This window comes from Arthrobacter sp. Ha26 (genome assembly GCF_059091705.1).
Genome location: NZ_JBNHGX010000002.1, coordinates 503,474 through 558,972 on the forward strand (window position 1 = coordinate 503,474; position 55,499 = coordinate 558,972).

The 55,499-nt window shown below is 65.7% G+C and carries 55 protein-coding genes (1 of these 55 cut by a window edge); 24 read left to right on the plus strand and 31 right to left on the minus strand.

The window, feature by feature from the left end; genetic code table 11:
* Positions 1-27: 27 nt before the first annotated feature.
* A complete protein-coding gene (locus AC5RVY_RS07915; RefSeq protein ID WP_493954142.1) occupies positions 28-633 on the minus strand; it encodes a malonic semialdehyde reductase in 606 nt (201 codons plus the stop codon).
* Between the two features lie 221 nt (positions 634-854).
* Here AC5RVY_RS07915 and AC5RVY_RS07920 point away from each other — a divergent pair, with 221 nt between their 5' ends.
* Complete coding sequence (locus AC5RVY_RS07920) at positions 855-2,207, plus strand: uracil-xanthine permease family protein (RefSeq protein ID WP_493954143.1); 1,353 nt, start codon at positions 855-857, stop codon at positions 2,205-2,207.
* Between the two features lie 7 nt (positions 2,208-2,214).
* Here AC5RVY_RS07920 and AC5RVY_RS07925 read toward each other — a convergent pair whose 3' ends face one another.
* The 5 genes from AC5RVY_RS07925 to AC5RVY_RS07945 form a co-directional block, all read right to left on the minus strand.
* Positions 2,215-3,063: an SGNH/GDSL hydrolase family protein gene (locus AC5RVY_RS07925; protein WP_493954144.1), complete on the minus strand. Its 849-nt coding sequence runs from the start codon at positions 3,061-3,063 to the stop codon at positions 2,215-2,217.
* Entirely contained in the window at positions 3,060-3,920 is an 861-nt protein-coding gene (locus tag AC5RVY_RS07930) for a GAF domain-containing protein (protein ID WP_493954145.1), read from the minus strand. The genes AC5RVY_RS07925 and AC5RVY_RS07930 overlap by 4 nt, the downstream gene beginning before the upstream one ends.
* 129 nt (positions 3,921-4,049) lie before the next feature.
* A complete protein-coding gene (locus AC5RVY_RS07935; RefSeq protein ID WP_493954146.1) occupies positions 4,050-4,922 on the minus strand; it encodes a glycosyltransferase family 2 protein in 873 nt (290 codons plus the stop codon).
* 179 nt (positions 4,923-5,101) lie between these two features.
* The gene (locus AC5RVY_RS07940; protein WP_493954147.1) at positions 5,102-5,473 is read right to left on the minus strand and encodes a hypothetical protein; all 372 of its coding nucleotides are present in this window, start codon (positions 5,471-5,473) and stop codon (positions 5,102-5,104) included.
* A gap of 91 nt (positions 5,474-5,564) precedes the next feature.
* Positions 5,565-6,464, minus strand: coding sequence for an SDR family oxidoreductase (locus tag AC5RVY_RS07945; RefSeq protein WP_493954148.1), 900 nt, complete (start codon positions 6,462-6,464; stop codon positions 5,565-5,567).
* A 236-nt stretch (positions 6,465-6,700) separates the two neighbouring features.
* Between AC5RVY_RS07945 and AC5RVY_RS07950 the strand changes: the two genes are divergently transcribed.
* Both AC5RVY_RS07950 and AC5RVY_RS07955 read left to right on the plus strand, forming a co-directional pair.
* On the plus strand, positions 6,701-7,198 hold the full coding sequence (locus tag AC5RVY_RS07950; RefSeq protein ID WP_493954149.1) for a DUF6328 family protein: 498 nt from the start codon (positions 6,701-6,703) through the stop codon (positions 7,196-7,198).
* Positions 7,199-7,317: 119 nt separating this feature from the next.
* The gene (locus AC5RVY_RS07955; RefSeq protein ID WP_493954150.1) at positions 7,318-7,701 is read left to right on the plus strand and encodes a LuxR family transcriptional regulator; all 384 of its coding nucleotides are present in this window, start codon (positions 7,318-7,320) and stop codon (positions 7,699-7,701) included.
* Here the strand turns inward: AC5RVY_RS07955 and AC5RVY_RS07960 are convergent, their stop codons facing one another.
* From AC5RVY_RS07960 to AC5RVY_RS07980, 5 genes are all read right to left on the minus strand, one after another.
* On the minus strand, positions 7,702-8,826 hold the full coding sequence (locus AC5RVY_RS07960) for a glycerate kinase (RefSeq protein WP_493954151.1): 1,125 nt from the start codon (positions 8,824-8,826) through the stop codon (positions 7,702-7,704).
* Between the two features lie 140 nt (positions 8,827-8,966).
* On the minus strand, positions 8,967-9,776 hold the full coding sequence (locus tag AC5RVY_RS07965) for an SDR family oxidoreductase (protein WP_493954152.1): 810 nt from the start codon (positions 9,774-9,776) through the stop codon (positions 8,967-8,969).
* Positions 9,777-9,814: 38 nt separating this feature from the next.
* On the minus strand, positions 9,815-10,234 hold the full coding sequence (locus AC5RVY_RS07970; protein ID WP_493954153.1) for a hypothetical protein: 420 nt from the start codon (positions 10,232-10,234) through the stop codon (positions 9,815-9,817).
* A gap of 93 nt (positions 10,235-10,327) precedes the next feature.
* Positions 10,328-10,777 carry a hypothetical protein gene (locus AC5RVY_RS07975; RefSeq protein WP_493954154.1) on the minus strand — a complete coding sequence of 150 codons (450 nt, stop codon included), beginning with the start codon at positions 10,775-10,777 and terminating at the stop codon, positions 10,328-10,330.
* Between the two features lie 120 nt (positions 10,778-10,897).
* Positions 10,898-11,698, minus strand: a complete 801-nt coding sequence (locus AC5RVY_RS07980) for a class I SAM-dependent methyltransferase (RefSeq protein ID WP_493954279.1) — start codon at positions 11,696-11,698, stop codon at positions 10,898-10,900.
* Between the two features lie 194 nt (positions 11,699-11,892).
* Here AC5RVY_RS07980 and AC5RVY_RS07985 point away from each other — a divergent pair, with 194 nt between their 5' ends.
* The 3 genes from AC5RVY_RS07985 to AC5RVY_RS07995 all read left to right on the plus strand — a co-directional run bounded on the left by AC5RVY_RS07985 (position 11,893) and on the right by AC5RVY_RS07995 (position 16,329).
* Positions 11,893-13,542 (plus strand): ATP-binding protein, encoded by a 1,650-nt coding sequence (locus AC5RVY_RS07985; RefSeq protein ID WP_493954155.1) that lies wholly within the window; start codon positions 11,893-11,895, stop codon positions 13,540-13,542.
* Positions 13,543-13,561: 19 nt separating this feature from the next.
* A complete protein-coding gene (locus AC5RVY_RS07990) occupies positions 13,562-15,094 on the plus strand; it encodes a putative bifunctional diguanylate cyclase/phosphodiesterase (RefSeq protein WP_493954156.1) in 1,533 nt (510 codons plus the stop codon).
* Between the two features lie 284 nt (positions 15,095-15,378).
* Positions 15,379-16,329 carry an EAL domain-containing protein gene (locus tag AC5RVY_RS07995; protein ID WP_493954157.1) on the plus strand — a complete coding sequence of 317 codons (951 nt, stop codon included), beginning with the start codon at positions 15,379-15,381 and terminating at the stop codon, positions 16,327-16,329.
* Positions 16,330-16,450: 121 nt separating this feature from the next.
* Here the strand turns inward: AC5RVY_RS07995 and AC5RVY_RS08000 are convergent, their stop codons facing one another.
* Entirely contained in the window at positions 16,451-16,717 is a 267-nt protein-coding gene (locus AC5RVY_RS08000; protein ID WP_493954158.1) for a DUF6480 family protein, read from the minus strand.
* Between the two features lie 137 nt (positions 16,718-16,854).
* On the opposite strand from AC5RVY_RS08000, the gene AC5RVY_RS08005 reads away from it, so the two are divergent.
* Positions 16,855-17,322, plus strand: coding sequence for a hypothetical protein (locus tag AC5RVY_RS08005; RefSeq protein ID WP_493954159.1), 468 nt, complete (start codon positions 16,855-16,857; stop codon positions 17,320-17,322).
* A gap of 23 nt (positions 17,323-17,345) precedes the next feature.
* On the opposite strand, the gene AC5RVY_RS08010 is transcribed toward AC5RVY_RS08005, so the two are convergent.
* The 6 genes from AC5RVY_RS08010 to AC5RVY_RS08035 form a co-directional block, all read right to left on the minus strand.
* Positions 17,346-18,155 (minus strand): glycerophosphodiester phosphodiesterase family protein, encoded by an 810-nt coding sequence (locus tag AC5RVY_RS08010; RefSeq protein ID WP_493954160.1) that lies wholly within the window; start codon positions 18,153-18,155, stop codon positions 17,346-17,348.
* Between the two features lie 64 nt (positions 18,156-18,219).
* Positions 18,220-18,474, minus strand: a complete 255-nt coding sequence (locus tag AC5RVY_RS08015) for a hypothetical protein (protein WP_493954161.1) — start codon at positions 18,472-18,474, stop codon at positions 18,220-18,222.
* A 97-nt stretch (positions 18,475-18,571) separates the two neighbouring features.
* Positions 18,572-19,390, minus strand: coding sequence for an HAD family hydrolase (locus AC5RVY_RS08020; RefSeq protein WP_493954280.1), 819 nt, complete (start codon positions 19,388-19,390; stop codon positions 18,572-18,574).
* Positions 19,391-19,692: 302 nt separating this feature from the next.
* A complete protein-coding gene (locus AC5RVY_RS08025; RefSeq protein ID WP_493954162.1) occupies positions 19,693-20,517 on the minus strand; it encodes an IclR family transcriptional regulator in 825 nt (274 codons plus the stop codon).
* Positions 20,518-20,655: 138 nt separating this feature from the next.
* On the minus strand, positions 20,656-21,909 hold the full coding sequence (locus tag AC5RVY_RS08030) for an aminopeptidase P family protein (protein WP_493954281.1): 1,254 nt from the start codon (positions 21,907-21,909) through the stop codon (positions 20,656-20,658).
* Between the two features lie 58 nt (positions 21,910-21,967).
* Positions 21,968-23,320, minus strand: a complete 1,353-nt coding sequence (locus AC5RVY_RS08035) for an MFS transporter (RefSeq protein ID WP_493954163.1) — start codon at positions 23,318-23,320, stop codon at positions 21,968-21,970.
* 450 nt (positions 23,321-23,770) lie between these two features.
* Here AC5RVY_RS08035 and AC5RVY_RS08040 point away from each other — a divergent pair, with 450 nt between their 5' ends.
* Both AC5RVY_RS08040 and AC5RVY_RS08045 read left to right on the plus strand, forming a co-directional pair.
* Positions 23,771-24,856 carry an S-(hydroxymethyl)mycothiol dehydrogenase gene (locus AC5RVY_RS08040; protein ID WP_493954164.1) on the plus strand — a complete coding sequence of 362 codons (1,086 nt, stop codon included), beginning with the start codon at positions 23,771-23,773 and terminating at the stop codon, positions 24,854-24,856.
* Positions 24,856-25,476: an MBL fold metallo-hydrolase gene (locus tag AC5RVY_RS08045; RefSeq protein WP_493954165.1), complete on the plus strand. Its 621-nt coding sequence runs from the start codon at positions 24,856-24,858 to the stop codon at positions 25,474-25,476. The genes AC5RVY_RS08040 and AC5RVY_RS08045 overlap by 1 nt, the downstream gene beginning before the upstream one ends.
* 127 nt (positions 25,477-25,603) lie before the next feature.
* Here AC5RVY_RS08045 and AC5RVY_RS08050 read toward each other — a convergent pair whose 3' ends face one another.
* Positions 25,604-27,160, minus strand: coding sequence for a glycoside hydrolase family 32 protein (locus AC5RVY_RS08050; RefSeq protein ID WP_493954282.1), 1,557 nt, complete (start codon positions 27,158-27,160; stop codon positions 25,604-25,606).
* 245 nt (positions 27,161-27,405) lie between these two features.
* Between AC5RVY_RS08050 and AC5RVY_RS08055 the strand changes: the two genes are divergently transcribed.
* From AC5RVY_RS08055 to AC5RVY_RS08075, 5 genes are all read left to right on the plus strand, one after another.
* A complete protein-coding gene (locus tag AC5RVY_RS08055; protein ID WP_493954166.1) occupies positions 27,406-28,842 on the plus strand; it encodes a glycoside hydrolase in 1,437 nt (478 codons plus the stop codon).
* Between the two features lie 52 nt (positions 28,843-28,894).
* A complete protein-coding gene (locus tag AC5RVY_RS08060; RefSeq protein WP_493954167.1) occupies positions 28,895-30,229 on the plus strand; it encodes an ABC transporter substrate-binding protein in 1,335 nt (444 codons plus the stop codon).
* 62 nt (positions 30,230-30,291) lie between these two features.
* A complete protein-coding gene (locus AC5RVY_RS08065) occupies positions 30,292-31,173 on the plus strand; it encodes a carbohydrate ABC transporter permease (RefSeq protein ID WP_493954283.1) in 882 nt (293 codons plus the stop codon).
* On the plus strand, positions 31,170-32,072 hold the full coding sequence (locus tag AC5RVY_RS08070) for a carbohydrate ABC transporter permease (protein ID WP_493954168.1): 903 nt from the start codon (positions 31,170-31,172) through the stop codon (positions 32,070-32,072). The genes AC5RVY_RS08065 and AC5RVY_RS08070 overlap by 4 nt, the downstream gene beginning before the upstream one ends.
* A 38-nt stretch (positions 32,073-32,110) precedes the next feature.
* Complete coding sequence (locus tag AC5RVY_RS08075; protein WP_493954169.1) at positions 32,111-33,199, plus strand: LacI family DNA-binding transcriptional regulator; 1,089 nt, start codon at positions 32,111-32,113, stop codon at positions 33,197-33,199.
* A 49-nt stretch (positions 33,200-33,248) separates the two neighbouring features.
* Here the strand turns inward: AC5RVY_RS08075 and AC5RVY_RS08080 are convergent, their stop codons facing one another.
* Entirely contained in the window at positions 33,249-34,811 is a 1,563-nt protein-coding gene (locus AC5RVY_RS08080; RefSeq protein WP_493954170.1) for a PucR family transcriptional regulator, read from the minus strand.
* A 108-nt stretch (positions 34,812-34,919) separates the two neighbouring features.
* Here AC5RVY_RS08080 and AC5RVY_RS08085 point away from each other — a divergent pair, with 108 nt between their 5' ends.
* Entirely contained in the window at positions 34,920-36,440 is a 1,521-nt protein-coding gene (locus AC5RVY_RS08085; protein ID WP_493954171.1) for a purine-cytosine permease family protein, read from the plus strand.
* Positions 36,441-36,486: 46 nt separating this feature from the next.
* Positions 36,487-37,446, plus strand: a complete 960-nt coding sequence (locus tag AC5RVY_RS08090; RefSeq protein ID WP_493954172.1) for a polysaccharide deacetylase family protein — start codon at positions 36,487-36,489, stop codon at positions 37,444-37,446.
* 67 nt (positions 37,447-37,513) lie between these two features.
* On the opposite strand, the gene AC5RVY_RS08095 is transcribed toward AC5RVY_RS08090, so the two are convergent.
* The 3 genes from AC5RVY_RS08095 to AC5RVY_RS08105 all read right to left on the minus strand — a co-directional run bounded on the left by AC5RVY_RS08095 (position 37,514) and on the right by AC5RVY_RS08105 (position 39,358).
* Complete coding sequence (locus tag AC5RVY_RS08095) at positions 37,514-38,341, minus strand: alpha/beta fold hydrolase (RefSeq protein WP_493954173.1); 828 nt, start codon at positions 38,339-38,341, stop codon at positions 37,514-37,516.
* Between the two features lie 21 nt (positions 38,342-38,362).
* Entirely contained in the window at positions 38,363-38,521 is a 159-nt protein-coding gene (locus AC5RVY_RS08100) for a hypothetical protein (protein ID WP_493954174.1), read from the minus strand.
* A 561-nt stretch (positions 38,522-39,082) separates the two neighbouring features.
* Positions 39,083-39,358, minus strand: a complete 276-nt coding sequence (locus AC5RVY_RS08105) for a hypothetical protein (protein ID WP_493954175.1) — start codon at positions 39,356-39,358, stop codon at positions 39,083-39,085.
* A 337-nt stretch (positions 39,359-39,695) separates the two neighbouring features.
* On the opposite strand from AC5RVY_RS08105, the gene AC5RVY_RS08110 reads away from it, so the two are divergent.
* The 8 genes from AC5RVY_RS08110 (at position 39,696) to AC5RVY_RS08145 (ending at position 48,148) form a co-directional block, all read left to right on the plus strand.
* Positions 39,696-40,874: an ABC transporter substrate-binding protein gene (locus tag AC5RVY_RS08110; RefSeq protein WP_493954176.1), complete on the plus strand. Its 1,179-nt coding sequence runs from the start codon at positions 39,696-39,698 to the stop codon at positions 40,872-40,874.
* Positions 40,875-41,088: 214 nt separating this feature from the next.
* On the plus strand, positions 41,089-42,108 hold the full coding sequence (locus AC5RVY_RS08115; RefSeq protein ID WP_493954177.1) for a VOC family protein: 1,020 nt from the start codon (positions 41,089-41,091) through the stop codon (positions 42,106-42,108).
* 6 nt (positions 42,109-42,114) lie between these two features.
* Positions 42,115-43,068 (plus strand): fumarylacetoacetate hydrolase family protein, encoded by a 954-nt coding sequence (locus AC5RVY_RS08120; RefSeq protein ID WP_493954178.1) that lies wholly within the window; start codon positions 42,115-42,117, stop codon positions 43,066-43,068.
* Positions 43,065-44,102, plus strand: coding sequence for a cyclase family protein (locus AC5RVY_RS08125; RefSeq protein ID WP_493954179.1), 1,038 nt, complete (start codon positions 43,065-43,067; stop codon positions 44,100-44,102). Before AC5RVY_RS08120 ends, AC5RVY_RS08125 begins: the two co-directional genes overlap by 4 nt.
* Before the next feature lie 73 nt (positions 44,103-44,175).
* Entirely contained in the window at positions 44,176-45,300 is a 1,125-nt protein-coding gene (locus AC5RVY_RS08130) for an FAD-dependent monooxygenase (RefSeq protein ID WP_493954180.1), read from the plus strand.
* The gene (locus tag AC5RVY_RS08135; protein WP_493954181.1) at positions 45,297-46,370 is read left to right on the plus strand and encodes an amidohydrolase family protein; all 1,074 of its coding nucleotides are present in this window, start codon (positions 45,297-45,299) and stop codon (positions 46,368-46,370) included. The genes AC5RVY_RS08130 and AC5RVY_RS08135 overlap by 4 nt, the downstream gene beginning before the upstream one ends.
* An 11-nt stretch (positions 46,371-46,381) precedes the next feature.
* Positions 46,382-47,380, plus strand: coding sequence for a fumarylacetoacetate hydrolase family protein (locus AC5RVY_RS08140; RefSeq protein ID WP_493954182.1), 999 nt, complete (start codon positions 46,382-46,384; stop codon positions 47,378-47,380).
* The gene (locus AC5RVY_RS08145; RefSeq protein ID WP_493954183.1) at positions 47,381-48,148 is read left to right on the plus strand and encodes an SDR family NAD(P)-dependent oxidoreductase; all 768 of its coding nucleotides are present in this window, start codon (positions 47,381-47,383) and stop codon (positions 48,146-48,148) included.
* Positions 48,149-48,156: 8 nt separating this feature from the next.
* Here AC5RVY_RS08145 and AC5RVY_RS08150 read toward each other — a convergent pair whose 3' ends face one another.
* The 8 genes from AC5RVY_RS08150 to AC5RVY_RS08185 form a co-directional block, all read right to left on the minus strand.
* Positions 48,157-48,939: an SDR family NAD(P)-dependent oxidoreductase gene (locus AC5RVY_RS08150; protein ID WP_493954184.1), complete on the minus strand. Its 783-nt coding sequence runs from the start codon at positions 48,937-48,939 to the stop codon at positions 48,157-48,159.
* A gap of 98 nt (positions 48,940-49,037) precedes the next feature.
* Positions 49,038-49,610, minus strand: coding sequence for a DoxX family protein (locus AC5RVY_RS08155; RefSeq protein WP_493954185.1), 573 nt, complete (start codon positions 49,608-49,610; stop codon positions 49,038-49,040).
* Between the two features lie 131 nt (positions 49,611-49,741).
* Positions 49,742-50,704, minus strand: coding sequence for a LysR family transcriptional regulator (locus AC5RVY_RS08160; protein WP_493954186.1), 963 nt, complete (start codon positions 50,702-50,704; stop codon positions 49,742-49,744).
* Positions 50,705-50,750: 46 nt separating this feature from the next.
* Entirely contained in the window at positions 50,751-51,968 is a 1,218-nt protein-coding gene (locus AC5RVY_RS08165; protein ID WP_493954187.1) for an MFS transporter, read from the minus strand.
* Positions 51,969-52,111: 143 nt separating this feature from the next.
* A complete protein-coding gene (locus AC5RVY_RS08170; protein WP_493954188.1) occupies positions 52,112-53,050 on the minus strand; it encodes a carbohydrate kinase family protein in 939 nt (312 codons plus the stop codon).
* Between the two features lie 97 nt (positions 53,051-53,147).
* Positions 53,148-53,945, minus strand: a complete 798-nt coding sequence (locus tag AC5RVY_RS08175; protein ID WP_493954189.1) for an alpha/beta hydrolase — start codon at positions 53,943-53,945, stop codon at positions 53,148-53,150.
* A 116-nt stretch (positions 53,946-54,061) separates the two neighbouring features.
* Positions 54,062-54,793, minus strand: coding sequence for a GAF and ANTAR domain-containing protein (locus AC5RVY_RS08180; RefSeq protein WP_493954190.1), 732 nt, complete (start codon positions 54,791-54,793; stop codon positions 54,062-54,064).
* 124 nt (positions 54,794-54,917) lie between these two features.
* Positions 54,918-55,499 carry the 3' portion of a ribokinase gene (locus AC5RVY_RS08185; RefSeq protein ID WP_493954191.1) on the minus strand. Its footprint extends 414 nt past the window's final position, so only the last 582 of its 996 coding nucleotides appear in the window; its start codon lies off the right edge, out of view; it ends in the stop codon at positions 54,918-54,920.

The following is a 55,499-nucleotide window of genomic DNA, read 5'->3' on the forward strand; positions in this document are numbered from 1 at the left end:
CACGCAGGAAGTGATGGCGCGTCTGGTTTAGACGGTGCGGACGACGTCGTCGTAGGAGAACTTGGGCTTGGCTTCGCCCCAGGCGTCCGGCGCGGGCTGGCCGATGTTGACCACCAGGAAGCTCTTCTGGTCGCCGGCCGGGAAGAAGGCCTGGTCAATCGCGGCGAAATCCGCACCGGTCATGGGGCCGGCCGCGAAGCCGAGGGAGCGGACGGCCAGGATGAAGTAGCCGGCCTGGAGGTGGGCGTTGTTGTTGCCCGTGGCGGCGGCCAGTTCCGGGTTGGCGTCGTACATGGCCTTCGGGGCGTTGTAGCCGGGGAGGAAGTTGTCCCACTGCTCTGCCCAGTCGGTGTCGTAGCTCAGGATGGCCACAAGCGGCGCGGAGGCGGTCTTGGCCTTGTTCCCGTTGGCGAGGGCGTCAACGAGGGTGGCGCGGGCTTCGGCCGACCGGACGTACGTCACGCGCAGGGGCTGGGAGTTGAAGGCGGTGGGACCGTACTTGGTCAGCTCGTAGATGGCCTGTGCCTGCTCGTCGGTCACTTCTCCGGTGAAGGAGTTGGCGGTGCGGGCCTGGGCGAAAATGGCGTCGACGGCGGCCGAATCGATAACCGCTTCTTCGTGGGCAATGGTCATTGGCGTACCTCTCGCTGCGCCGCCCCGCGTGCCGGGGTGGCCTCTTCGCTTTCCATAGTTGCAACTTCAACTACTCCCGTCCTCTTCCCGTGACGGCGCGTGACGTTACCCACAGCAGCAGTCAGGGGGAAACCGCCGGGCCGGGGCGGAAAGCTTGGCGGTATTCTGGAGCCAGGTGATCTTCGCCCACCGCGGCAACCCCCTGTGAAAGGCCTCCGCTCATGAGCATGCTCGGAATCAAATGGAAGCTGCACGGAACCGGTAAGTCCATCAAGCCGGGGCACGTGGTGGCGCCGGACGAGCGGCTTGCCTGGCCGCTGACCATCGGCGTGGGAATGCAGCACGTGGTGGCCATGTTCGGCGCCACCTTCCTGGTGCCCATCATCACCGGCATGCCGCCGGCCGCCACCCTGTTCTTCTCTGGCATCGGCACGCTGCTGTTCCTGCTCATCACCAAGGGCCGGGTGCCCAGCTACCTGGGTTCGAGCTTCGCGTTCATCGCCCCCATCATGGCTTCCCAGCAGCAGTTCGGGGTTCCGGGCGCGCTGGGCGGCGTGGTGCTGGCCGGCGCCGCGCTGGCCCTGGTGGGCGCCGTGGTGCAGAAGTTCGGCGCCGGCTGGATCAACCGGCTGATGCCGCCCATTGTGACCGGCGCGATCGTGGCGCTGATCGGCCTCAACCTCGCCCCGGCCGCGAAGAACAACTTCGACGCCGCCCCGGTCACCGCCGTGATCACGCTGGCTACCATCATCCTGGTCAGCGTCCTGTTCCGGGGAATCCTGGGCCGCCTGAGCATCCTGGTGGGCGTAGTGGTGGGCTACCTGTCGGCCATGCTCCGCGGTGAGGTGAGCTACGAAAAGATGGACGCCGCTGCCTGGGTGGGCCTGCCCCAGTTCCAGGCTCCCGAGTTCCACCTCGGCGTCCTTGGCCTGTTTGTCCCCGTGGTGTTGGTGCTGGTGGCCGAGAACATCGGACATGTGAAGTCAGTGGCTGCCATGACGGGCCAGAACCTCGACGGCGTCTCGGGCCGGGCGTTGATGGCCGACGGCGCCGCCACGGTCCTGGCCGGTTTCGGCGGCGGTTCCGGCACCACCACCTACGCGGAGAACATCGGCGTTATGGCCGCCACGAAGGTGTATTCGACGGCGGCGTACTGGGTGGCCGGCATCTTTGCCATCCTGCTGAGCTTCTCGCCCAAGTTCGGCGAGCTGATTGCTACGGTCCCGCCGGGTGTGCTTGGCGGCGCAGCCACCATGCTTTACGGCATGATCGGCGTCCTGGGCGTGAAGATCTGGGTGCAGAACAAGGTGAACTTCTCCAACCCGGTGAACCTGACCACCGCCGCCGTCGCCCTGATCATCGGCATCGCGGATTACACCTGGACCATCGGCGAGCTCAAGTTCACGGGCATCGCTTTGGGTTCGGCCGCAGCGCTGGTGATCTACCACGGCATGAAGGCCATTGCGAAGGCCCGTGGCACCGTTGCCGAGCCTGAAACGGACCAGGTTGGGCTTCCTCCGGCGGCCAAGGCGGCCATGAACGCGGCGGCGAAGCGGGCGCCCAAAAAGCGTTAACGCAGGGCTAGGCGACGTCGTGTGAGTCGATGCTCCCGCGGCCAAGGCCGAACACGGGGCCGGGCAGCGGCCGCTTGGGAAGCAGGGTCTCCCCGCCGTGGGGCCGCAGCCTCCGCAGGACCCAGGGGAAGAGGTACTGCCTCGCCCAGATCAGGTCTTCGGCCCTGGCCTGGGTCCAGCCATGCGAGGGAACCGGGCGCGGATGCAGGGGCCTCAGGGAATGCGGCACTGCGAGCGCATCCAAGGCAGCAACGGCAACAACGTGGTGGCCCAGGGGTGACAGGTGAAGCCGGTCCCTGTCCCACATCCGGCCATCGTGGAGCGCCGGAAGGCACCACAAGTCCACCACGACTGCCTGATGGCGCATGCCGATGGTGTGCAGGTGCTCGTTGTAGATTGCCAGCCTCCCCCGGGTTTGCCCCAGCACCGGTGTGCTGCCCCAGTCCGGCCCGGCGAACAACATCACCGTGGCACCTGTTTCCGCCAACAGGCCTACCGCCTGGTCCATTTTCTCGGCTAGTTTGTCCGGGTCTCCGCGCCGGAAGACGATGTCGTTGCCGCCGCCGGACATCGCTGCCAGGTCTGGCTTCAGCGCGAGGGCCGGCGCCAGTTGAGTGTCGATAATTTCCTGGAGCACCATCCCCCGCACGGCGAGGTTGGCGTAGGCGAAGTCAGGCTGGCCGATGGCGAGTTCCTCCGCGGCGCGGTCAGCCCAGCCGCGGAACCCGCCGATGCTGCGTGGCTCCGGGTCACCGATACCTTCCGTGTAGGAGTCGCCGAGGGCGACGAAGCGGTGCCAGGGGTGCCGTTCGGCGGGGGGACGTCCAGGCCTGGTTTCCTGCTGGTTGGTGGTCATGCCGGCCGTCCTTTCGCCGCGGTGGAAGACCTTGTTTCCCGCGCAGCCGCGGGGACGGACGGTTGGTCCATCTCCGCCGGAGCCACCAGGCGGAAGTCCTCAACGTCGTCGGCCGTTTCCCGCCGGGGCAGTGAAGGGTCCCTCCCTGGTCCTGGCACCACAACATTGAGGGCGGCAGCACGAAGGTCCAGTTCGTGATGCAGAGCCTCACGCTGCAGGAACCGCAGGGCCCCCTCCCGGCTGAGCCCGTATTCGTCCATCAGGCTTCGCACCGCCAGGTCCACCAGCACCAGCGAGCTCTGGGCAACAGCGATCCCTGCGGCGGCTTCCGCACGCTCGGCCACCCGAACCACCACGCGCAGCGCACGTGCAACCTGCCGTGCGTAGCTCTGGGACCGGAGCAGGTCGTCGCTGGTAAACGTATGGGGCGAGGAGGCGTAGAGGTTGATGGCAGCGCTGCTGATGCCCTCTGAGAGGATGGGCACGGACAGCAACGACTGCACGCCGTGGCCGGCCGCGGCATCTGCGTACCCTGGCCAGCGACGGTCCCGGCTGACGTCGGACAGCAGCACGAACCCGCCGCTCCGCAGGGCCTCGATGACGGGCCCGTCCGCGAAGGAACACTGCTCCCGGTCCGCGTCGCGTGCCTGGTCGTTGCTGGCGGCGAGGGTGCGTGCCTTCCCGAGCCGGAAAAGGGTAGCGGCCCAGCCAATCCCGCGGCGCTCACCCTGGATGTCCCTCATGAACTCATGGGTGACTTCCCAGAGGTAGTCCTCAACATCCTTGCTGTCGAAAACCGGCTCCGGGGTGAATGGAGGTGGTCCCCAAGCGACCTGCCCCGCGGGTTCAGCGGCCATGTTCCACGCCTTGTTCTAGCGCTCCGGCCTACTGCAAAACCTTCTTGTTCCAGAATACGTCGTACGGCCCTGCAAGTGGGAGGACCAGGCCAAGTTCCCTGCCGAGGCAATGACGGCGCTGTCGACTGCCTAGGCCGTCGAACTTTCGCTCAGGACGACGTCGTAGGCCTCCACACGCCGGTCCGTCACCGTGGTGGGGGACTCCAGGTGGACGGCCCCCGAAGGCAGGATGCCTGCGGCGCCGTACTTCTCCATGACCTGCCACTGGGCAACCACGTCCTCGCCTGCGTGATCCGCCGGGAGGCTGGGCCAGAACCTGAAGCCTCCTGCCTCATTCAGCGCTTCCCGCCGGTACAGCACGCACCCGCCGAGCCAGGCCACCCTGTAAGGCAGCCACTCCCCCGGCGCCAGGGAAAGATCGGCGCTGAGGTGGCTGAGATTGGCGGCATTGTGAAGCGGCCAGCGGTCAAACCCCGACGCGCCCGGGCGGACGCGTTCAGGCGTCACCGGACCATCCCACTTCTCAAAACCCGCTGTTTCCTTGGGCCGCCGGTCACCCAGGTAGGACAAGCCCTGCGGCGCCATCCCCACGAACCCGCAATCCAACTCATCAAGAGCAGCGCTGAGCCGGTCCAGGGCTCCTGGCTCCAGCCACACGTCGTCGTCAAGGAAGAGGCATTTCCCTGCCGTTGACTGGTCCAGCAGGAACTGGCGGTGCTCAGCGAGTCCCCGCCGCGGCAGGTGCCGCACCAGCGTGACGGGCCGCCCCTGGGCTTCCAGGACACGGACCATTGCCGCGGCGGCCGGGTGCTCCCAACCGGGGGCGTCGATGGACTGGTCGCTGACCACCACCCGGAAGTCAGGGTCCGGCTGTCCTGCCAGGCCTGCCAGCGTTACCGCCAACTCGGCCGGCCGGTTGCAGGTCGGAACCAGCACGTCCACTGCCACCTGGTCCGGCACTCCACCCCGCCGTGCCCACTGTTCTGAAGATCTCCTGCTCACAGCCCACCTCCTGGCGCCTTGGATCGGCCTAGCTAACAAACGGGTATCCTCGTCTTCTGTACCCACATCCCGGGGAACTATGCCGGACAGGGCGAAGGCCCCCGCCGCTGCCGGATGGGGCAGCAGGCGGAGGCCTGCAATGGCCGGCGCGCCGGGCTCAACCAGCCGCGGCGGCAGTATCAGCCGGCGTCGAAGCTCTCGCCTCCGTCGTCGTTGGGTGATTCCTCCCGCGGCAGGTCGTTGCCGCTGCCGTCGGGGATACCTGTTGCTTCCTGCCCGGACTCGGAGGAGACCGGAGCGGACCCCTTGGAGTCGTCGTTATTCTCGTCGATCTCAGCTTCACTGGAGGGAAGAGCCATGTCATGGGGCACGGGATCGGAGCCGGTGCCGGTCTGAGGCTCGTTAGTGTCCGCGCCGCCAGCCCCGCCGTCACCCGTTGTCGCCGGGCCGTTTCCTGACCCCTGCGCTCCGCCGAGTTCCTGCTCTGCGGTGGGGGTACCGTAGCCGCCCGGATCAGTTTCCGGCTGCGCCTGCTGGTTTTCCTGCGTCATTATTCCTCCTGCTGTGGGTTGGATGCCATGCGTTGGACGTTGGATCAAAGCTGAAAACTGTGGGATAAAAGCTGAACTGCGACGACGGCGGTCAGAGCCCCTTTCCGCCGGTCACCGGCAGTACTGCCCCGGAAATGTAGGACCCGTCCTCCGAGGCCAGCAGGACATAGGCCGCGGCAAGCTCAGCGGGCTGGCCGGCCCGTTCCAGCGGGGTGTCCTGCCCGAACTTCGGAAGCTTCTCCGGCCACTCGGTAGCAGGAATCAAAGGGGTCCAGATGGGCCCCGGCGCCACGGCGTTTACCCGGATTCCCTTGGCGCCAAGTTCCTGTGCCAAGGCCTTGGTGAACGCTACCTGGGCCGCCTTGGTCATGGCATAGTCGATCAGGCCCGGCGAAGGGTTAAACGCCTGGATGGACGCGGTGGTAATGATCGAAGCGCCCGGCTTGAGATGGGGCACGGCAGCCCGGGCGGTCCACATCAGGGAGTAGAGATTGGTTTTGAAGACCCGGTCGAACTCCTCCGTGGGCAGTGACTCCAGGCTCTCCCGGTTCTTTTGGTAGGCGGCGTTCAGCACCACCACGTCAAGGCGGCCGAATTCCGCAGCGGTTTCGTCAGCAATCCGGGTACTGAACTCTTCCTCGCGGCCATCGCCGGCGAACAGGAGGACGCGCTGGCCCGCCTTCCGGATCCAGTCCGCAGTGTCCTGGGCATCCTCTTCCTCCTCGGGGAGGTAGGAGATGGCAACATCGGCTCCTTCGCGGGCGAACGCGATGGCCGCCGCCTTGCCGATGCCGGAATCTCCGCCGGTGATCAGCGCGGCCTTGCCCTGCAGTTTTCCGTGCCCCTCATAGCTGAGTTCCCCGTGGTCCGGCTTGGGTTCCATGGGCGCCGTGAGGCCGGGCTGTTTCTGCTCCTGCTCCGGGAAGGGGCCTGAGTGGTAGCCGCCCCGGGGATCCTTTGGCTGGTCTGTCTGCTTGTCCGTCTCGCTCATAGTCCGCCTACTCACTGTGTCGGTTCCACTGCATTCGTTCACCACTGAGGGGGTTTTCGAAGGGCACATGCACCAGCCCTTCGAAGCTATCCCGGCCGGAGGAGCAAAGTCCACCGCTCAGTGCGGATAATCAGTAAACTTACCAAATGGCTGGCTCGGCGCAAGATTGCCCTTGTTTGTGGGTAGCTGAGGAGTAGAAAGATATGCAGGACTGGTTGGGGCAGGAGGGAGAGGCGATGTCTGACGTGGAGGACTACACCGGCAGAACGGGCAGGAACGAGACCCGCGAGGAACAGTTGGACCGCAATTGGGCGGAGCTTCTGCAGGAGCTGCGGGTACTTCAGACGGGGGTGCAGATCCTCGCCGGCTTCCTGTTGACCCTGCCCTTCCAGTCGCGCTTCGAAAAGCTTGATGGCTTCCAGGTTGGCCTGTACCTGGTCAACGTGGTGATTGCCGCCCTGACCACTGCCTTCATCCTCCTCCCCGTCAGCGTGCACCGGCGGCTCTTCCGGAAGCGGCTCAAGGAAACGCTGGTTTCCAGCGCTGATGCCATCACCAAGATCGCCTTGGCCGGCATCGGCCTGCTGAGCGCCGGAACTGCCGCGCTGGTCTTTGACGTCACGGCCGGACGGTCAGCCGGACTCACAGCAGGCGGCGTGCTCCTGGCCGTGCTGGTGGTCCTGCTGGTCTACGTCCCATTGCACCTGAACAGGCGCGCCACGGCCGCGCGGTAGCCGCGGGCGGCACATCCGGCTTCGACGCCCTTTGCTTTTTGACCCTTGACCACTTGTTTTTGACCGAATGGCCACTTGCAACTTGGCCCTTGCCACTTGACTACGACAGGAGAACTTTCATGCGGACACTTTTGAGGACAACCCTGATGGCCCTGCTGCTCCTCGGCGCGCCGGCGCTTTCGGCCGGAGCTGCACAGGCCGCCCCGGCCACACAATCGGCGCAATCAGCACAAACAGCCGGGGCAGCCCCCGCAGCCCAGGCCACGCCTGCCCGCGGGAGCGCGGGGTTTTCCCGAGGAGCGGTGACGCTGTCCGCAGCATCTCCCACGCCTTCTCCCGGGGACACCGCTTCCACGGGCCCGGCCAATCCGGGGACGGGTGAATCCGCGCAAAACGAGTCCAGGCGGCTGGACTACACCCCGTGGGTCATCGGCGCGGTGGCCATTGCGGTCCTGATCGCGATCCTGATCTGGCGCCGCCGCCGCAACACCACCATCGTCTAGCTAGGCGCCCTCGAGTACCTGGCTTGTGGCCCAGGCCAGGTACTTGGCGGCGTTGGCCACCGCGTCCTGGGGGCTTGATGCCACGTCCAGCAACTGGGCGGCGGCAACCACGCCATGGCCGGCGAGGTCTTCGGGAGTCACCAGGATCCGGCCCGCCACCACGATCACCGGAATACCCTGTTCACGGGCCGCGTCCGCGAGCGCAATCGGGGCCTTTCCAGTCAGAGACTGGCTGTCCATGGAGCCTTCTCCGGTGATCACCAGGTCTGCTGCGGCGAGCTGGTCCGCCAAACCGGTCAGGCCCGCCACCAGCGCAAAGCCGCCTTCGAGCGCGGCGTCAGTGAAGGCAAGGAACGACGCCGGGAAGCCGCCGGCCGCGCCCGCTCCCTCGACGTTGACGTCCCGGCCCGTCGCCTCCCGCAGGAGGGACGCCCAGTTGCGCAGCCCGGCGTCGAGGAGTTCCACGGCCTCCTCGTCGGCGCCCTTCTGCGGGGAAAAGACGCGGGCTGCTCCCAGCGTTCCGTACAGCGGGTTCCGCACGTCGACGGCGATGCGGAAGGTGGTGGCGGAAAGCCGGGGATCGATCGCGGAGGTGTCAAGCCCCACGACATCCGCGAGCGAGCCGCCGCCCAGCGGCACTACGTTTCCGGCCGCATCCAGCGGCTTCAGGCCCAGAGCACGCAGGGCGCCGCTGCCGCCGTCGGTCATTGCCGATCCGCCAAGTCCCAGCACGATTTCGGTGGCGCCCGCGTCCAGGGCGGCCGCAATCAGCTGCCCGCAGCCGTAGCTGTGGGCGCGCAGGGCATTCGCGGGGGTGGGCTCCATCCCGGCAAGGCCGGAGGCCTGGGCAGTTTCGATCACCGCGGTGATCCGGCCGTCGTCGGCCTTCCTCATGGCCCATGCCGCGCCCACGGGAGCAAGGATGGGGCCCACCACGGCGTTGATGCGCTCCTCGTAACCGGCCGCCACGGCGGCTTCCAGCGTGCCCTCACCGCCGTCGGCGATGGGGAACTGCGTGGCGACGGCGTCGGGATAGACGCGCAGTGCGCCCTCGGCAATTGCGGCGGCCGCTTCAGCGGCGGTAAGGGAACCCTTGAACTTGTCCGGAGCAATAAGAATGCGCATGGGCTCCATCATGCCAGCCACAGTCAGGGAAGCGTTTGCCCTTTCCGTAACACGGACGACTGCCGGAGAAAACGCCGCAGGGCCGCGCCAGCTTGGGAGGCGCGGCCCCTCGTTCAGTACGCGAACTTAGCCACTGCCGACTATCCCTGCCGCCATTCGTGGCTGGTGATATGGGACCCGCCCTGCGGACCCATCTGGAGCATGCCGCCGTCGACAGCCCACGACGCTCCGGTGACGTAGCTGGAGGCGGGCGAGGCGAGGAAGGCGATGACAGCCGCGATTTCCCTGGCGTCGCCAGGCCGGCCCAAGGGAACTCCGGGCCTGTCCTTGGTGGTGGGATCTTCATCCTCCTGCCCCGTCATGGGGGTGGCTATTTCGCCGGGGGCCACGCTGTTGGCCGTGATGCCATATTCGCCGAGTTCCAGGGCAAGGGTCTTCATGAGCCCGCCCAACCCGTGCTTGGAGGCATCGTAGGCGGACGATCCCACGCGCGGCTGGAATTCGTGAACGCTGGTGACCGCCACCAGCCGCCCTCCCTTGCCGGCTTGGACCATGCGCCGGGCTGCGGCCTGCAGGCAGACGAAGGCGCCGTTAAGGTTGGTGTCGAGCGTCTGCATCCACGTTTCCACGTCCAGGTCCAGGAACTTGGTTCCGTCTCCGGTCCCGGCGTTGTTCACAAAGACATCCACACCGCCGAGTTCTTCCGCCAGTTCGTCAATGACGCCCCCGGCGCCCCGGAGGTCTGTCGTGTCCAGTTGGCGTACCACCGCTTTGCGCCCCAGGCCGCGGATTTCTTCCGCCGTGGCCTCGGCACCTTCTTTGTCCGAATGCCAGGTGACGCCCACATCCATACCCGCCCTGGCCAAGGCAACGGCTGTGGCTTTGCCGATGCCGGAGTCTGATGCGGTGACGATGGCGGTAGTGGGGCTAAAACGCGTGGTGTCCTGCATAGTGGCTCCTCTTGGTATCAGGCTGGGCTGCTGGGCAATCAGGCGGGGCGGCGAAGTTCCGGCGGCATGGGGTACCCGCCGTCGTTCGTTTCAGGCAGGGGGTCCCGCACTGCCATGAGCGGGACAGCGAAGGTCACCACCGGCCGGGGGTGGGAGTCATCGGACGACCTGACCGTCAGGCTCCTGGTCCCGGGAGGCACCGAGGGGGTGAAGACCTGGAGGTTCCTGGACCCCACGGTCACCGACTTTTGCAGCGAATACTCGGTGCCGAAGTGGTCCTGGAGGATGATGGCCGGTTCCGGTTCGTTGTCCGAGGCCAGCTGGATGTTGACCACCAGGCCGGTGGACCAGATTTCCACGGACAGTACCGTGAAAGCGGTGGAATCCGTGACGTGCCGGCCGTAGGTGGGCGGCAGCAGCATCCCGCGGAGGGAACCGGAAGGGATAAGTTCGCGCATTGTAGTTCCTGTAGGTTTTGCGCCTGCCGATGACGGGACAGCGCCGGAGGTGGTCCGGTGCTGGTCTTTCGGGTACGGCAGGACGGATGCGGCTTAGGCGTCTTCCCGGCCGGGATTTTCCAGCCGGAAAAAATTCGATTGTTGGCCGTCGCTGCGCTGTTCCTGGTAAATGAAGTTCAGCCCGCGGGAATCGAAGGTTTCGAACCATTCCTCCCAGCTGATGTGGCGAAGCTTGTCGTTTTCGCCGCCGAAGTCGATCCGCAGCACGCCAAGATGGTCGCCGTGCTCAGTGCCCTCCACCGTGGCAGGGACGCCGTCACGGTCCTCGGCCCACTGCCTGATGACTTCGTGATGCGTGGTGACCAGGCTGCGGCCCTCGCGCTCCGGCTCGTCCTCGGTGGAGGTGACTTCCTGTGAATACTTCAGGGATTTCGATGACTCGGGGCCGGTCCGCACCTTGCCGCCATCGGGCCCTGGGCCGAGATCTTCCTCATCCCGGTCCGCGTCAGCTTCGCGCGTTTTGTTGCCTTTGTCCTGTGCCATGGTGGCCATCCTTTCCCCTGGAGGTAACTAGTAAGTCTACTTACCATGGAGCCTCCCGACCAGCCTCCATGTCAAGGGGTGGGCCCGGGTACGCCGCGCAGGGCGGCCGTTAAGGGACGGCTAGCGCCGTGGGCGCAGCACCGCGAAGTAGCCCGGGATCAGGCTCTGGGCGGCCACATCCGTCATGGGGTTGGTCTCGATGGAAACGGCGCCCTCCTCGAGCAGCTCCCAGTTCTCCGCGGGCAGGACGCGGGAGCGCTCGGCAGGGCCAAAATGCCCTGGCATCGGCAGTTCCCGGATGGCCCGTTCCAGCGGGGCAGGGATGCCCTTTGCCGTTGCGCCCAAGTGTGAGACGTAGTCCAGGCGGTTGCCCTGGAAGTTGGTCTCTGCGAGGAAGACCGTTCCGCGGCTGCCGGCAAGGACGCGAAGATTCTCCACCATCGCAGCCTGATCAGCAGGACCCAGCACGTGGAGCACGCCGCGGATGAACACGTTCGCGCCGCGTTCATCGGCCAGGCCCAGTGCTGCCCCCGGCGCGGTCATGTCCCGGACGTCGTAACGCACTCCGGCTGCCTGGTTTTCCTCCACGTCGGTTTCGGCGCGGGCACGGGCCACGGCATGGGCGGATACGTCCACCCCGATCACCTCATGGAAGATCCCGGCCAACGCGCGGGTGAAACTGCCGTGTCCGCAGCCCACATCAACCACTGGCAGTTCCGGATCCAGATGGCGCAGCAACACGTCCCGGTAGCCCAGGAACTCATGGTCCCCGCCGGAATCCCACAAAACCTCGCCGCCCGCCCCGGTGGCGTGGATCCCCGCCCAGTACTTGTCCCACGCCAGGGGTCTGTCCCTGGGGGCGGAACGGGACAGCCGGGCGAGCTTGGGGATCATCAGATACTTCTGCCAGGCAGAGCGCATCGATTTTTCTGGGGCGGACACGAAACAAATATATGTCGCACAGCACGCCGGGCCTGCCGCTTGGCGGGGTTTTGCGGTGCGCCGCCCTTAATCGAGGCCCCGATGGCGTCACGCTGGTGCCTTCTGCAGCTTCCGGGGGATCATCAGGGGCGCGCAGCCCTACAATGTACTCAACTGGGAGCGAAGGGGGCATTGTGACGGCTGATTTGCCGTGGGACCCGTCTGTGCCGCACACCGCTTTTATGGCGGACCCCGACGACGGGCGGCTGGCTTTGAATGCGCAGGCACTGCGCGATGCTGGTTACGAGGTCCGCACCGCAAACGATGCCGACGGCCTCGCCCGCCTGCTGGATGCGGGCGACCCCTCCGTGATCGTGGTTGACACGTCCCTCTCCGCTGTTGACGCAGAGGCGCCCGTTTTGGTGATGGTGGACCTGGACAGCCCGGCTGAGCTGGCAGCGATGCAGCCGCCCGGCGTCCATGATTGCATCGCAAAACCCCCGCCTCCCAAGGAACTGGTCCACAGGGCAACCTCCCTCATCAACCAGGTGTCCCGGCGCAATGCTGCCCGGCAGGAGGCCGAGGCCCTCCGTGAACAGCTCCGGCTGGTGTCCGCCGCCGTACGCGGAACGAACGATCCACGGGAGATCGCCAACCACGTGGTGGCCGGTTTTGGCCGGACGTTCAGGGCTGACCACGTCCGCCTCACCACATTCGAGGACGAGCGGGTTCCCCCGATCACCGCCACGTGGACCAGGCAGGGCCTTGAACCCTTGGCGGACCAGGCGCTTCCCGACGAAGAATCCGCCCGGCAGATGGCCGACACCCTGTGGGCCGGGGCGGAAACGCTCTCCTCGGAGGGGTCCGAGGAGGACGGGCGGACCGGGGAATCCCACAGCAGCAAGAGCCTTGGCCCCGCGGCCTCGTTGCTGGCGGTGCCCATGGGTGAGGGAAGCTCATCTCTGGGCATCATTTGGATCGTCATGGTGGACCAGCCGCGGCAATGGTCCCGCGCCGAGCTGGGCCTAATGCAGCATGTGGCAGGCAATGCCGCCCACGGGCTGATCCAGAGCCACCTGATCAGCAGCCAGCAGCAGGTGGTTAAGCAGCTCCAACAGCTGGACAAGGCGAAAACCGACTTCCTCGCCACCGTCAACCATGAGCTGAGGACCCCGCTGACGTCCATCATGGCGTACCTGGACATGATCCAGGAGAGCACAGAGCAACCCGTCTCGCCCGAGGTGCACCAGATGCTGGACATCGTGGTGCGCAATACCGAGCGGCTCCGGATGCTGATCGAGGACATGCTGAGTGTGTCCCGCAACGGCCTCGAGGACGACCTGATGCATCTCACACCGGTGCGCCTGGGCCAGACACTGGACCTGGTGGCCGCAGCGCTCCGGCCCCTGGCCCAGCTGCAGAACGTCACGATTGCGGTGGAGCCTGCTCCCGAGGACCCGGAAATCCTGGCCGATGAAGTGCAGCTGCAGCAGGTCTTCACCAACCTGGTGTCCAACGCCATCAAGTTCACGCCCAGCGGTGGACGGATTGAGGTGGGGAGCGAGTCGCGCGCGGCCGCAGACGGGAGCCGGTGGGCGACCATCAGCGTGGCGGACACCGGCATCGGCATCTCCAGCGAGGAAATCGACCACGTCTTTACCCGCTTCTACCGGGCTTCCAATGCCATGTCCGGAGCCATTCCCGGAACCGGGCTGGGGCTGGCCATCACCCAGGACATTGTGGCGCGCCACGGCGGCCGCATTGATGTGGCCTCCACTTTGGGCGCCGGCACAACGGTCACTGTGAGCCTTCCGCTTGATGCCGACCGCAGCCGGGCCAACTGAGCGCGGGCGGGAGGAACCGATGTTTGCCGACAACGACCCCCGGCTTTCCCAACTGCTCGAAGGCATTGTCCGGCTGGCATCGGGAGACCTCAGCTCGCGGATAGAAGTATCCGAAGCCCGTGACGAGCTCGATGCAATCATCATGGGCACCAACCTGCTGGCTGAGGACCTGCAGATCATCTACGGGGAACTCGAACAGCGCGTGCAGGTGCGCACCCAACTCCTCCACGAAGCGCACCAGGAAATGCATAAGATGGCGATGCAGGACCCCCTGACGGGCCTTGCGAACCGCTCGGCCCTCATCGAGGCGCTGCGGGCCACCATCGAGGACGACGGCGACGACGAGGGCCCGGTCATCCTGTTAATGGACCTCGACGCCTTCAAATCCATCAACGACACCCTGGGCCACGCGGCCGGGGACAAGGTGCTGATCACCGTGGGCGAACGGATCCGTGCCGCCGTACGCGTCACGGACGTGGTGGCGCGCCTGGGCGGGGACGAGTTCGCGATCGTTATGCCGGCTGTCTCGGCGGACCAGGCGGCCATCGTGGGGCACCGCATCCTGGCGTCACTGAATGAACCGATCGAACTGCCGGGCCGGAGCGTGCGCTGCGGCGCCAGCATCGGGCTCAGCGTTGGCGGCGCCGGCCAGACCCCCGAGGACATGCTGATGGAGGCCGACGTCGCCATGTACGCCTCCAAGGCTGAGCGGCAGAACAGGCTGCACCGGTTCGAGCCTGGCCTCCTGCTGGTCCGCAGGCTCCGCAGCCAACTCGTGGAGGACCTCCGGAATGCGATCAGGACCGAAGGACTGACACTGCACTACCAGCCCGTCGTGGAGCTCGCTTCCGGCCGGATCGAAGGCGTGGAGGCCCTGGTCCGCTGGAACCACCCCACCCGCGGGCTCATCATGCCCGATGAATTCATTCCCCTGGCCGAAGAAGCCGGGCTCATCTCCGAGCTGGGGCTCTGGGTGCTGCGCACCGCAGTCCACCAGCTACGGACATGGATTGACAGGCAGTTGGTGGACCATCGCTTCTCCGTCCGGATCAATATCTCCGCAACCGACCTGCAAAGCCTCCAGTTCATCGAGGATGTGCGGAACGTCCTGAAGGAAACGGGCGTCCGGCCGGAACAGGTAGTGCTGGAACTGACCGAAGTAGCGATCGTCAAGGGCAACGAACTGGACCGCTACTCGCTCGGCGGGCTGCGCGGCCTGGGCGTCGGAATCGAAATTGACGATTTCGGCACGGGCTATTCGTCCATCAGCTACCTCCGGCGACTGCCGGTGGACCGGGTCAAGGTGGACCGCTCCCTGATCAACGGCCTGGGCACCGACCCCAGCCAACCGGCCCTGGTGGCGGCGGTCCTGCAGCTCATCCGGGCATGCGGCCTTGAGGCGGTATGGGAAGGCGTGGAAACTGCGGAGCAGGCCGAGATCCTCCGCGGACTGGGTTGCCTCAGCGCCCAGGGCTACTACTTCAGCAGGCCTGTTCCGCCGGAGCAGGTGCCTGACCTCCTGGCAGCACAGCCGGAAAGCGCTAACCAGTAAAGCGAAAAGTACTGCGCTTTTAGCCACCCCGATATACGATCATCGTGCTGGGTCTAATTTTCGTCACCGTGTTTTTGCGGCTTGCCAGCGTTATTGGACTTTAGAAGCGGTTGAAATTGAACAATAAAAGGGCCACTGGGTCATTACTTCGTCAACTGGGGGCGTAGCTAATGTCGGTTCGTGTACAGGCGTGGGGAATTATCGCGGCCGTTTTGGCGGACCCGGATCCGTCCGGGGCTGCTGTCCGGCAACGCCTCAGCAAGAGCCTCGATGAAAATCCTGGCGTGCCCGAAAGAGCCTTGCTGGAGTATCTGCTGGAAACGCGCCGCAGCGACGCCAACACCGTTGAAACGCTGGACAGCGCCAGGAAAATGCGCCTGGAACCCAGCGCCATTCCGCCGCAGGTCGCGGAACAAATTGACGCCATCCGCAGCATGTCCCGCATCAGCGCACTGCTTGAGAGCAACATGCTGATGACGGCCTTCCAGCCCATCTACGGGCTGGCCGAAGAAACAGTCGTGGGGGTCGAGGCGTTGTCGCGCTTTGTCAGCGACGACGGCGCGGCAGCGGAACTGTGGTTCGCGGAAGCCGCGGCGGTGGGCCTCGGCGCCAACCTCGAGTTCTCCGCGCTCGGGTCAGCCGCTGCTGCAGCCCGGGACCTTCCCGGGAACCTGTACGTGTCCATGAACATTTCCCCCGCGTCATGCCTTGACCCGCGGCTGCCGGAATTGTTCGAGCACATCGATCTTCCGCTGACCCGGGTGGTGCTCGAACTGACGGAATCCGTCACCGACGAGGAGTACCCGCAGTTCATTGCGGCCATCAACCCCCTGCGCGACCAAGGGCTGCGCATCGCCGTCGACGATACCCACCCGGGAGCCGGCGCGCTGAGCCGGATGGTGCACCTGCGGCCGGATTTCCTGAAGGTGGGCCGGAACGTCATCGGCGACGTGGACAACGACGGCATCCAGCGCGCCCTTGCCGGCTGCCTCGTGGACTTCGCCGAGCAGATCGGCACCACGCTGATAGCGGAGGGCATCGAGACAGTGGGCGAACTCAAGGTCCTGACGGAACTGGGCATCAGCGCCGGCCAGGGCTATCTCCTCGGCCGGCCCTCGGTGCGGCCGCAGGACTGGGCAAGCTGGAACACCCGCCTGGATATGGACGGCCTGAAAAGCCAGCTCGTCGGTCCGGATAACGGCCGCCAGGTTCCACCGCCCAACGACGCTCCCTGACACCACCCCACTGACATCTGGCAGGGTGCTGACGCAACCGCAGCATGCGCTGACCTAACCGCGGCACTGGCAGGACCGGCGGAACTGCGGGCAGCGCTGGAGCGCTGGGCCCTGTGCCGGCCTACTCGTCGTGCCCCTGGTCGGCGCTCATCTGGTCCTCAGCCGGCGGCGTCTCGCCGGGAGGCACGCCCCCGCCGGGCTCAAGCCCGGTGATGTTGCCGTCCGCCGGATCCGGGTTCGGCGAGCCCGCAGAATCCCGGCCTCCCTGCTGACCTGCACCCGACTGGCCGCCGCCGGACTGGGCAGGGCCTGACTCGCCAGCCCCTGACGGGTTCCTGCCCGGCTGGTCAGGATTCGCGGGGTCGTTTTCCGGATGGTAGCTGCTCACAGTACTTGTCCTTCCGTGCCGGCTGCAGCCTGTTGCCTCAGCTCTGGACTAATTGTAAGCATGCTGATAATTCTGGAAGGGTAATGTTCCGGTCATCCGCTGGGGTACCGGGGCGAAATGTCGAAAGGAGCAGTCACATGGGTATCGGCGACAGCATCGGCAAGGCCGCGGAAAACGCCATGGAGGATCTCGCGGGGACCAGCAAGCCCACAGAGAAACTGGACGTTCCTGATCCCTCTGATCCGAACAGCGATGTGGAAGTCCACTCCTCCCTCAGCGAGGGATCAAACGCGATGGAAGCCGAGAAGCAAAAGGCTCCCGGGCTGAAGGCCGGAGCAGCCCCGGGACCCGTGTCGGAATCCCCCCTCGGCGGGGATGTTGACGAGACAGACAATGACAGGGCGAACGACGACGGCGGAGTCGCAGGCAGCGCATCCGCTCCCGCCGGGGCGGAGTCAGCAGATAGCGGCTCAACGGAAGGCGTCTCGGGCGTCTCGGGCGTCTCCGGTGGATTGCCCGACAGCAACCCGGATGAACTCCGGGCCGATCCCACCGAAGGTGACCAGGACCCGTCCACCAGCACGGGCCGGGATCTGAAGGAATAAGTCAGCAGGCGGGCGGCATCCGCCTACCCGCCTGACGCCCGCCACTGGCCGCGCTCGAGCAGTACCTCACGAAGCAGGTCCGCCCGGTCGGTCACTATGCCGTCCACTCCGAGCTCAAGCAGCCGGCGCATCTCCGCGGGATTGTTGATGGTCCAGACGTGGACCACCAGCCCGAGCGCGTGCGCACGCCTGATGAACCCTGGTGTGACCACTTCGACTCCGGCCCTGCGGACAGGCACCTGAAGGGCGTGGACATCCTGCAGGATCCGGCGCATCGCCCGGCGGAAGAAAGGTCCCGGCAGGATCCGGCCCAGCACAACAAACAAGGCCACCGGCACAATGCCGGCCGACGATGCGACCGGCCGGCTCAGCAGCTTCAGCACCGCCCGTCGCCGCCGGTCCGAAAAGCTGGTCACCAGCACCCGGTGGTGCGCCTGGTGGCGTTCAATCGCGGCGGCCAGGCTCTGGACGGAGTTCCAGTCCTTGACGTCCACGTTGAGGCGGACGCCGGGCAGTGCGGTGACCACGTCATCGAAAGTGGGGATGGGCTCGCGGCCGCCGATCTGCGCCTTGGCCACCTCGGCGGCTGCCAGCCCGGCGATCCGGCCGGCCCCGTCGGTCACCCTGCCAAGAGTGTCGTCGTGGAACACGAGCACCACACCGTCCGCCGTGGTGTGGACGTCAGTCTCCAGGTATTCGTAGCCAAGTTCGACGGCGGCGCGGAACGCGGCGAGGGAATTCTCCAGGCCCTCCCGCGAAAACCCGCGGTGGGCCATCGCTACAGGCAACTGCTGCCCGCTGGGATCAGGACTGGCAAAGAACGGCAGGCTCACCCTGCGAGCGTACCGGAGCGGGAGGCTGGCAGGGCGTTGCCGCCAGGCAGCCGCTGGTAACTGTTTACACCTGGTCCTCTTCCGGGAAAATGTCCACACCGTCGCTGCAGTGCAGCAGCGTCCGCCCGCGGCCGCCGTCGAGGTTCACCCACACTGCGGTGTGGTCCAAGGTGATCGCGTCCACCAGCCCGCCGGTTTCAAACCCCGGCGTGAGGACCACGCGGACGCGGTCGCCCTGCCTCAGTTGTTTCCAGTGCGGAGCAGGCTTTGCCCTGCGCAGCGGCGCATCAACAGCGTCGTGTTTTACGTTTCGTGCCATCGTTACCCCTAGAGCCATAAAGGGGAGGCGTCGCCCCCTGCCTCCACGGTAAGGAGCGAAGGTGAACGCAAGGTGAGCGCAGCCTGTGAATAAGGGCTCAGGGCAGCTGGACACCCAACGACGCCAGCCGTGCCTCCAGAACCTGGGCCACGCCGTCGTCGTCAAAATGCGGCGCCTGCTGCCCGGCCGCGAGGATGGCTTCGGGGTGGCCACTGGCCATCGCGTAGCCGTGGCCTGCCCAGCGGAGCATCTCGATATCGTTGGGCATGTCCCCGAAGGCCACAACGTCCGCGGCGTCGATCCCCAGCGATGACGCATATTCCGCGAGCGTCACGGCCTTGTTGACACCCGGGAGGCACAACTCCAGCATTGCCACGCCGGGTGAGGAGTGCGTGGCGGCCGCAAGATGCGCGACGGCGGGACGCACCTCCGCGAGGAAGTCGTCAGGGGTGCCCTCCCGGACGATCGCCAGGAACTTCACCACCGAGTCATCCGTGACGAGGGTTTCTGCGAGCGGGGCCGGAGTGAACTCGCTGAGCAGTTCACTGGATTCGTTTTCGATGAAGCCGGGTTCAAGGTGGAAGCCGGTCAGTGTCTCTGCGGCGAACAGGGCTGCCGGACGGATCCCCTTGATGATGCGCCGGATCTCGAGCACGGCCTCGATGGCCAGGGTGCGGGCGGACACCAGCCGGCCGGTCTCAAGGTCCCAGACCACCGCCCCGTTGGAGCAGATAACGGTGCCGGCGTGGCCCAGCCGGTCCTCGAGGGGGTGCAGCCAGCGCGGCGGCCGGCCGGTGACAAAAACGAGTTCGACGCCGGCATCACGGCAGGCGTGGAAGGCGCGGACGGTGCGGTCACTGATTTTTCCATCGTGTCCAAGAATCGTTCCGTCAATATCGCTCGCTACCAACCGCATCATGCAAGTCTACGTGGCCGCCCCTGCTAGAAGCTGGCGGCGGCCAGGCCCAGGAGGCCGCGGCCGGCCTGCTCGAGGATCGGATCGGCGGCCAGGGTGGGATAGTTGAGCAGGATGCTCGCACGGCTCCTTCCCCTGCCTGGGCGAACCGCACCTGGGCCAGGGGCGAACCAGCCTGGCGGTTCTACACGGTGTTCTTGACCTTGCGCCCGAGCAACTGTTCACGGAACAGTTCCAGGGCATGCTGCGCCGCCCCCAAGTCAGCCGACGGCGCAACGATGTCTGAATTGACCCAGCGACCCTCAGTCCTGCGCAGAAGTTGCCTGTTTTTTGCCCGTTCCACCCAGACGGGCCGTGACCTTCCCTGCCGCCGCGGCACATGATTCACCCAATGCCAGCAGCCGGTCCTGCGAGACCCGGAACCGTGGCGCCGGGATCAGCACGGCGGCCACCACTTCCCCGCGATGGTCATAGACAGGCGCCGCAAGCCCCACTTCGTCAATGGATGTTTCGCCGTAGTTGATGGCCCAGCCGCGCCGGACGTCATCCTTCAGCCGGACCAGGTAGGCGTCCAGGCTGGGTTCATCCAGGCCGGGGTAGGTGATGGCACCACTGCTGAGGAGGGATCGGACGCGTGGTTCGGGTTCCTGGGCCAGGAATACCTGGACGGAGGCGCTGAAGGCGTCGCTGTACCGGGCTCCCAACGGGGTGGTGTGCTTGATCTGGTGGCGGCTGGCGATTTGCTCCACGCAGATCGATTCGTCGCCGCTCCACACCATGAGGGCACTGGTTTCGCCGGTCTGTTCGGACAGTTCGCGCAGCACCGGGTAGGCCACGCGCCGTTCCTCCAGTTCCGCCAGCAGGGGGCCTGCGACGGCGATCAGCCCGAGTCCCAGCCGGAAGCGGCGCGTCTCGGCGTCCCGCTCCACCAGGTGCTCCTGTTCAAAGGTGGCCAGGATCCTGGAGACGGTGCTTTTGTGCAGACCGACCCGGTTTGCGATCTCGGTGACCCCGAGGAGCGGCTCGTCCGCCGTAAAGGTCCGAAGGACGGCGATGGCGTTGACGATGACGGAGGCGCCTTTGGTGTCGCCGTTGCCTGTGGTGCTCTCGGATTCTGTTGTGCTCATGATGTCATCCATCATTCCCTAGTGAGGCCGAAAGCGGCGCCGGCGTGGTGCCGGCGCCGCTTCGGGTTTCCGACCTTGGCCCCGGCAGGCCGGGCTCCTGTCCGGGCCTGCAAGGCAAGGCCAGGAACCCGCTGGGGATCAGGCGCCGATGATGTTGTACTCGGGGCCGAACGGGAACTTGGTGATGTTCTCCGCGCCGTCCTCCCCCACCACCAGGATGTCGTGCTCGCGGTAGCCGCCGGCGCCCGGCTGGCCGTCCAGGACGGTGATCATCGGTTCCATGGAGACCACCATGCCCGGTTCCAGGACCGTATCGATGTCCTCGCGGAGCTCCAGCCCGGCTTCCCGGCCGTAGTAGTGGCTCAGGACGCCGAAGGAGTGCCCGTAGCCGAAGGTGCGGTTGGCCAGGAGGCCGTGGCCCACGTAGATCTCGTTCAGTTCAGCGGCGATGTCCTTGCAGACGGCGCCGGGCTTGATCAGTTCCAGGCCGCGCTTGTGCACCTCCACGTTGATGTTCCACAGCTCGAGGGAGCGGGCATCCGGTTCGCCGTAGAACAAAGTGCGTTCGAGGGCGGTGTAGTAGCCGGACGTCATGGGGAAGCAGTTCAGGGACAGGATGTCGTGTTCCTGGATCTTGCGGGTGGTGGCCCAGTTGTGGGCGCCGTCGGTGTTTAGGCCGGACTGGAACCACACCCAGGTGTCACGGATCTCCGAGTTGGGGAACGTCCGCGCAATCTCGTGGACCATGGCTTCGGTGCCGATCAGGGCAACCTCGTATTCGGTGATGCCTGCCGTGATGGCGTTGCGGATGGCCTCGCCACCCAGGTCGCCGATGCGGGCACCGTGCTTGATGACCTCGATTTCCTCGGCGGACTTGATCATGCGCTGGCGCATGGCCGCCTGCGCGACGTCCACAAGGGCTGCGGACGGGAAGGCTGCCTGGATCTTGTTGCGGTTATCCAGCGGCAGGGAGTCGTCTTCGACGCCGAGCCGGCGGACATTGATGCCGCGGGTGCGCAGTACTTCCTGGATCGCAAAGATGAAGTTGTCCCGGCGCCAGTCCGTGTAGACGATGTTGTCGCCGTAGCTGCGGCGCCAGGGCATTCCGGCGTCGATATTGGCGGTGACTGTCACGGTGTCATCCTTGGTGACCACCATGGCGTAGGACCGGCCGAAGTAGGTGAAGAGGAAGTCGGAGTAGTACTTGATGGAGTGGTAGCTGGTGAGGACGACGGCGTCGAGGTCCTTTTCTGCCATGATGCTGCGGAGGCCGGCGAGGCGGCGCTCGAACTCTGCATCGGAGAAGGTGAGGCGGACCTTTTCGCCGTTCTTGAGGACCTTCAGGCGCTCCAGTTCAGCGATGGACGTTGCGTTCTCGGTGGTGATGGTCATCGTGGTGATGCCTTTCTGTTGGTGCATTTCTTGAGGTGCAGTTGGTGTGGGAAGGAAGCTATTCGTGCCGCAGGGGTTCCTTGCAGGTTTCCCGGGACAGCGCCACGGCCACCAGGGAAATCAGGGCTGCCCCCACCAGGTACCAGGCCGGTGCCAGGTCGTTGGCCGTAGCGGCAATCAGGAGGGTTGCCACGAACGGGGCGGTGCCGCCGAACAGGGCGTTGGAAAGGTTGAAACTGACCGCGAAGCCGCTGTAGCGGACGCGGGTTGGGAACATCTCTGCCAGGAAGCTGGGGAGCGTGCCGTCATTGAGGGTAAGCATGGCGCCCAGGAGGATCTGGACCAGGACCACCACCAGGAAGTTGCCGGTTCCGAGGAGCGCGAATGCCGGCACCGTCAGCAGGATGAAGCTGATTGAGGCGGCGATCAACACCTTCTTGCGGCCATAGCGGTCTGAAAGCATCCCCGTCAGGAAGATGAAGCCGATGTACGTAACGAGGGCGACGGTAGTGGCCAGGAAGGACTCGGTGGCGCCCAGGCCAAGCTCGGAGGACAGGTACGTGGGCATGTAGCTGAGGATCACGTAGAACCCGACGGCGTTGAGCAGCACCGCACCGACGGCCTGGAGCAGCTGGCGCCAGTGGTTACGGAAGAGGCTGGAGACGGGCGTCTTGGCGGCGTGGTCCCCGGCCTCCAATTCCCGGAACACCGGAGTGTCTTCGAGTTTGGTCCGGATGTACCGGCCGATCAGGCCCATGGGGGCGGCCAGCAGGAAGGGCAGCCGCCAGCCCCAGCCGTGCATCGCATCGGAGCTAAGAAGCGTAGTCAGCAGGCCGGCGAGCAGCGAACCGAGGAGCAGTCCGGCAGCCGTGCTGGCGGGAACCACCGCGGCATAAAGCCCGCGCCGGTTGGCGGGGGCGTATTCCACCAGGAATGCTGAGGCACCCGCATATTCGCCGGAGGCGGAGAAGCCCTGGACCACCCGGACGATCAGGAGCAGGACCGGGGCCCAGAGTCCGATCGTGTCGTATCCCGGGATGAGGGCAATGCAGAACGTAGCCCCGGACATGATCAGGATGGACAACGAGAGCGCTGTCCGCCTGCCTACCCGGTCTCCGATGTGTCCCCATACGAAGCCGCCAAGCGGACGTACCAGGAACGAGATCGCAAACAGGGCAAACGTCAGCAGGAGTCCGGCCTGGGGATCAGACTGGGGGAAAAAGACCGCCGCAATGGTGACGGCCAGGTAGCCGTACACGGCGTAGTCGAACCATTCGACAAAGTTTCCGATAAAGCTGGCCGCGATAACCCGGCGGCGGGTTTCCTTGCTGACGGCGTTGTCAGCAGAATGTCCGCCGGGCTCCGCGCGCAGGCCCTGAGCACGGGCTGCGGAGGAAGTTTCGTTACTCATGTCTCCACCAAAATTGTTGTGGTTGCAATCAGCGCAACGCTGTTGCATTAGACTAAGCGTGATCGAGGCCACAGTCAATGGTCAGCGTTGGTGAGTTTGGACGGACGTTTTGGGCAGTGTCCGGAGCCCTGGCGCGGGACGGCCCTACGCCGCGGCAGGAAGGAGGAGTTGCACAAGAAGAAGTCTCGTTGCGCGATAAGAGCCAAACATGCCGTGGTCGGGTATGTCGCAACCCCGTAGTAGTTTCTTGCTCTGTTGACACCCTGTTTGGCGGCTGACATATTTCGAGTACGCGCCCTATGCACCGCGTTGTGTAATACGCAATACGTAGGCGGCCCAGCACGCATGGCCGATGCCTGGAGCGGCGGCATGAGATCGTTGAACCTGGCGGCGGGACTGCCTCCGGTTCCGCGGCCAAGACTCCGGGTTTTAGGAAAGGAACACCAGCACATGGTTCACAAAGTCAAGGCAGTCATTGCCAAGGAAAAGAACGCCCCGGTGTCAGTGGAGACCATCCTGGTGCCGGACCCGGGCCCGGGGGAGGCGCTGGTGGACATCCTCACCTGCGGCGTATGCCACACTGACCTGCACTACAAGCAGGGCGGGATCAATGATGATTTCCCGTTCCTGCTGGGCCATGAAGCAACGGGTGTTGTCAGCGCCGTGGGCGAGGATGTCACGTCCATCGCTCCGGGTGACCGGGTGATACTGAACTGGCGTGCAGTGTGCGGTGAATGCCGCGCCTGTGCCAAGGGCCAGCCGCAGTACTGCTTCAACACCGCCAACGCCACCCAGAAGATGACCCTCGAGGACGGTACCGAGCTCTCCCCTGCCTTGGGCATCGGCGCCTTCGCGGAGAAGACCCTCGTGGCGGCTGGCCAGTGCACCAAGGTGGATCCGGAGGTTGATGCTGCCGCTGTCGGGCTCCTCGGCTGCGGCGTGATGGCCGGCATTGGTGCCGCCATCAACACCGGTGAGGTCAAGCGGGGCGAATCCGTGGCCGTCATCGGCTGCGGCGGTGTGGGCATCGCCGCGATCGCCGGCGCCAAGCTCGCCGGTGCCACCACCATCATCGCCGTGGACATTGACGCCAACAAGGTGGAAATGGCCAAGTCCCTGGGCGCCACGCACGGCATCGACTCCAGCAAGGAAGACCCCATCGAGGCCATCCGCGCCCTCACGGGAGGCAACGGGGCTGACGTGGTGATTGACGCCGTCGGCCGTCCCGAAACGTACAAGCAGGCCTTCTACGCCCGCGACCTCGCCGGCCGCGTGGTGCTGGTGGGCGTCCCGACGCCGGACATGCAGCTGGAACTGCCGCTGCTGGACGTCTTTGGCCGGGGCGGCTCGCTGAAGTCCTCCTGGTACGGCGACTGCCTGCCCTCGCGCGACTTCCCCATGCTCGTCTCCCACTACAAGCAGGGCAACCTGGACCTGGACGCCTTCGTCTCGGAGCGCATCACCATCGACCAGGTGGAGGAAGCCTTCGACAAGATGCATGAGGGCAAGGTCCTGCGTTCGGTGGTGGAGTTCTAATGGCTGTCACCATCGAGAACCTGGTCACCTCGGGCACGTTTTCGCTCGACGGCGGCACCTGGGACGTGGACAACAACGTCTGGATCGTGGGTAACGACGCCGAATGCGTCATCATCGATTCCCCGCATGACGCTGCGGCGATCATCCAGCAGGTTGGTGACCGGAAGGTCCTGGCCATACTGCTGACCCATGCGCACAACGACCACATCGGCGCAGCGCGCGAGGTCGCGGAGGCAGTGGGCGCCCCGATCTACCTGAACCCTGAGGACCTTGTTCTCTGGGAGCAGGTCTACCCGGATACGAAACCGGACCGGGAGTTGGCAGATGGTGACGTGTTCGAGGTGGCCGGAGCGACCTTGCGGGCCATCCACACGCCCGGCCACTCACCCGGTTCCACCTGCTTCTACCTGGAAAGCGAAGGAACGGTGTTTACCGGTGACACCCTGTTCAACGGGGGCCCGGGGGCCACGGGCCGCTCTTACAGCGACTACCCCACCATCCTCACCTCGATCCGTGGACGGTTGCTGACCCTGCCGCCCGAGACCGTGGTCCGCACCGGCCACGGGGACAACACCACCATCGCGGCCGAGCAGGAGACCCTGGCCAAGGTTTCCCAGTAGCCAGCGAATCAAGCAGCAGTGCCAGCGAGGCGCGCCGGGAGTACCCGGCGCGCCTTTGCTCTGGATTGAACAATCTGTGCCAGCGGTCCGCACCTCGTGTTGCAGGCCGCCGTTTTCGCCTTCCGGCCTATTCAAACGAACGGATGGTGAGGCCGGAGAAGGTTGCGGGGCCGCCGTCGGTATAGAGGGAGATCCCGGTGTCGCCGTCCACGAAGTGCACCTGCTGCGAGAGGACCGTGTGGCCGGCGTTCACAAACACTTCGACGCTCTGGGTATCAACGAAGATCCGCAGATGGATTGAGCGTGCAGCGGCGTCGATGGGTGCGGCCGCGCGCGTGTATGGCACGAGTGAAAAGTTGGCCTGGTCCGACGGGCCGCGGTCCACGTACAGCTCATTGCCGTACTTACCAACGTTCGTATGGCGCGTGCCATCCGCGGAACGGCCCACCGATACCCCAACATTCGCGGCGGCGTCCCATGCGATGTCCACCTCGAGCTCATAGGCGCGGCCACTCCACGGCAATACCGCGCTTCCGTTCACTGTGCGGTCCTGCAGCGTGGTTGTGGAGGCGGCGTACTGCGCCAAGGCCGCTACCGGGCTGCTGAGCAACGTGTACCAGCCGCCCGCCTGGCGCTCGAGCCGCAATTCCCGCACGATCGAGTTCTGGCCGTTGTACCCGTCGGATGTATCGGTGGGAACATCCCGGGCGGCGTATTTCCAGTTGTTCATCCAGCCGATCGCGTACCGGCGGGCCTGAGGGGCCTCCGCCGCCGGCCATGTGACGGCGCCGTACCAGTCCCAACCCCAGTCCAGCCACTGCGGGTTGTTGACGTCGTCCGCAAAAAACTGCCCGCCATCCCAGGTTCCCGTCCAGTAGGCGTAGGTCATGGGCAGGCCGATGCCGTAAGCATCCATGCTGGCGCCGAGGACCCAGTGCCTTGTGCCGTCGTTGGCCGTCATCTCGAACAGGTCGGGGCATTCGATCCCGCCCAGCGCGTGGTTTGGATAGTCAAAGTTGCGCTGCAGCTGCCAGTCGCGCAGGTTTGTCGATGTGTAGAAGGCTGCGTACCGGGCGCGGCCGATCACGCAGACCCATTGGCCGCGCGCTCCATCCCAGTGGATCTTCGGGTCCCGGAACCATTCGGCGTTCTCGATCTCGGCCTGGGTAGTGGCCGTCCGGCCGTCGGTGTTGATGATCACCGGGTCCGGGAGTGCGGTGAAGGTGTAGCCGCCGTCCGTGGACCAGTACAGGTATTGCTCCTGGTATTTGCGGATGCCACCAGTGGGCCGGGTGGCCAGCACGACGACGGCCCCTGCCCCGAAGCCGGCCGTGTTGGCCGTGTCCACCACCACAGAACCGGACCAGACGGGAAAGTTGGCCTGCAGCGGAAGCACCACTCCATGGTGGGTGAAGGCAACACCGTCGGCAGTTGTGGCGTGGTCCCAGCCGCCCTGGCCATTGTTCTGCGCGGAATGCAAATAGTAGAGGTGGTAGGCGCCGTCCAGGTAGACCGGGCGCTGCGGGTCGCAGAGCCAACCGGCGGGCGGCGTCATGTGGTAAGCCGCCCGCCGTGAATTCGAGGCGAGCGCCGGGCCTGCAGGAAACGCGGTGCCGGTGAGCAGGGCGAGGGCTCCTGCCCCGGTTCCCTGCAGGACATGGCGGCGGGACATGGCATGGGTCATCATTGACTTCCTCTCGTGGGGGCGGCTTCGCCCGTGCGCTCGCTGGTGCTGGAACCCTCTTTGGTTTCGGTCCGGCATCACCGGTGCGATAAAGCGCTTTAGCAAGAAAAGGTAGTATGTGCGCGGAAGCTGGTCAAGCGTTTCAGCAGCGGTAAAGCTTTTCTGCTAAAACGCTTGATCAAGAAGCCGCGCCGGGCTACTCTGTGGGTGATCAAACGCTTTAGCAGAAATGGACATCAACGCCGATGAATCACCCAGTCTTCTTCCAGCCCGCGGATGCATGGGTGGGAGACCTTATCCCCTTCGAGCACAACGGTGAGTTCTGGCTCTTTTACCTCCACGAGGTCCGCTCGGAACCAAAACCCGGAACCGGCTGGAACCTCGTGACAACCAAGGACCTCATCCAATTCCAGGATCAAGGGGTCTCCCTTCCCCACGGAACCGAGACGGACCTCGACTTCAACGCCTACACAGGCAGCATCGTGGTGGACGAGTCAGGAATCCACCACTTGTTCTACACCGGGCAGAATCCGTACAACCTGGGCCCGGACGGCCTGCCGCTGCAACTGGTGATGCACGCCACCAGCAGTGACGGCATGCGCACCTGGGTGAAGCATCCGGAGCTTACGTTCGGCGCGCCCACCGGGTACGAGCCCGGCGATTGGCGGGACCCCTTCGTTTTCCACGACGATGCCTCAAGCCAGTGGCGGATGCTCATTGCCGCCCGGCACTCCGAAGGACCGGAGCGCCGCCGCGGCGTCATCGCCCAGTGCGTGTCCCGGGACCTGCTGACATGGGAGTACACGGACCCCTTCTGGGACCCCCGCCGGTACATCACCCACGAATGCCCGGACGTATTCTCCTGGGGCGGCTGGTGGTACATGGTCTACTCGGAGTTTTCCGAAAACTTCACCACCAGGTACCGCATGTCCACAAGCCCCGACGGCCCCTGGACAGTGCCTGCCCGTGACTCCATCGACGGCCGGGCGTTCTACGCCTCAAAAACCGCGGAGCGGGACGGACGGCGCTTCTTCTTCGGATGGATCGCCTCCAAGGAAGGCAACCGCGACGACGGGCCGTGGCAGTGGGCGGGCAGCATGTCCATCCTGGAAGCCCGGCAAAACGCTGACGGAACCCTCGGCTTTGGCTTCGCCGATGAACTGGTGGACAGCTTCTGGGACGAGGTCCCGCTGAGCTTCAACCCCGGGCTTCCCGCCCGGCTGGAGGCACCGGACAGCTACACCGCCACCATCTCCAATGAGGACCTGCCCAGCCAGTTCTACGCGAAGGCAGAGCTGGACATTGACCCGGACACCACAGAATGCGGCCTGCTGCTGCGTTCCAGCGCGGACGGGGACCACTCCTACATCCTCCGGCTTGAGCCACAGCGCGGACACCTGGTCTTCGACCGGTGGCCGCGGGCAGTTACCGGCGACGCCCAGTGGCACGTTTCCGGTGACGTCCCGTTCGCCGTCGAACTCGAACGGCCCTGCGACCTCAGCCCCGGCAAGCACACCCTCGAAGTCGTGGTGGAAGGGGACCTGTGCGTCGCCGTTGTGGACCGGCAGGTTGCCCTCAGCACCAGGATTTACGACCTTGCGTCCGGACGGATAGGCGTGTTCGCCGGCGAAGGATCGGTTTCCGTCACAGAACTTGAAGTACGTAAGCGCACCGACAACTGAATACCCGGCCCCACCTAAAACCACTCCGTTCCAATCAAGGAAGATTGCCGCAATGAAAAACCTGCTCCGCGCTGCCGCCGCCGCAGCCGTTACCGTCCTGGCCTTGACTGCCTGTGGCGGCGGAAGTTCCACCGATCCCTCCAACGTCAGCCCCGCCGGGGAGGTGAAACCCCGCGAAATTTCCTGGCTCCTCTCCCGCCCGGCCGATGGTGCCGTCATTAACATCATGAGCAAGCTCGCCGACGACTACGCCAAGGACCATCCCGGGTTCAAGCTCAACCTCATCACCACCCCGGACCGGCCGTCGTACATCCAGAAGCTTGAGACGCTGGCCGCAGCCAACAAGCTGCCGGAACTGTTCGATACGGACGCGACGCCCTTCGCCCAGCAGCTGGCGAAGCAGGGCAAGATGGTGGACGCCGGGAAGCTCCTGAAGTCGCTGGACATCTACGACAACTACCGCCCTGCTGCCCTGGACTACCAGCGCTTCGACGACGGTTCCCTCTTTATGATTCCGTTCCAGTTCGAGCTGGAATTCATCTGGTACAACAAGGCACTCCTGGAGAAGGCCGGGGTGGCGGTGCCGGCGTCGCTGGATGACATCCCCGCCCTGTGCACGTCCCTTCGCAGCGCCGGCATCACCCCCATTGCCATTGACGGCCAGGACCAGTGGCCGCTGGAACGCTACGTCGCATACCAGCCGTTCCGCGAAGCAGGGCCGGAATTCGTGCAGAAGCTGAAGAAGGGTGAAGCGAAGTTTGCCGATGCCGCCGGCCAGAAGACGGTCAACTGGATGGCAGAGCTCGGCAAGGCAAAGTGCTTCCAGGACGGATTCTCCGCCCAGGGCTACTCCGACGCACAAAACCAGTTCACCTCCGGCCAGGCGGCGATGTACAACATCGGAACCTGGGAACTGCCCAGCCTTGCCACCGACAAACTGAACGCTGCAGTCCGCAGCGACATCGACTTCTTCACCCTGCCCACTACCAAGGGATCAGTAACTGGAGCCAACGAGTTCGTCTCCCCGTCCGGCATCGGCATGGCGGTAAACGCCAAAACGTACGATCCGCTGGTGAGTGACTTCCTGAAATTCGCCCTGCAGAAGTACCCCGCGGAATACGCGGCCACCGGCGCACTGTCCCCCACCACCGACGTCGAAACCACCATCCCGGCCAACGCCACCCCGCTGTACCGGAAGGCCCTTGACCAGGCCAAGGACCTCGGATCCAAGCAGGCCATGCCCTGGGACACACAGCTGGACCCGACCACCAACGGCCGGCTGCAGCAGGAACTGGTCCTGTTGGTGCAGGGCAACATCACGCCGGAGCAGTTCACGGCCACCATGGACAACACCGTCGCGCAGAACGCCCCTAAGTTCTTCAATTAACCACAGCGGCGGGGGACCCGCCGGTCCCCCGCCCGAAAGGCACCGCCATGCAACCCAACAGGATGCTTCCCAACAGGTCACGGACCTCGGTCCTGGTCTTTTTGCTCCCGCCGCTGCTGCTCTACGGCGCAGCCGTACTCTTCCCCATCCTCCAGTCGCTGTTCCTGAGCTTTTTCTCCTGGAACGGCATCAGCGACATGGAATTTGTGGGGCTGGAGAACTACATCCGGATGTTTGTTGCCGATGACATCTTCTGGCGCGCGTTCCTGAACGCCCTCCTCTACCTGGCCATCTGCCTGGTCCTGCAGCTCGGCGGCGCCCTCGTTGTGGCCAGCCTGCTCACCTCCCTTCGCCGGGGACGCGAGCTCATCAAGACGCTCTACCTGCTTCCCGCGATCATCTCCACCGTGGCGATCGCCTTCCTGTTCGTCCGGATCTACTCCATCGACCCGGTGGGCCTGCTCAACCAGTTGCTGCACTGGATCGGGCTGGGCAGCTTGGAGCGGCCCTGGCTCTCAGACGTCAGCACCGTGCTCGCTGCAGTCTCGGCACCCGAGGGCTGGCGCTTCACGGGGCTGTACATGCTCATCATCTACGCAGCCCTGATTGCGGTGCCCAAGGAACTTGAGGAAGCCGCAGTCCTGGACGGCGCTTCCCGCTGGACCCTGTTCACCAAAATCCGCTTCCCGTACATCCGGCCGGTCTGGATCACCACCACCATCATGGCCACCACCTACGGCCTGCGCGGCTTCGACATCCCCTACCTGATGACCAACGGCGGGCCGGGACAATCCTCCGAACTGCTGACCACGTACATGTACAAGACCGCGTTCACCAGCACGGACTTCGGCTACGCCAGCACCATCTCCGTCTTCATCGTCATCGAGTGCCTCGCCGCCGTCGGCCTCATCCTGTTCCTGCTCAAGCGGAAGGCAGAGTCATGATCACCCAGGCAGCCCCAGCCAGCCCACCCGCCGTGGTTCCTCCCCGCCCGGCCGCCACCCGCCGCCGTCGCCGGCCGGACCTGTTCCGGACGCTCTCCCGCGTGCTGATCATGCTCATCGTGATCGTCCAGGTCTACCCGCTCGCGTGGCTGTTCCTCACCAGCCTGCGCACCGAACATGACTTTGCCACGGGTGATCCCTTTGCCCTGCCCAGCTCCCTCACCTGGGAGAACTACGCAAGAGCCTTCGAGACCGGCGACCTGGGCCGGAACATCCTCAACAGCTTCGTGGTGACCATGGGCGCCAACATCCTGATCGTCCTGCTCGGGATGATGGCCGCCTACGCCATCCAGGTGCTTGGGTTCCGCCTCAGCAAGCTGGTCCGCGGGCTGTTCCTGATCGGCATCATCGTCCCGGTGCAGATCGCCCTGGTCCCCTTGTTCATCGACTACTCGGCCGTGAACCTGCTGGACACGTACCAGTCAATGATCATCCCGCTTGCCGGTTTCTCCCTGCCCATGTCCGTCTACCTGTTCTCGTCGTTCTTTGAATACATCCCGCGGGAAACCTACGAGGCAGCCTCGCTGGACGGGGCCGGGCCCTACCGGATCTTCGGGCTGATCACCCTGCCGCTGTCCCTGAACACCGTGGTGACGGTGGTCCTGGTCAACAGCATCTTCATCTGGAACGACTTCATCTTCGCCAACACCTTCGTGCTGTCCGAGGACCTGAAAACCATTCCGCTGGGCCTGCAGAACTACATCGGAGCCATGGGCAAGGTTGACTGGACGGCGACCTTCGCCGCCGTATGTGTCACCATCACCCCGCTGCTGCTGGTGTTCTTGGTGCTCAACAAGGCCATGATCCAAGGGCTCGAGAGCGGGGCGACGAAGGGATGACCGCCACATCGGACGGATATACTCCTGACGGAGGGCAGATGACGTCAATGGAGAATGGATCGGGAAAGCCCGCGCCGGCAATCCCGTCCCCGCGCACCCCTGAACGCGCCCATCCTGTCACCCTCCGCGAGGTCGCCGAAGCCGCCGGGGTTTCCACCGCCACGGTCTCGCTGGTAGTCAACAAAAAGAAGAGCGCCCGGATCGCGGAAGAGACGCGGCAACGGGTCAAGGACGCCATCCGGACCCTCGGCTACCGGCCCAACGCGATGGCGAAGACCCTGGTCAGCGGCACGTCGCGGTTTATCGGCCTGGTGGCCGACGGCGTTGCCACCACTCCCTTTGCGGGCCAGATCATCCATGGCGCACAGGATGAGGCGTGGAAACACGGCTATGCCCTGCTGATCGCCAACACCGAGGGCAACGGTGAGCTGGAGCAGGATGCCATCCAGATGATGCTCGAATACAAAGTGCGCGGCATCCTCTACTCCACGTGGTTCCATCGCCATACCGACATCCCGGCGCCGCTCCGGGAAGCGGACTTTGTGTTGGTGAACTGCTTTTCCCCCGAGCCGGGCACCCGGGCGGTGGTCCCGGACGAAGTACAGGGCGGGCGCTCCGCAACGGAGATCCTGCTGCGGCACGGCCACCGCCGGATCGCCTTCATTAATGCCACCATTCCCGCCCCCGCCAAGGACGGCCGCCTCCTCGGCTACCGGCAGGCACTTGAGGAAGCCGGCATACCGTTCGACGCCGGGCTGGTCATGGAGGCCTACCCGGACCAGGAGGGTGGCTACAGGGCCACGGAGGCGCTCCTCAGGCGCGGCGTTACGGCGGTTTACTGCTACAACGACCGGATGGCCATGGGCCTTTACGACGGCCTGCGCGAACACGGCCTGTCCATCCCGGACGACATCGCCGTGGTGGGATTCGACAACCAGGAAGTGATCGCCGCGCACCTGCGCCCGCCGCTGTCCACGGTTTCCCTGCCGCACTACGAATTGGGCGCCGCGGGCGTACGCATGCTGCTGGGACTCGATGGGGCACCGCAGGGTGAAGCCGATGGGGTGGCAAAGATCTCTTGCCCCACGGTGGAACGGAGCTCCGTTAAGGTGCAGGCACACGCCTGAGCCGCCGCATTATATGACGCTGCGAAGGGGCGAGTGGTGACGGGGCTGCTTAGGGTCTTGGCTGGAGGGCGGCCAGGCGGGTGGCGAAGTGCAGGGCCGCCAACCGGCCGGTGCCCCGGGGGTCGCCCCCGCACAACGAGAAGATGCGCTGCAGCCGCTGGTGCATGGACTGCCTCTCCAGGTGGAGCTCCCGCGCAGCCTGTGCCGTGTTGCACCCCGAATCAAGCCAGACCCGCAAGCTTTCCACCAAGGCCGAATGGCGCTGGACATCGTGTTCCACGATGGTTCCGAGCTGCTGGCGGACAAATTCCGTCCGCTGCGGTTCATCCAGGGAATGGAACGCGAGGCGCTCCAGGGCGAAGGCCTCGGCGTCGAGTACCGCGCCGGACAGCTGCGGCCGCCCGAGGTGCGGCTCGTCACTGGCACCCACTTCCAGCGTCAGCCGCGCCTCCGTCAGCGACCACGGCGCGGCCGAAATCCCGGAAGCTACCGGCCCCAAGGCGCTGATGCTTCCCTCCGGCAATTCGAGCGTGCCGAGCCCGGCAAGGATCTCGCTCCGGTCTTCCTGCGCCTTACCTGCGCGCAATACCGCAAGCGCCAACAGCTCCTCGTTATCCGCATAGCTGGCGCTGTGCCGGCCCACCCGGTCCAGCAATTGCTCCACGGCAGTGCGTAGCTGCCGGGAGCCCGGGGACCGGATGACAACTGCCACCAGCTGCGCCGTCAAGGGGATTCCGGCGGCAGGGGCGAGCTGCTGTAGCCGCCAGTTTTGGCTCCCTGAATCCACGGCGCGGATGAGTGCGGCCCCGGCCATCTCCTTCAGGCCAGGCGGCATGCGCTGCAGCAGGGCCAACGCCAGAATGTCCACAGAGCGGTTTCCTGCGATTCTCGCGAGGTTCACATCACCTCCGGCAAGCGTGTGGAGGCTGAGGCGGGCTGAAGGTATGCCCCGTACGGAAACATCAATGTGGGTGGTTCGTGCACGGTCCTGCTCCGCGTCCGCGGGCAGCATGGGTTCCTCTCCCACAGAATGGCCGGCATATTCAGCAGGCAGTGCGCTTGCCAGGGGAGCGCCCGCGTTGGACGTCAGGAACACCTCGGCGTTCGTGGCGTCGGCGAGGACGGTCAGGATCCGGTCAAGACTGCCGCCATGGGCCAACTCCACCGCCATCGCATGGCTGGCCCGGTCGGCCTGTTGCAGGTGCGCAGCTGACTCGCTCACCAACAGCGAGTTGATGGCCTCCATGACGCCGACAAAGGGCACCACCTTGCGGAGCTCGATCAAGGGAAGCCCCGCCGCTTCAGCCGCTGAGACCATCGACGACGGGATAGAGGGCAGTGCGGTCCCGGTCTCAACGGCCAGCGCCGCCACTCCACGTTCCGCCAGCTCCCAGATGTAACCGATCCGCCGTTTGTCCGACGCTGCGACGAGGGCCTGGCCGCCGGTGAGAAGCAGTTCACCGCCGCCGAGTAAAGGGGCGATGTCCAACACCTCACTGGAGTGGATCCACCGCAGCTGCGTCTCCGCAGCAACGGCCTCAGCGGCGCGGAGAACGGGCTCCGCGGGAGTGAGGGTGGGATGTTTCAAAACATCGCGAAGACGTATAGGCATGACACTCCGTCGTATAGAAGCAAGATCTTCACGACACATTGTATGTGGTGGTTGTGGTGTGGGCCACATAATCTGGATTCATCCCTTTTACTCATGGAGGCTCCCCCCATGCATGACAATCTCTCTACTACGCAGCCCGAGTCGGCAACGGTGCCGGCTGAGGACGTCGAAGCCTGGCTGCAGCCCATTCCCGAGTCCCAACGCACGCACAAGGTCTCCGGCCAGTTCTGGATCTGGGCCGGCGCCAACCTTGCACCGATCAACTGGGTATTGGGCGCCCTCGGAATCCATCTGGGGTTGGGTTTCGCGGACACCGTGACAGTACTGGTGCTGGGCAACCTGATCGGCATGCTGCTCTTTGGCTGCTTCGTCCTGCTGGGCCAGAAAACCGGCGCCACCGGCATGGTGCTGGCCCGGGCCGCCTTTGGCCGGCGCGGCAACTACCTCCCCGCAGCCATCCAGGCTCTCCTGGTGATCGGCTGGTGCGCCGTCAACACCTGGATCATCCTGGACCTGGTGATGGCGCTGCTCGGCACCCTCGGCTGGGTGGATCCCACCGCCCACAACTACGGCTGGAAGATCGGCGTCGCCACAGCCATCATGGCCGCCCAGGTGGCCATTGCATGGTTCGGCTACAAGGCCATCGCAGCCTTCGAAAAGTGGACGGTCCCGCCCACCATCATCATTCTCGCGGTGATGTCGGCAGTGGCGTGGTTCGGCATGAAGATCGACTGGTCCTACGCCGGCCCGGCGGGCAACATCCTTGAAGGATCAGAGCGGATCGCCGCCATGAGCGCGGTGATGACCGCCATCGGCATCGGCTGGGGCATTACCTGGTTCACCTACGCCGCCGACTACTCCCGTTTCGTCAGCACCGAAGTCCCGAAGAAGAAGGTCTACCTCGCATCAGTCCTCGGCCAGTTCATTCCAGTGGTCTGGCTCGGCGTCCTCGGCGCCAGCCTGGCAACCAACAGCGGCGAAATCGATCCCGGAAAGCTCATCGTCCAGAACTTCGGCGTCCTCGCCCTGCCCGTGCTGCTGATGGTGCTCCACGGCCCCATCGCCACCAACATCCTGAACATCTACACCTTCTCGGTGGCCACCCAGGCACTGGATATCACCATCAGCCGCCGCAAGCTCAACCTGTTCGTCGGCGTCTTCTCCCTCGCCGCCGTCGTCTTCTTCATCTTCCAGGAGGACTTCGCAGCAGTCCTGGACGCCTGGCTCATCGGCCTGGTGGCGTGGGTTGCAGCCTGGGGCGGCGTGATGCTGGTGCACTACTTCTGGATCGACAAGCGCTGGCCCGGTATTCCGGAAAGGCTGTTCGACGGCGTTGGCACCAGGCGGCTGCCCGGCGTCAACTGGGCGGGCATCACCTCCTTGCTGGTGGGCATCTTCGCTACCTGGCTGTTTATGTACGGTTTGGTCCCCGCGATGCAGGGCCCCATCGCCGTGGCCCTGGGCGGCTGGGACCTCTCCTGGCTCGCCGGCGGCCTTGCAAGCGCCGCCAGCTACGCCATCCTGGGCCCGAAGATGCACCGCAAGTACGTTGAGTCCACCCCCGCCCACCGGCAACTGCCCGCCGATTTGACCGGAGCAGCCGTGCCCGGCACGCCGGCAGCGCTCTGATCCGCCTGCTTCCCCAACCATTCCCCTCAGGACAGGATTTTCCCGCATGACTTTTGAAGCATTCGCCGACTCCGCCCACCCCATCAGCTGGCCCGAGGGAAATCGGGCGGCAGCGTCCTTCACGTTCGACGTCGACGCCGAGTCCTGCACCATCGCCCACGATCCGAAAAGCACCCGCAGGATGTCGCTGATGACCCACCAGTCCTACGGGCCCAAGGTCGCCGTCCCCCGGCTGTTGCAGATCCTCCAGCGCCAGGACATCCGCGCCACGTTCTTCGTCCCCGGATTTACCGCCGAGTGCTACCCGGATACAGTCCGGCGCATCGTGGCCGCGGGTCACGAGGTGGCGCACCACGGTTACCTGCACGAGCCCATGCAGGGCATCGACGCCGAAACCGAGGCACGCTACATTGACCGCGGGCTCGAGGCTCTCGCCAAAGCAGCCGGCGTGGAGCCGGTGGGCTACCGGGCGCCCTGGTGGGAACTGAACTGGCACTCCCCCGGGCTCCTGGCGGACCGCGGCTTCCTCTACGATTCAAGCCTGCTCGACGGCGACGCCCCCTACCGCTTCAGCGTCGCCCCGGGCGACAGCCGGGACATCGTCGAGATTCCCGTCGACTGGACGCTGGACGACTGGGAGCAGTACGCGTTCTACCCCGGAGTCACAGGCAGCGGCGTCATCGAAAGCCCAGCCAAAGTCCTTGAGATGTGGACACTTGAGGCGGAGGCGCACCACGCCCAGGGCAGCTGCTTCGTCCTCACCAACCACCCCTTCATCTCGGGCCGGCCCTCCAAGGCCGTGGCACTGGAACGGCTCATCGAACGGGTCAAGGGGATGGACGGCATGTGGGTGACCACCATGGAAGAGATCGCCGAACACACCCGCCGGACGGTCCGGGAGGTCCACACCCACGCGCGGATCGAGGTGCCTGCCTTCCCGGATACTGGGGCGCGGTTTACCCCGTCAGCGGTACGGGCATCGAGGCCCGCAGCTGCGGCCAGCTAGGACGTGGCACGCAAAAGTGGAGTGGTACGGCCCCGGGGCAGTACCACTCCACTTTCGGTAATCGTCGTTAACCGCCCTCACTGGCGAAGGCAAGGATAGCGGCGGCGGTGCTTGCAGCGGCGGCGTGCTGGACCATATGGGGTTTCCCCGGCATCTCAACCAAGCGCCCGTTCGGCGCAGTGGCCGTCAGCTTCTGGCACCAGAGCCGGGGTGCCACCGGATCACGTGAGCCGCGCACCACCAGGACCGGTTGGCCAACAAGAGCCAGGCGCGTTTGAAGTTCGTAGGTCAGCATCACGGCGAGTTCCGTGAGGTACCAGCGTATTCCGGAGCGGGCGTAGTCGGCGAGGGCAATGGCATTTCCCACCGGGCCTTCCCTCAGCGAATCAAGACCCAGCGCCAGTGCTTGCTGACGGAAAGTGGGGCGAGTCGGATCCACCACCGGCCCCAAGAGCACGAGATGGGAGACCAGGTCCGGGTGCTGAACAGCTAATTCAGTTGCGAACTGGGCGCCCATCGAGTGCCCAATCACCACAGCGGGGCCCGCGCCCATCTTTTGAAGGGTTGAAGCGATAACGCCGGCGTAATCCGATACGCTCAGCTGCCCTCCAGGCCTGGGCGTTGCGCCGAAGCCGGGCAGGTCGATGGCGTGGGTGGCACCGTGCCGGGCAAGGAGGACCTGGAGCCTGCGGAAGTATCGGTGGGACATCCCTATGCCGTGGAGCAGCACAAAGACAGGGCCGCTGGCGGCCTGGGGCCCGGCCAATGAATATACGTGCGAGGTGAGGGACGCGGTATTGACTATCCTCGGCGTCAACGGCTGGCGCATCCAGGCCAGTGTTTCCCCCATCGATGCCCGTTCTGCTACGTCTGCTTTGCCGCTTGCGGTCTGCACAGGATTGCTCAGGTCAGCTGCCTAACTGTTGCCGATGTGGACGATGCTGTCCGGGTTTTGTTCATTTGCCGGGGCGTCAGCGAGGCCTTTGGGTGTCAGGTCAAAGGCCTCGATAGACGGATGGTCCCGCTGAATGCTCGCGGTGGCATTGGACTTGGTGATGCTGTCATGGATGCTCATGGTCTGTTTACGCTTTCGGTCCGGCTGATTGGGGAAGGGCGGCGACATGGTCCGCCGTGGTGTCCAGTACTCGTGCAACACGGCACTGGAAACAGCGGACGGCGACGGCCAAAGTGCCTGCGCGCCTGCCCAAGACAGCCGGGAATTCGACCACCAGGTGCAGGTCGGTGTCACAGTTTGCGCACCAGGGGTGCTTCCCGCGCGGCTGGTGCATATCCCAAGGGACGTACGTGTTCGATGTTGCGGTGAATAAGTCAGGCCACGGCGTGGCGGTCCCGCTAAGAGACGGGCCGGCCTTTCTGCAGGTGGCTTCCTCAAGGAACTGGTCGAACTGTGATTGTGCCATCTTGGCTCGTCTCAACAAGGTGCGGTGGTTCCGCCGTTCGGCTACAGCGGCCTCAAACCCGGTGCCCCGCACGGGACAACAAGCGGAACTGTGGGAGCTTCTTTTTCGGCTCCGGCAGGCTAAGCAAAGGTAAGACAGGACGGTCCTGGCGCAACACCGTTGGGTGTTGCGCCAGGACGAGTCAACTTCCCGACGCGGGCCGGGAAAGTGAGGGGTTATGCGTGGTTGGTGTGGGCCCGGTTGCCGGCCTTGGCCAGGCCGCGGGCCACCATCAGGCCGACCGTGAGGAAGGTGATGTACTGCATCGCCTGGTTGGCGTTGAAAACGTCGACGCCGTTCTCGCTGGCGTCGTCACCGACCACTGCAGCGGTGATGATGGTGGCGATGACTGCAGCAACATAAACGGCGAACTCGAGTGTCCGGGCCGAGATCTTGATGTCATTGGCGTTGCGGACAGTGCTGGAGTGCTCATTGTGCGTGTGGGTAGTCATTAGGTCTCCTGAAGTAGTGGTGTGAGCGGCCATACCGGCCATGCAAACTCTGATCCCTCTACTTGAAACCACGTCAACAAATTCTCTACACCGTAGACTTTACCCGTAGACCTTTCAATAAGCAAACTTACTACCCTTGCTTTCCCGGCCGTCAGGCAGCTTCTTCCAAGCATCCCCGCAGCTCCCGGAAAAGACTTCCTGCGAAGTTTCTTAACGCATCGCTACGCCCTGTTGAGCATTCGCGACGCTGCGTGACCGCCCACTACGTGATTGATTGTGGTGCCGCTGGGGCCTCCGTAATCTCGTCTCAGCATCCGCCCCAGCAAAGGAAAACCCCATGTCAGAAAGCCAGGACAAGAGTCCCAACCAACAAGGCTCAACCCGCATCGTCGCCGGCCAGTCCACTACGCCCAAGCGCCCCCTTGGCCTCAAGATCGGCATCGCCGCCGGCATCCTGGCCCTGGTGGGTGGCGGCGCCGCCGTCGCCTCCGCCGTGAACAGCGGGGGGACACCCGCTGCAGTCCAGGAAGCGGCACCCGCCGGCAACCCGGCCACAGAACTGAAGCTCGGCTACTTCGGCAACGTCACCCACGCCCCCGCCCTGGTGGGCGTCAACCAGGGTTTCATTGCCGAAGAACTCGGCGACACGAAGCTGACAACCCAGGTGTTCAACGCCGGCCCTGCCGCCATCGAGGCGCTGAACGCAGGCGCCATCGACGCCACCTACATCGGACCGAACCCGGCCATCAACTCGTTCGTCAAGAGCGGCGGCGAGTCGATCAACATCATCGCCGGCGCTGCAGCGGGCGGCGCCCAACTGGTGGTCAAGCCGGAAATCAACTCCGCAGCCGACCTCAAGGGCAAGACTCTCGCTTCCCCGCAGCTGGGTGGCACGCAGGACGTGGCCCTCCGTGCCTGGCTCACCGCACAGGGCTACAAAACCAACGTGGACGGCAGTGGCGACGTGGCCATCAACCCCACCGAGAACGCCCAAACCCTGAAGCTTTTCACGGACGGAAAGCTCGACGGCGCGTGGCTGCCTGAACCGTGGGCCTCCCGCCTGGTGCTGACCGCCGGCGCCAAGGTACTGGTGGATGAGAAGGACCTCTGGGACGGCTCGCTAACCGGCAAGCCGGGTGAGTTTCCCACCACCATCCTTATCGTGAACCAGAAGTTCGCCGCGGACCACCCGGACACCGTCAAGGCGCTCCTGAAAGGCCACGTCAAGTCGGTTGAGTGGCTGAACAAGGCGTCCGACGGCGAGAAGGCAAATGTCATCAACGCCGCCCTGAAGGAAGCTGCGGGAGCAGAGCTGAAGGCGGACATCATTGACCGGTCCCTGAAAAACATTGTGTTCACCGTGGACCCGCTGGCCGGAACCTACCAGAAGCTCTTGGCTGACGGCGTCACTGCCGGCACCACCAAGCAGGCGGACATCAACGGCATCTTCGACCTGCGGGCGCTCAACAGCGTCTCCGGCGAGAAGACCCCGGCGGCGGGACTCGGCAAGGAGTAGCGGCCCATCGATTGCTCCGTAGATGCCCTTTTGAGCCTTCAGAACGGCGTCTACGGAGCAATCGATTTTAAGCAGCTTCCTCAAGCCAGCCAGCTATCAGCTTGACGGATACTAGTTATCAAAAAGCTCGTCTTCCCCGAATATATGAAGTGCTTCACAGTAGTTACAGGACCTGCACAAACCAACCGCAGCCAGTAACCAAAAGGACTTCAACGTGGAAACTCCCCTCTCCCATCTTGCCCACCTCGAGATCACCAGCCCGGACGTCGAAGCCTCGGCCCGGTTCTACGAGGAAAAGTTCGGCATGCGCATCATCGACCGGGTGGACGGCAACGTCTACCTGCGCTGCTGGGGCGACTACTACCGCTACAGCCTCGTCGTCACCGAAGGCCCCGAAGCATCCCTGGGCCGGATGGCCTGGCGGACCAACTCCCAGGCAGCACTTGAAGCCGCCGCCCAGCGCATCGAAGCCACCGGGGTTCAGGGCACCTGGACCGCCGGCGGCCACGGCTACGGCAAGGCGTACGAATTCACCGGCCCCTACGGCCACCACATGCGCCTGTTCTACGACGTGGAAAAGTTCGTGGCCGAGCCCGGTTTCGAATCCACCTACCCGGACCGCCCGGAGCGCCGCAGCAGCCACGCCGCAGCACCGCGCTTCCTGGACCACGTCACCGTGGCCGCCTCTGATGTCCGCGGCTTCGCCAAGTGGCACAACGAAGCCCTGGGCTTCCGCGTCATGGCCTTCGTCGACCTGGACGAAGCCCCCATCACCGTCTTCTCCGTCCTGACCACCAACGAGAAGTCCCACGACCTCGGCGTCGTCCTGGACACCTCCAGCCGTGCAGGCCGCGTCAACCACATCGCTTTCTGGGTGGACAGCCACGAGGAACTGCTGATCACAGCAGACGTGCTGATGGAAAACGGCACCCCGATGGAATACGGCCCCTCCATCCACGGCGTCGGCGAGCAGAACTTCCTCTACTTCCGTGACCCCTCGGGCATGCGCGTTGAGCTCAACTCCGGCGGCTACCGCAACTACGTCCCGGACTGGGAAGCCAATACCTGGAAGCCGTCCAAGGGCTCCAACAACTTCTACAAGAACGGCGCCATGCCGCACTCCATGACCGAATCGTTCCCGACGGCCGAGGGCTTCACCGCCACCGAGGAAGGCGCCTCCCCCGAAATGAAGGCAGCCCTCCTGAACCCGTACGCCAAGCAGGGCCGGGGCTAAGACACCATGGCTGAAACCTATGCACTCATCCGGTTCCAGGAAGCCGGCGACAGCAAGGCCCGCGCCGGCCTGCTCGTCGGCGACCGGGTCCTGCCGCTGGACGGGGACATCAACTCCCTGATCGAACACTGGGACACCACCGAACCCCAGTTGGACTCCCTGGCCGCCTCGGCGGGCGAGGAGACCGGCCTGGCGCTGGCCGACGTCGAAATCCTTGCCCCGGTGGAGCCTGCGCAGGTCCTGCAGACCGGCGCGAACTACCGCAAGCACGTCATTGACCTGGCAGTGGCACACCGTGAGGCAGGGCAGGACGAGGAGGAAGTGCGCGCCAAGACCGCCGCCATGATGGACAAGCGCGCTGGCCAGGGCACGCCGTACTTCTTCATCGGGCTGCCGACGGCGATCGCGTCCGCCACGGACGACCTCACCCTGCCGTCCTACTCCACGTCCCATGACTGGGAGCTGGAACTGGCCGCGGTGATCGGAAAGACGGCGTTCCGGGTCACCCCCGAGGAAGCCCTGGAATACGTGTTCGGCTACACCATGGTCAACGACATCACCACCCGCGAGTACGTTTTCCGCAAGGACATGCCTGCCATCGGTTCGGACTGGTACCGGGCCAAAAACGCCCCGGGCTTCCTGCCCACCGGGCCCCTGCTGGTCCCGGCCAAGTTCTTCGGTGACCCGCAGGATGTCCAGGTCACCCTGAGGCTCAACGGCAAGGCCATGCAGGACGAGTCCACGCAGGACATGATCTTCGGGGTGGCCAAGCTGGTCAGCGAAGCATCGCAGATAATGCCGCTGCGCCCGGGCGACCTGGTGCTCACCGGCAGCCCCGCCGGCAACGGCCAGCACTGGGGCCGGCTGCTCCAGGACGGGGACGTGATGGAGGGCACCATCACGGGCCTGGGCACCCAGCTCATCCACTGCAAGGACGAAACTGAAAGCAACAAGCCGTGACCACCCAGGACACTGCACTGACCACCGGCACCGGGGAATCAACTGATTCCCCGGTCATCCGGCGTGAGGACCCGCTCGGCAGCATCCGGGCCATGGCGCAGGCCCACAACAACTGGGGCCGCTGGGGCCAGGATGACGTCCTTGGCACCCTGAACTTCATCGACGCCGCCAAACGCATCGAAGCAGCAGCCCTAGTGAAGACGGGCGAGGCCTTCTCGCTGTCCCAGCCGTTCGACACCAACGGCCCGCAAAAGGGCTGGCGCCGCCGCACCAACCCGGTGCACACCATGACGGACACCGGTGTGGACGCCGAGCGCGGCAACCAGGGCTTCCCGCACGGCTTCGGCGGCGCGGACGACGTCATCGCCATGCCGCTGCAGTGCTCCACGCAGTGGGACGGCCTGGGCCACATCTTCGACCAGGGCAAAGCCTGGAACGGCCGAGCGGCAGGCGACGTGGTCACCTCCGAAGGCGACTTGGTCACCGGCATCGAAACCGCGGCAGCGAAGATCGTTACCCGCGGTGTGCTGCTCGACGTCGGACGTGCCCTGGGCCCGGAGCTGGGAAGGAACGACGGCGAACTGCCGGACGGATTCGCCATTACCCCCGAGCACCTCCAGCGGACCATCGACCTGCAGGGGCCCAGCTCCAAAGTGGGCCGGGGCGACGTCGTGATCATCCGCACCGGCCAGTACACCCGGGTCCGCCGTGATGGCTGGGGTGACTACGCCGGCGGGTCGGCCCCGGGGCTGTCCTTTACTACCGCGCCCTGGCTGCACCGCAGTGAAATCGCCGGGATCGCCACCGACACCTGGGGTTTCGAGGTCCGTCCGAACGAGTTCGACGCCGCCTTCCAGCCCCTGCACCAGATCGCGATCCCCAACCTTGGTCTGTTCCTGGGCGAGATGTGGGACCCGGACGGGCTGGCCGAAGCGTGCGCGGCGGACGGCAGGTACCACTTCCTGCTCACCGCGGCCCCGCTCCCCATCACCGGGGCAGTCGGATCTCCGGTCAACCCGATCGCCGTCCGGTAATCACAGTCCGGTAGCTTCAGTTAAAACAGCAACAACCACCAGCAGTATCGCCGTCAATACAAAGGAGTCAGCGATGGCAGCAGTACAGAACGTCGGAATCGTTGGGGCGGGAGCCGCTGGGCTAGCCGCAGCCGTCCTCCTGGCCGACGCCGGAATCCAGGTGGATGTCCTCGAGAAGGCGGACGCCCCGCAGACTCTCGGTTCCGGCATCACCCTGCAGGGCAACGCCCTGCGGGTTCTCCGCCAGCTCGGCGTCTGGGACCAGGTGGAGGCCAAGGGCTACGGGTTCAGCACCCTGGGCCTGCGCGCCCCGGACCCCGCCGGCACCGTCATTGCGGTCCTCGAGGACATCCGTACCGGCGGTGAGGATCTTCCCGCCACCATGGGCATGTACCGCCCGGACCTCACCGCAATCCTTCGCGAACGCGCCGAGCAGGCCGGTGCGCGGATCAGCTACGGCAGGACCGTCACCGGAATAACGGACGACGGCGGTTCCGTCACCGTGAGCACCGCCGGCGCCGGCAGCACAACGTATGACCTCCTGGTTGGCGCCGACGGCCTGCACTCAGCCGTGCGCAAGGCCATCGGCATCGACGTGGAACCCCAGCCCAACGGCATGGGCATCTGGCGCGCCTTCGTGGAGCGGCCCGACGAGGTGGTCCGCACCGACCTGACCTACGGCGGCCCCTGCTTCATCGCCGGCTACTGCCCCACCGGCCCTGACACCATCTACGCCTACCTGGTGGAGAAGGCGCAGGAGCGCAAGCACGAGGACGGGCCCCGCATCATGGCCGAACTCGCCGCAGCCTACGGCGGCCCGTGGAAGGAAATCCGCGCCAACCTGGACCACAGCGCACGCATCAACTACACCTGGTTCACCACCCACCTGGTGGACGGCCCCTGGAACCGCGGCAGGACCGTGATCATCGGCGACGCCGCCCACAGCTGCCCGCCCACGGTGGCGCAGGGTGCCGCCATGGCACTGGAGGATGCGGCTGTGCTGGCCGAGCTGCTGATCCAGGCTGACGACCTCACCGAAACGCTGTGGAAGGAATTCACCGACCGCCGGCTGGACCGGGCCAAGGCAGTGGTCAACGCCTCCGTCCAGCTGGGCCAGTGGATGCTCGACGGCGTCCGCGACGCCAATGTACCCGGCCTCATGAACTCGCTGTCCACCATGCTGAAGGAACCCGCATGAGCACCGAACTTGTTCAAGCGCCCACTGTGGATGTCCACGCCCACATCCTGCTTCCGGCCCTGCAGCAGCTCGTGGCCGAGGCGGATCCCGAGGGCTTCGGCGCCCAGCAGGCGTTGGAAGTGCGGCGCAACGGGCCGGAGTCCATGGCCGCGTCGGGCCGGATGATCAAGGAGCGCTGGCCGCAGCTGACGGACTTGGACCGCCGGCTCGCTGACATGGACGCCCAGGGCGTGGACGTGCAGCTGGTCTCGCCGTCGCCGTCGCACTTCTATTACTTTGCCGGCGAGGAACTGGGTTTGAAACTGGCCAAGGCCGCCAATCAGGCAGTGCGGGAGTTTGTTGATCGCGCACCGGACCGGCTCAACGGCCTGGGCTTGGTCCCGCTCCAGCACCCTGCCCTCATGGTGGAGTCCCTGGAGCATGCGGTGCTCGAATGCGGGCTGCTGGGTGTGGAGATCGGCTCGTTCGCCGCGACCCCCGGGGACACGGAACGCAGCACCGTGGAACTGTCCGATCCCCGGCTGGAACCGTTCTGGTCCCGGGCCGAGGAGCTGGGCGCCCTGGTGTTCCTGCACCCGTTCGGCTGCTCGCTGGATGAGCGGTTGGACCGCTTCTACCTCGCCAACACCGTCTCCCAGCCCGCCGAGAACGCGGTGGCCCTGTCCCACCTGATCTTCAGCGGCGTCCTGGACCGCCACCCGGACCTCAAAGTCCTGGCAGCACACGGCGGCGGCTACCTACCCACTACCCTGGGCCGCTCCGACCGGGCCTGGAAGGTGCGGCCGGAGGCACACGGCTGCGCCCAGCCGCCGTCGTCCTACCTGAAGAAGCTGTACTTCGACTCGCTCGTCCACAGCCCCGCCGAACTGCAGGCTCTCGTGGCCGCCGCCGGGCCGGAGCAGGTGCTGCTCGGCTCGGACTACCCCTTCGACATGGGTTCGGACCTCCCCGTGGACGAGGTGCAGGCCGCCGGACTCCCGGCCGACGACGAAACCCAGGTTTTGGGCGGGAACGCACGCACGCTGGGCATCACCGCGGCGGCCGCCCTGACCGCCCGACGCAACGCTTAAGGAATACGCACATGGTCAAGATTGCCCGTTGGAATCACGGCGGCGGGACGCAGTCCGGCTTTGTGGACGGCGGAAAGTGCTATGCCCTGCCAGCAGGCCAGTCCGTCCAATCGCTGCTCGACGCCGGACTCGATGAGACGCTGGCACTTGCCCGTCACGTGGTTGGTTCGGCTGCAGCCGTTCCGCTGGCGGAGGTGCGGCTGCTCGCCCCGCTGGTGCCCGCCACCATCCGGGACTTCGTGGCGTTCGAGGAACATGTCGAAGGCGTGCGAAAGAGCATCGACGGCGTGGCCGGCGTGGTGCCCGAATGGTACGAGGCGCCCACCTTCTACTTCACGAACCCGCACACGGTGACGGGCACCGACGAGGTGATCGGTATTCCGGCAGGGTGTACGGACCTGGACTTTGAAACGGAAGTGGCCGCCGTCGTCGGACACGTTCCCGGCAGCGACGGCCGGAACCTGAGCGCGGAGGAGGCCCACCGGCACATCTTCGGGTACACCGTGCTCAACGACTGGTCGGCGCGCGACCTGCAGCGCCGGGAAATGAAAGTCAGCCTGGGCCCGTGCAAGGGCAAGGATTTCGCCAACACGCTCGGTCCATGGATTGTCACGGCTGACGAGTTCGAGGACCGGCACGACGCCGAGGGCTTCCTGCCCATTTTCATGGCTGTCGAGGTCAATGGCGAGCTCATTGGCCAGGACCTGCTCTCCAACATGGGCTGGCCCTTCGCCGAGCTCGTGGCTTATGCCTCGCAGGACTCGGTGGTGCGGCCCGGCGATGTGCTGGGCTCCGGCACCTGCGGCAGCGGCTGCCTGGCCGAACTCTGGGGCCGGAACGGTGCCCAGACTCCCCCGCCGCTGAAGACCGGCGACGTGGTCCGGATGACGGTGGAGGGGATCGGAACCATCGAGAACACCGTGGGCGCCCGGCGCGAGGCCGTGACCCGGGTTCCCGCCAGGACCCGTCCGCGCAACCGGGTCGCGGCTGCTGCTCCTTCCGGAATCTAGGTGGTTTCCCTCCAGCTCGAGGGCCGGACGGTGGTGGTCACCGGAGCAGGGCAAGGCCAGGGTGCCGCGGAAGCGCGCCTGCTGGCGGAGGCCGGGGCGCGGGTGATCGCAACCGACCTGGCGGCGGACATGCCAGACGGGCTGGCGACGCCTTCCTCCGGGCAGCTGCTGTACCGGCAACTGGACGTCAGTGACGCTGCGGGCTGGTCCGGACTCGCTGCCTGGATCCGGTCCCAAGGCTGGCAGATGGACGGGCTGGTCAACAACGCGGGCATCACCCAGCGAAGCCGGCTGCTGGAGGCATCAGTGGCCGACCTGCAGAAGGTCTACGAGGTGAACGTTGCCGGCAGCCTGTTGGGAATCCAGTCGCTCGCGCCCTTGATGGGCAGCGGAACGTCGATTGTTAATGTCGGCTCTGTTGCCGGCCTGACGGCGCACTATCCGGTGGCCTACACTGCGAGCAAGTGGGCGCTGCGCGGGTTGTCCCAGGTGGCAGCCATGGAACTTGGCCCGCGCGGGATCCGGGTCAACACGGTCCATCCGGGCTTCATCGAAACACCCATGACGGCGGGCGCCAAGCCCGAGTTCCGGCAGGCCACCCTGGCCGAGACCCCGCTGGGGCGCACCGGCAGCGTGGAGGAGGTGGCCGCCGTCGTGCTTTTCCTGCTCAGCCCGCTGTCTTCCTTCGTGACGGGCGCCGAAATCCCGGTGGACGGCGGCCAGACCTCCCACGGCGGTGCCAAGTCGGTCTACGACGCACTGCGGTAACCAAACAGTCAGCCCGGCAGCACCGCCGACCAGCCGCCGTCGACCATCAAGTTGGCGCCGGTGACGTATGAGGCCTCGTCGGAGGCGAGGAACAGGGCGCACTTCGCCACTTCTTCGGGTGCCCCGATCCGGCCCAGCGGGATGCTGGCCGCGATGATCCGCATCGGATGGTCGGGGGCGAGGAGGTTGCCCTCGGTGGCCGCGGTGCGGATCATCCCGGGACTGACGGCATTAACCCGCAAACCGTGCGGGGCGCCCTCCGCCGCAAGCTGTTTGGTCATGGCCACCACCGCCCCCTTCGTAGCGGTGTGGGCCAGCCGGCCGTTGGTCATGGACCCGGTCACCCCCGCCGTGGACCCCACCAGGACGATGGCACTGTTGGCAGCCCTGATCAGCTGCGGCCAAAAGTACTTGACCGGCAGGAACACCACGTCCATCTCGTGTTCAATGTTCCACTTCCAGTCCTCGAAGGTCAGCTCCCCCACCGGGGCGAAGCGCGTGACGGCGGCGTTGGCATACAGGATGTGGACCTGGCCATGCGTGGCAGCGACATCTGCAGCCCAGGCCGCCACGGCTGCCTCGTCCGCGAGATCGACCCGGCTGCTGCTCATCCGGCCCCCGGCGTCGGTGACCGCCGCAACCGTGGCCGCGGCGCCGTCGTCGTCCATGTCGCAGCCCACCACGAAGGCACCTTCCGCGGCGAAGGCGAGCGCGGCCGCCCTGCCCTGGCCGCTGGCCGTTCCGGTGATGACGGCGGTCTTGCCGGCCAGGCGCTGGCTGGAAGCGGGCATGGGAGATCCTTCTGAAAGCGTGTTTCCATGACTTTCGCAGGGATGGGCCGGAAGGGGAACGGCGTCTTGGGTCTAGCTGGTATCCGCCGCGCGGATAGTTATGCCGGCAGTTCGGCTTCCGCGGCGGTGCTGGCGGCCGGGGCCGCAGCGTCTGCGGCGAGGGCTTTGCGCCGGCGGGAAACCTGGATGGCGATGGCGGTGGGGATCGCGGCCAAAGCGGTGATACGCATCCACGGCCGGTCCAGGACATGGCCGGTGAGCGCATCCAGGGAGTAGAGTCCGGAGCCTCCGATCGTGAACGCGGCGGCTGCCAGGCCCAGCACCGCCGGGTACTCGAGGCCGCCCTCTTGGGCGAAGAAACCGTTCGGGGCGTGGACGCTGGCCGCTACGCCCATGGTGGTCGCGGCAGCGGCGCCGGCGGCAGGGGTGGCCAAACCCAAGGCCAAGGCAAGCCCCGCTCCTGCTTCACCTACACCCGCAAGGACGGCGCTTGTTTTGGCGGGCCTGAACCCCATGGCGTGCATGCCCTTGCTGGTGCCTTCGACGCCTCCCCCGCCGAACCAGCCGAAGAGTTTCTGGGATCCGTGAGCGACGAGCACTCCCCCCAATGCCACCCGGAACAGGGTCTGCGCGGCGGCCGCCGCCTCAGGGCTGGTGGTTACATTGCTCATAACAGTCCTCCTTGGGTGTTTGAGTCGCTGCACGGCTCGTTTCAGCACGAGTCTACGGCTGCGCAACCACCCCGTCACGGGCGGAAAACCACACAGGGTACCCCCTCCGGCAGCGGGTACCAGCCGTGGATTTACGGGGTATCCCCCGCATGGATTGCCACCGGATGGGCGTTGACGGGAAAGAGCTCGTGGAGCCGGGCGCAGGAGCGCTGGACCACTGACCGCAGCCACACGCTCGCCGGGTCCTCAGCCTGGGAGGGGTGCCAGTACATGGCCTCAACGAGTGACGCTTCGGTCCCGCCGGAGAACTCCAGCACCGCGATGTCTGCGCCGCGCTGCGCACGTCCGGCCAGCATCCGCGGGACGAGTGCCACAAGGTCCGTACCTTCAACCAGGAGCGGCAGGGACAGGAAGCCGGCCACCACGGCCGCCACCCGGCGCTGGATGCCGCGCGATTCGAACAGTTTGTCCGCCGGGGTGCTGATGCCCTCGCCAAAATAGCCGACGGCGTGCGGCACCGCGGTCAGGTCTTCGAGGGTCAGGCGGGGCTGCTGGAGCAGGGGGTTGCCGGCGTCGGCCACGGCCACAAAGCTGTCACGGAAGAGCTGCTTGCTGGCTCCCTGCATCTGGTACCCCGTGGGCCCCACCAGCAGGTCGATTTTGGAGTAGTCAGCCATCTGGCCCTGGATCCCGGAGCCCGCGGTGGGGACGAAGTCCACGGACACACCCGGTGCTTCTTCCCGCAGGATCCCGCGCAGCGGCCCCACGATGAGCGCGGCAGCGTAGTCGGAGGCGGCGATGATGAACTCCCGCTCGCTGGTAGCGGCGTCGAACCCGGACCGCACGCGCGTGGCCCGCTGGATGTGAAGCATGGCTTCATCAACCAGCGGGACCAACGACTGCGCAAAGGGGGTGAGGTCATAGGTGCGGCCGTTGCGGACCAGGAGTTCGTCGTCGAAATGGCGCCGGAGCCTGGCCATCGCCGCACTGGTGGCCGGCTGGCTGAGCTGGAGCCGCTCCGCCGCCCGGGAGATGTTGCGCAGCTCCAGCAGGACCTGAAGTTGGGGCAGCAGGTTCAGGTCCAGGTTCTTCATACCCACAGGTTATCCATGCCGGGAGTTCCGGCCTTCCAACGACGGGCTAATGGCTCACTGCCACCGTGCGCGGTCCCCGGACCACGACCACGAAGAGGGCCACAGCGCACGCGATGCCCAAGGCGCCCAAGGCAAACCCGAGGCTGCCCAGCCCCGCTGCGGCCGCGCCGAGGACGATGGGTGTCAGGAACTGGCCGATGAACAACGTTCCGGTCCAGATGCCGGTGCCGCGGCCGCGCTGCTGGTATTCGAGTCCGTTGACGGCCCAGGTCAGGAGGGTGGGCAGCAGGACACCGGTTCCCGCGCTGGCAATGACGGCACCGGCGATCGCCAGCGGAACATTCCCTGCGACGGAAACGAGTGAAAGTCCCACGGCGGCCAGCCCGAAGGCGAGCGCCAGCAAGTTCTTCGTGCCCAGCTTCGCCAGGAACCGGAAGGAGATGGCGCCTGCTGCAGTCGCCAGGGAGGCGATGGCTGCGGCGAGGCCGATAAGTGCCGCGTCGGCAATGCCGAGGCCGGTGATGACATACGGTAAGTGCACGATGAGGGCGTAGAACACAATGCCCCCGAACAGCGTCACGGCCGCCGGGGCGCCGATCTGCCGCCACGGCACCCGCGTCCGGGCCGCCGTCATTCGCTGGCTCTTGGCCGGCTCCCACAGCTTGAAGATCATGGGGATGACGATCACCGCGCTGGCCGCGTAGAGCCAGAACGGCGTCCGCCAGCTGATGCTGCCCAGGGCACCGCCGAGGGCAAAGAATGCGGTGGCGGCGAGGGCGCTGACCATTGTTTGCAGGCCCAGGTATTTGTTCCGCTGTTCGCCCTGGTAATAGTCCGTGAGGAGCGTGGTGCAGCACGTCATGATGGCGGCTTCCGCTATCCCGACGCCGACACGGGACACGGCGATGGACTCCAGGCTGGTGAGCCACAGCGGCGCCGTCCCGAAGGCGGCGTAGGCCAGCATGGCGAAGACCAGGAGCTGCTTCCGGCCCACCCTGTCGGCGACATAGCCGGCCAGTGGTGAGAAGAGGGCCACGAACAGTGCCGGCAGTGTCAGGGTGAGCGGTACCAGGATGGCCATGCCGGGTGTGCCCGCAAACACCTGGCTTAGCGTCGGCAGGATGGGCGCGAGCAGAACGGCGCCCAGCACCGGCATGCAGCTGCCGGCAACAAGCAGGGCCGCCTGGAACCGCCCGGCCATGCGCGTCTCCGCCGGGCCGGGCGTCCCGTTCCTGGCGGTACCCGCGAGCTGAATATTCTCCATTGAATCTTCCTTAGCCTCTTGATGGTCACGGAGGGGACGGCACCGCAGGGGCGCCGAAAAGTGACTTCCCTCACTGTGACAACCGTTGGGCTATCGCGGAATCACGGATTTGGGATAGCTGGTATCCACCGGACGGATAGCAGCTACTCTCCCGACCCCCCGTTCAGCTCCGCACGCGTAGGCGGATTGGCGCCGGGCCGCGACACCGTCACCGCCGCCGCCTTGGCGGCGTGGGCCAGCAGTTCAGCAAGGCCTTCGGCAGGAATTTCCCGCAGGTCCTTCCGGTTCTGGGCACCGTCCAGGCCCCGGTCCACCAGGCCGGACAGCAGGGCTGCCATAAAGGAATCGCCTGCTCCCACGGTGTCCGCCACTTCCACGCGGGGTGCCGGCACCTGCGCCTCCCCCGCGCGGGTTACTCCCCAGGGCCCGTCCGCCCCGCGGGTGACAATCACCATGGCAGGGCCCTCGCTGCCTCCCAATTCCAGCCAGCGCCGGGCGGCGTCGAGCACATCCACGTCCGGGTAGAGCCAGGCCAGATCCTCGTCGGAGGCTTTCACCACATCGGACAGGGACACGAACTTCTCCGCGTGCCGGCGCGCATAATCGACGTCTGTGATGATGCTGGGGCGGCAGTTCGGGTCGAAGCTGATGGTGGCGCGCGGGTGGGCGTATTCGACGGCGGCCAGCACGTCCGTGGCGCCAGGCGCCAACATCGTGGCGATCGATCCGGTGTGCAGCAGGGTGGTGCCCTGAAGCATAAAGGCGAGCCGGTCGGCGATGCCGGGAAGCTGCCAGGTGAGGTCGAAGGTGTAGGTGGCGGCGCCGTCGTCGTCAATCAGCGCGGTGGCCACGCTGGTGGGGAGCTCGTCCGAACCCAGCGGCAGCATCACAGAACTGGAGCGCAGGTGCGCGGCGACGGAATCGCCGTAGGCGTCCCGGCCGTAGCGGCCGATGAACTGCACGGGGTGGTCCAGGCGGGCCAGGCCCACTGCGACATTCAGGGGGCTGCCGCCCACGTGCGCTTCGATCCCTGAGGCGCGCTGGACAACGTCAACGAGGCCTTCACCAATAACTGTGAGCATGCCCATACTCTGCCAGAGAAGCGCGGCGGATAGGGCCTATGACAACTTGTTGGCCGGGGGCTTAGTGCAGTGCGCCGCCAGGCAGGACGGCCCGCTCCTAAGCGAGCAGCTCCTGGACCAGCTCCCGGCACGTCACATAAGCGGGCTCGCGGGGGTCGACCAGTGCGAAATGGTCCCCCGGCACCGTGACCAGCTGCGCAGGTACGGATCCGCACCGGCTCGCCTCAACGTAACTGCTGGACATGGACAGCGGCACGTCGGTGTCCTCCGTCGCGTGCACCGCGTAAACCGGGATGTCCAGCGGCAGCGCGGCCATCGGATCCGCGTACTGGTGCGGCCCCGGGAAGTCCGACGACGGTCCGCCGAGGAGGTTCGCCACGGCACCGTTGCTGAGCTGAAGCCTTTCAGCCTCGGCGAGGTTCAGGACGCCGGACTGGCTCACCACCCCCGTGAGGGAGACGCCGTCCGCCGCTGCCCCCACCTCCCGGTGCCCGGTGTCCTGTCCCAGCCCGGCGTGCCGGCTGCGACCTGCTGCCCAGACGGCGAGATGGCCGCCGGCCGAATGGCCCAGGGCCACCACCCTGGCCAGGTCCAGGGAGTGGGGTTCGGCGAGTTCGCGCAGCTTGTCGATGCCGGCCAGGATGTCCTGGAAAGTAGCCGGCCAGCCGCCGCCGTTCCCGGCGCGGCGGTATTCCAGGTTCCAGGCGGCCATTCCGTGGTCGGCGAGGTCCAAGGCCAGCGGCTCGCCCAGTTCGGCTCCGTACCGGGACCGCCAGTAACCACCGTGGATCACCACTACTACCCCGCGGCGGGTACCGCCGGGGGGCAGTTCCGGAAGGAACAACTCGCCCCACTGGCTGGGATCATTGCCGTACTGGTACTTGTGCCGCTCCACCGCATCCCTTTCCCGCCCAAGGCTCTATGGCCATCCCGACCATACCGGGCGGAGCGGTGATCCGAGCCAGGGACCAGCGAGCCGGGGGACGTGGCCCCTACCCAGTGAAGCCGGCCCTACTCCGTGAAGTGGGTCTTGACGCCAGTGCCGCCGGAGATCTTCTCGAGCATTTCGGCGGCGACATCGCGCAGTTTCTGGTTCCGTGTGCTGGAGACGCTGGTCAGGATGCGCATGGCTTCCTCCTGGCTGCAGCGGTTCTGCCCCATGATCACGCCCGCAGCGAGATCGATGGACGTACGGTTTTGCATCGCGGCCAACAGGTCCTGGCTTCGGTCCTCCGCGCTGCTGATCCTTACAGCCAGCCGCATGGACCGGGTGGCAACATCGCCGAACCCGAGCGCGCGCTCGTACACCGTGTCCACGAAGACGTCCTCCACCGGGGCAAAGAAGTTCAAACAGGCGGTGGCGTCATCACCTATTTCCAAGGGAACAGCCAAGGTGCTGAGGATCCCCACTTCGGACAGCTCCGCCTGGTACGCCGGCCAGCGCTCATCGCTCCCCACGTCATTCAGCACCAACGGAGTCATCAGCTGCAGGGCATCAATGCACGGCCCTGTCCCGACATTCTGCTCGATGTGGTCCAGTTCGACGGCGCGGGGACTGCTGCCGGCAATGGTCCCGAGCCGCCTGCGCCGCTTCAGCGTCGCGGCCACCTCAATGTCCTCACCGGTAGCCTGTGCCACGATGCCGGCAGCAAAGCCGCATAACCCGGACAGGAACCCCTCGAGGTTTTCGGCTCCGAGCAAAATGCCCTCAAGCTCGCTGACTGAGCTGTCATCAGTGGCCATGAACCGTCTCCATCCAGGCAGTACTTCCGAATAAAACCGTACCTTTACGATCTGACACCGGATGGCCCCAAACGGCAAGGGAGCCGCGCGGATACCCCGCACGTGCGGGGTATCCGGCCATCAGCTACGCCTCCCGCACCAGCCGTTCGACGTCGGCCGTTTCCGGGTACGCCGCCTGCGTCCCCTTCCGGGTGGTGGCCAGGGCAGCGGCCACCGAAGCGAAAGCGGCGGCATCGGCAAGCGCATCACCGGCGGCCAAGCGCACGGCAACCGCCCCGGTAAAGGCGTCACCGGCCCCGGTGGTGTCCACGGCCTTCACCGTGGTGGGCGCAACCCGGGTCACCTGGCCGCCCGCGGGAGCCAGCGAGTCCAGCACCACGGAGCCCTGGGAACCGAGTGTCACCAGGACCTGCCGGATCCCCCGCTCCGCAAACCGCAGCCGGACGTTGTCCCATGCTGCCTCTGCGGCGTCCGGGCCGGGCACGGCGGCGCCTTCGCCCAGAAAAAGCGCGGCCTCGTGCGCGTTGACCAGCAGGACGTCGGTGAGGGCGGTCAATTCCTCCGGAACCTCCCCGTACGGCGAGAGGTTCAGCAGGACTGTTGCGCCGGCGTCGTGCCCGGCCTGGGCCGCGGCCAGCACAGTGTCCATGGCCACTTCCAGGCAAAGGCAGACGACGGCGGCAGCGCCCAGCACGTCCGAGGCTTC

Bases quoted from the DNA above. Each gene is read 5' to 3' on its own strand.
- AC5RVY_RS07915 (WP_493954142.1), bottom strand. From the start codon at position 633: ATGACCATTGCCCACGAAGAAGCGGTTATCGATTCGGCCGCCGTCGAC.
- AC5RVY_RS07920 (WP_493954143.1), top strand. From the start codon at position 855: ATGAGCATGCTCGGAATCAAATGGAAGCTGCACGGAACCGGTAAGTCC.
- AC5RVY_RS07925 (WP_493954144.1), bottom strand. From the start codon at position 3,063: ATGACCACCAACCAGCAGGAAACCAGGCCTGGACGTCCCCCCGCCGAA.
- AC5RVY_RS07930 (WP_493954145.1), bottom strand. From the start codon at position 3,920: ATGGCCGCTGAACCCGCGGGGCAGGTCGCTTGGGGACCACCTCCATTC.
- AC5RVY_RS07940 (WP_493954147.1), bottom strand. From the start codon at position 5,473: ATGACGCAGGAAAACCAGCAGGCGCAGCCGGAAACTGATCCGGGCGGC.
- AC5RVY_RS07945 (WP_493954148.1), bottom strand. From the start codon at position 6,464: ATGAGCGAGACGGACAAGCAGACAGACCAGCCAAAGGATCCCCGGGGC.
- AC5RVY_RS07950 (WP_493954149.1), top strand. From the start codon at position 6,701: ATGTCTGACGTGGAGGACTACACCGGCAGAACGGGCAGGAACGAGACC.
- AC5RVY_RS07955 (WP_493954150.1), top strand. From the start codon at position 7,318: ATGCGGACACTTTTGAGGACAACCCTGATGGCCCTGCTGCTCCTCGGC.
- AC5RVY_RS07960 (WP_493954151.1), bottom strand. From the start codon at position 8,826: ATGCGCATTCTTATTGCTCCGGACAAGTTCAAGGGTTCCCTTACCGCC.
- AC5RVY_RS07965 (WP_493954152.1), bottom strand. From the start codon at position 9,776: ATGCAGGACACCACGCGTTTTAGCCCCACTACCGCCATCGTCACCGCA.
- AC5RVY_RS07970 (WP_493954153.1), bottom strand. From the start codon at position 10,234: ATGCGCGAACTTATCCCTTCCGGTTCCCTCCGCGGGATGCTGCTGCCG.
- AC5RVY_RS07975 (WP_493954154.1), bottom strand. From the start codon at position 10,777: ATGGCACAGGACAAAGGCAACAAAACGCGCGAAGCTGACGCGGACCGG.
- AC5RVY_RS07980 (WP_493954279.1), bottom strand. From the start codon at position 11,698: ATGCGCTCTGCCTGGCAGAAGTATCTGATGATCCCCAAGCTCGCCCGG.
- AC5RVY_RS07990 (WP_493954156.1), top strand. From the start codon at position 13,562: ATGTTTGCCGACAACGACCCCCGGCTTTCCCAACTGCTCGAAGGCATT.
- AC5RVY_RS08005 (WP_493954159.1), top strand. From the start codon at position 16,855: ATGGGTATCGGCGACAGCATCGGCAAGGCCGCGGAAAACGCCATGGAG.
- AC5RVY_RS08015 (WP_493954161.1), bottom strand. From the start codon at position 18,474: ATGGCACGAAACGTAAAACACGACGCTGTTGATGCGCCGCTGCGCAGG.
- AC5RVY_RS08020 (WP_493954280.1), bottom strand. From the start codon at position 19,390: ATGCGGTTGGTAGCGAGCGATATTGACGGAACGATTCTTGGACACGAT.
- AC5RVY_RS08025 (WP_493954162.1), bottom strand. From the start codon at position 20,517: ATGAGCACAACAGAATCCGAGAGCACCACAGGCAACGGCGACACCAAA.
- AC5RVY_RS08030 (WP_493954281.1), bottom strand. From the start codon at position 21,909: ATGACCATCACCACCGAGAACGCAACGTCCATCGCTGAACTGGAGCGC.
- AC5RVY_RS08035 (WP_493954163.1), bottom strand. From the start codon at position 23,320: ATGAGTAACGAAACTTCCTCCGCAGCCCGTGCTCAGGGCCTGCGCGCG.
- AC5RVY_RS08040 (WP_493954164.1), top strand. From the start codon at position 23,771: ATGGTTCACAAAGTCAAGGCAGTCATTGCCAAGGAAAAGAACGCCCCG.
- AC5RVY_RS08045 (WP_493954165.1), top strand. From the start codon at position 24,856: ATGGCTGTCACCATCGAGAACCTGGTCACCTCGGGCACGTTTTCGCTC.
- AC5RVY_RS08050 (WP_493954282.1), bottom strand. From the start codon at position 27,160: ATGACCCATGCCATGTCCCGCCGCCATGTCCTGCAGGGAACCGGGGCA.
- AC5RVY_RS08055 (WP_493954166.1), top strand. From the start codon at position 27,406: ATGAATCACCCAGTCTTCTTCCAGCCCGCGGATGCATGGGTGGGAGAC.
- AC5RVY_RS08060 (WP_493954167.1), top strand. From the start codon at position 28,895: ATGAAAAACCTGCTCCGCGCTGCCGCCGCCGCAGCCGTTACCGTCCTG.
- AC5RVY_RS08065 (WP_493954283.1), top strand. From the start codon at position 30,292: ATGCTTCCCAACAGGTCACGGACCTCGGTCCTGGTCTTTTTGCTCCCG.
- AC5RVY_RS08070 (WP_493954168.1), top strand. From the start codon at position 31,170: ATGATCACCCAGGCAGCCCCAGCCAGCCCACCCGCCGTGGTTCCTCCC.
- AC5RVY_RS08075 (WP_493954169.1), top strand. From the start codon at position 32,111: ATGACGTCAATGGAGAATGGATCGGGAAAGCCCGCGCCGGCAATCCCG.
- AC5RVY_RS08080 (WP_493954170.1), bottom strand. From the start codon at position 34,811: ATGCCTATACGTCTTCGCGATGTTTTGAAACATCCCACCCTCACTCCC.
- AC5RVY_RS08085 (WP_493954171.1), top strand. From the start codon at position 34,920: ATGCATGACAATCTCTCTACTACGCAGCCCGAGTCGGCAACGGTGCCG.
- AC5RVY_RS08090 (WP_493954172.1), top strand. From the start codon at position 36,487: ATGACTTTTGAAGCATTCGCCGACTCCGCCCACCCCATCAGCTGGCCC.
- AC5RVY_RS08100 (WP_493954174.1), bottom strand. From the start codon at position 38,521: ATGAGCATCCATGACAGCATCACCAAGTCCAATGCCACCGCGAGCATT.
- AC5RVY_RS08105 (WP_493954175.1), bottom strand. From the start codon at position 39,358: ATGACTACCCACACGCACAATGAGCACTCCAGCACTGTCCGCAACGCC.
- AC5RVY_RS08110 (WP_493954176.1), top strand. From the start codon at position 39,696: ATGTCAGAAAGCCAGGACAAGAGTCCCAACCAACAAGGCTCAACCCGC.
- AC5RVY_RS08120 (WP_493954178.1), top strand. From the start codon at position 42,115: ATGGCTGAAACCTATGCACTCATCCGGTTCCAGGAAGCCGGCGACAGC.
- AC5RVY_RS08130 (WP_493954180.1), top strand. From the start codon at position 44,176: ATGGCAGCAGTACAGAACGTCGGAATCGTTGGGGCGGGAGCCGCTGGG.
- AC5RVY_RS08135 (WP_493954181.1), top strand. From the start codon at position 45,297: ATGAGCACCGAACTTGTTCAAGCGCCCACTGTGGATGTCCACGCCCAC.
- AC5RVY_RS08140 (WP_493954182.1), top strand. From the start codon at position 46,382: ATGGTCAAGATTGCCCGTTGGAATCACGGCGGCGGGACGCAGTCCGGC.
- AC5RVY_RS08150 (WP_493954184.1), bottom strand. From the start codon at position 48,939: ATGCCCGCTTCCAGCCAGCGCCTGGCCGGCAAGACCGCCGTCATCACC.
- AC5RVY_RS08155 (WP_493954185.1), bottom strand. From the start codon at position 49,610: ATGAGCAATGTAACCACCAGCCCTGAGGCGGCGGCCGCCGCGCAGACC.
- AC5RVY_RS08160 (WP_493954186.1), bottom strand. From the start codon at position 50,704: ATGAAGAACCTGGACCTGAACCTGCTGCCCCAACTTCAGGTCCTGCTG.
- AC5RVY_RS08165 (WP_493954187.1), bottom strand. From the start codon at position 51,968: ATGGAGAATATTCAGCTCGCGGGTACCGCCAGGAACGGGACGCCCGGC.
- AC5RVY_RS08170 (WP_493954188.1), bottom strand. From the start codon at position 53,050: ATGCTCACAGTTATTGGTGAAGGCCTCGTTGACGTTGTCCAGCGCGCC.
- AC5RVY_RS08180 (WP_493954190.1), bottom strand. From the start codon at position 54,793: ATGGCCACTGATGACAGCTCAGTCAGCGAGCTTGAGGGCATTTTGCTC.